Below are 56,539 nucleotides of genomic sequence, written 5' to 3'. Positions count from 1 at the left end.
GTGGAGCTGGCGCGGCGCGCCGGCATTTCCGCTCCGCCCTGCCTTCGGCGCGTCCGCGCGCTGGAGGAGGCCGGTTTCATACGCGGCTACCACGCCGACATCAACCCCGACTCCCTCGGTTATGGCGTGACGGTGTTCGCCCAGGTGGGCCTGTCCAGCCAAGCCGAAGTGGACCTAAAGAAGTTCGAGGAGTTGGTCAACTCCTGGCCGCTCGTGCGCGAGTGCAACATGCTGGCCGGCGAGTATGACTTCATCCTCAAGATCGTGGCGGAGGACTGGGACGACTACCAGCGCTTCCTGACCACGAAGCTGACCGCGGCCCCCAACGTGGCGCATGTGAAGTCGGCCTTGTCGATCCGCTCGTCCAAGCATCTGCCGGGCGTGCCGATCGATGTCGACTCGCCCGACATTCCCGACGTCATCGAGGACGACGAGGACGAGGACGAGACGGTCCCGGCCGACGGACGCAGCGGTCTCTGACCGCTCCGGCACCGGCGCCCATCACAGGGCGCCGGCGATGCCCGCCCGCAGCAGCCCGGCGGCGGCACCGCCCAGCACGACCCAGTGCACCGGGGCGTTCCAGCGCACCAGCGCCGCCAACGCCACGGCCGCGATCAGCAGCGCCGCCCAGTCCGGCCGCCCGGCCGGCAGCAGCACCGCGAGCCCCAGCCAGACGCCGAGATTGAGGATGACCCCGACGACGGCGGCGGTGATGGCGCCCAGCGCCGCCGCGGCGCCGCGGTTGTGGATCAGGCGCTCGATGTAGGGGGCGCCGGCGAAGATGAACAGGAAGCAGGGCAGGAAGGTCACCCAACTCGTCAGAGCGGCGGCCACCGTGCCGGCCCAGACGGGCGACAGGGCGCCGGGATGGTTCCAGCCGGCGAAGAAGCCGACATACTGCACCACCAGGATGAGCGGCCCCGGCGTCGTTTCCGCGAGCGCCAGCCCATTGACCATCTCCTCCGCCGTCAGCCAGCCATAGACGTCCACCGCCTGCCCGGCGATGTACGGCAGCACCGCATAAGCGCCGCCGAAGGTGACGAAGGCCGCCTTGGTGAACAGAGCCGCGATCCCGGCCCAGGGCTGCCACCCCAGCAGGAGCAGCACGGCCCCCACCGGCACCACCCACAGCAGGGCGAAGACCGCGGCCAGCCGCAACAGGCGACCCGGCCCCGGCAGCGGGTCGGCCAGCGCCGAGCCGCCTCCCGCCGCGCCACCGTCCGCCACGGCGTGCGGTGGCGCGAACCAGTCCCGTCCCAGTCGCGCCGCGACCAGCCCCGCCACGGCCGCCCCGGCGATCACCAGCGGGAAAGGCAGGGACAGCGCGAACAGCGCCAGGAAGGCCGCCGCCGCCAACGCCACCGCCGCCGGCCCGCGCAGGGTGCGCTTTCCCACCCGCCACAGGGCCGCGGCGATGATGGCGACCACCGCCGGCTTCACCCCGTCGAACAGGGCGGCGACCAGCGGCGCATCCCCATGCGCGGCGGCGATCCAGGAGAGCGCCAGCAGCACCAGCGCCCCCGGCAGCACGAACAGCCCGCCGGACACCACCCCGCCCAGCGTGCCGTACAGCCGCCAGCCGATGTAGGTGGCGAGCTGCTGCGCCTCAGGTCCCGGCAGCAGCATGCAGAAGTTCAGGGCGTGCAGGAACCGCCGCTGGTCGATCCAGCCGCGGCGGTCCACCAGCTCGCTCTGCATCATGGCGATCTGCCCGGCCGGCCCGCCGAAGCTGACGCAGCCGAGCTTCAGCCAGAAGAGCAGGAAGGCGGAAAAGGGGGGTGGTGCGGGCTGGGCCATGGGGTGTCCATCCGGTGGGTCGAAACCATCCCATTCCGGTCACTCCCGCACAAGGCGCAGGCCGGCACCCGGTTGCACATTTCACGGGACCTTAACGGATTTCCCGCAAGAATGTTGTGGAGATAGGGAAAGGAAATGACCATGGTCGGCACCGGCGGCGTCAACAACCTGTTCACACCGGTCCAGAACAGCGGGTCCGTCTTCACGGCGAAGCCCGCGGGGGCCAAGTCCACCACTCCAGCGGCCGGCCCTGCGGTGGAGGACGCCGTGTCCTTCTCGCAGGCCGCTCTGGCCGCGCTGAAGAGCGGCGCGCCGGTGGCGACGAAGGCGCCGGCCTCCCACGCTCCGGCCGTCTACGCGCCAGCCACAGCGGTGACCACCGCCGCACCGCCGCTTCTGAAGGTCGAAGGCGGGCTGGAGACGGTGGACTTCGAGCAGATTCAGCGCATGGGCGACCTGCTGATGAGCCATCTGGACGCGCAGCGGGACTTCTCCCGCCAGCGTAACGACGCTCTGCGCTCCGCCTTCGGGCTCCCCACCGACATCGGGCAGGGCGGCGGGATGATGCTGTCCGGCGCCATCGGTGATGCGATCGACGGCTGGATGGCGGCCAACGGCACGCCGAGGCCCGAGAAGCCGGCGGAGCTGGCGGCGTGGGAAAAAGCCCGCGCCGGCGACGATGCCGGCCCGGCGCTGCCGCCGGGCACCGCCCGCACCTCGATGATCACCCTGTTCCTGCCGGGCTCGGAGGGGACGGGCAGCGAGCAGGTCGAGATCTGGATCGACAACCAAGCGTTCGAGAAGCTGGCGTCGCTGTCCGCCGACGAGGTGAAGTCCGGCCTGATGGACCTGATGAAGGGCGGCGCCAAGGCAGAGTCGGTCAACAAGGCCATCGCCGACGGCCCCTTCGGGCAGTTCATGACGGAGAACGCCGCCTACCACCCCGAATTCAGCCGGCCCAAGGCCCGCCTCGCTTTCACCGACCCCGCGGGCGGCGATCATCCGCTGCTGATGATCCAGTCGGAAAGCCGGCCGGACTATGTGATGAAGAACGCCGACAAGCTGGTGGATGCGGTGATGGACATCCTGAGGGCCGCCTACCCGCAGGCGGGGGAGGGGTGATCGCCTACAGCAACCCCGCGATCTCCTCCAGATACGCCCCACCCCCATACAGCAGCCCGGCCGGGACATAGCGTTCCATCTTGGACGCGCCGGTCAGGTGCAGCATCTCGATCACCGGGAACGGCCAGGCGGGGGAGTGCCAGAGGCCGTCGGCGCCTTTCACGGGGGATGCCAGCGTGCACATCCAGTTGCAGGCGGCGGGCAGTGCCGTGAAGTTGCGGAGTTGCAGCATCACGATGTTGAAGGTCACCGACTCGCACAGGAAGTGGAAGCGGGTCTTGGTCACCTCGGTCAGGTAATGCTTGAACATCGCCCAGTGCGGGGCGTCGGCCGGCAGGCCGTACAGGCCGATGTTGTAGTAGGGCATGGCCCCGGTCATCGCCGCCATGTCGTCGCCGAAGAAGCCGCGGGTCAGGGTCGTCTTGTCCTTGACGAAATCCTCGTGCGCGTCGGCGGCGTGGAAGGTCTTGTAGGCGACGTCCATCTCCGGCGCGATGACCAGCCGGCCTCGCGCCATTTCCTGGTCCATGAAGTCCAGCACGTCCAGCCGCTGGAACCAGGTGTCGGCGTCGACGCCGATGTAGCGGCGGAAACCGGGGAAATATTCCGGCACGAAGGGACGCGCGGTCAGCGCCCGCCAGAAGGGGACGCGCGGGGCGATGCGCTCGATCAGGTCGGGAGCGGGATGGACGATCCGCGCCTCGTCGATCGGCTCGATCCGCGCGCAGTGCGGGGCGACGTAGGCCCGTTGCTCGGGCGTCAGGCCCAGATCGATCAGGCAGACCGCGAAGCGACCGCGGTCTAGACCGGCCAGCGATCGCAGCAGCCCGACCAGCAGGGGGAAGATGGCCCGGTCCGCCGCGGTGACGATCGCAGTCCCGGCAGTGGTCACCGCGGGCGGGTTGGCGGGTTCGGGCATCGGACGGGGTTGGGGACGGGGAACGGGGGTTCCGCCGGACGTCAGCGGAACGCCACCGTGATGATCTCGTACAGCTTGGAGCCGCCGGGGGTCGACACCTCCACGCTGTCGCCGACGGCCTTGCCGATCAGCGCGCGGGCAAGCGGGGCCTGGATGGACAGCATGCCGTTCTTGATGTCGCTCTCGTCCTGCCCGACGATCTGGTAGGTCGTCTCCTCGTCCGTGTCCTGGTCGGCCAGCGTGACGGTGGCGCCGAACTTGACGGTGTTGCCGGACATCTTGGCGGGATCGATGACCTCGGCGCGGCTGATCTTGTCCTCCAGTTCCAGGACGCGCCCTTCGATGAAGCTCTGACGCTCGCGCGCCGCATGATACTCGGCGTTTTCGGACAGGTCGCCGTGCTCGCGCGCCTCCGCGATCGCCTTGATGACGGCTGGCCGCTCAATGGTCTTCAGAAGCTTCAATTCCTCCTGCAGGCGGTTGAAGCCGGCCGCAGTCATCGGGACTTTTTCCATCGGTTCCGTCCATCACGTGCCAACGCATTCCAGGGAAAGTTTCGGCGCGGTGGACGTGCCGCCGCGCCGTCAACCTTCCCTAGTACGATCCGCTAAGGTACGTCTGGAGCGGAGCGACTTCAAGACTGCCGTTTCTCAGTGCGGCAATTGCTTCCACGGCCGCGCGGGCCCCGGCGACGGTCGTGTAGTAGGGGATGTTGTACGTCAGGGCAGTCCGCCGCAAGCTGAAGCTGTCCGACAACGCCTGCGCACCTTCCGTGGTGTTGATCACGAGTTGGACGTCGCCGTTGATCATCGCGTCGACAATGTGTGGCTGTCCCTCCACAACTTTGTTGATGCGCTCCGCCGGTAGCCCGGCCTCGACCAGGGCGCGCACCGTGCCGCTCGTTCCGATCAGGCGGAAGCCCATGTCGTGCAACCGACGCGCCGCCGTGATCATCGGCGGCTTGTCGTGGTCCTTCACGGAGATGAAGACCGTGCCCTTCAAAGGAAGCTGCACCCCGGCGCCGAGCTGGGACTTGGCGAAAGCCATGGCGAAATTGTGGTCAAGGCCCATGACCTCGCCCGTGGACTTCATCTCCGGCCCCAGCACGATGTCCACGCCGGGGAAGCGGGCGAAGGGGAACACCGCCTCCTTCACCGCGGTGTGCGGCGGGTTGGGGCCGTTCAGGCGGAAATCGGCCAGCTTCTCGCCGGCCATGACGCGGGCGGCGATCTTGGCGATGGCGGTGCCGGTGGCCTTGGCGACGAAGGGCACCGTGCGGCTGGCGCGCGGGTTGACCTCCAGGATGTAGACGGTGTCGGCCTTCACCGCGAACTGCACGTTCATCAGCCCGACGACGTTCAGCGCGCGGGCGAGCGCGTCGGACTGCCGGCCGATCTCCGCCACGATCTCCGCCCCCAGCGAGTAGGGGGGCAGGGCGCAGGCGCTGTCGCCGGAATGGATGCCGGCCTCTTCGATGTGCTCCATGATGCCGGCGACATAGACCTGCGTGCCGTCCGACACCACGTCCACATCCACCTCGATGGCGTCCTGGAGATAGCCGTCGATCAGCACCGGGTTCTTGCCCGACACCTTCACGGCGTTGCCCATGTAGCGCTTCAGCCCGGCCATGTCGTGCACGATCTCCATGGCGCGGCCGCCCAGCACGTAGCTGGGGCGGATCACCACGGGGAAGCCGATGCGCGCCGCCACCTGCTCCGCCTCCTCCAGGGAGCGGGCGAGGCCGTTGGCCGGCTGCTTGAGGTCGAGCTGGTGCAGCAGCTTCTGGAAGCGCTCGCGGTCCTCCGCCAGGTCGATGGCGTCGGGCGAGGTGCCGAGGATGGGGATGCCGGCCTTCTCCAGCTCATGCGCCAGCTTCAGCGGGGTCTGGCCGCCGAACTGCACGATGCAGCCGAGCACCGTGCCCTTCGCCTGCTCGCCGCGCACCAGCTCGATCACGTCCTCGGCGGTCAGCGGCTCGAAATACAGGCGGTCGGCGGTGTCGTAGTCGGTGGAGACGGTCTCCGGGTTGCAGTTGACCATGATGGTCTCGATGCCGGCCTCGCGCAGCGCGTAGACGGCGTGGACGCAGCAATAGTCGAACTCGATGCCCTGGCCGATGCGGTTCGGCCCGCCGCCGAGGATCACCACCTTGCGGCGGTCGCTGACGTCGGCCTCGTTCTCCGCCTCGCCCGACCCGTCGGTCTCGTAGGTGGAGTACATGTAGGGCGTGCGCGACGGAAACTCGGCGGCGCAGGTGTCGATGCGCTTGTAGACCGGCTTCACACCGGCCGCACGCCGCGCCTCGGCGACCGCGGCCTCGCTGGTGCCGGCCAGTTCGGCCAGCCGCGCGTCGGAGAAGCCCATCTGCTTGATCGCGGTCCAGCCGGCGGCGGTGGTCGGCAGGCCGCGGGCGCGGACCAGCATCTCCCGGTCGACGATGGCCTTGATCTGCTCCAGGAACCACGGGTCGTACTTGGACGCGCGCTGCACGTCCTCCACCGTGAAGCCGTGGCGGAAGGCCTGGGCGATGTAGAGCAGCCGGTCGGGGGTGGGCTTGGCGAGCTGGCCGCGGATCACCGACGGCTCCGGGCTCTCGTCGCCGAAGCTCATCTCGTTGAAGCCGGTCAGGCCGGTCTCCATGGAGCGCAGCGCCTTCTGCACGGATTCGGCGAAGGTGCGGCCGATCGACATGGCCTCGCCCACCGACTTCATGGACGTGGTGAGCATCGGCTCGGCGCCGGGGAACTTCTCGAAGGTGAAGCGCGGCATCTTGGTGACGACATAGTCGATCGTCGGCTCGAAGCTCGCCGGCGTCACCCCGGTGATGTCGTTGTCCAGCTCGTCCAGCGTGTAGCCGACCGCCAGCTTCGCGGCGACCTTGGCGATAGGGAAGCCGGTCGCCTTCGACGCCAGCGCCGAGGAGCGCGACACGCGCGGGTTCATCTCGATGACGATCAGGCGGCCCGTCTCCGGGTTCACCGCGAACTGCACGTTGGAGCCGCCGGTGTCCACCCCGATCTCGCGCAGCACCGCGATCGAGGCGTTGCGCATGATCTGGTATTCCTTGTCGGTCAGCGTCAGCGCCGGGGCCACCGTGATGCTGTCGCCGGTGTGGACGCCCATCGGGTCCACATTCTCGATGGAGCAGACGATGATGCAGTTGTCGGCGTGGTCACGCACGACCTCCATCTCGTACTCCTTCCAGCCGAGCACGGACTCCTCGATCAGCACCTCGCCCACGGGGCTGGCGCGCAGGCCGCCGCGCACGATGTCCTCGAACTCCACCCGGTTGTAGGCGATGCCGCCGCCGGTGCCGGCCAGCGTGAAGCTGGGGCGGATGATCGCGGGCAGGCCGACGAACTCCAGCGCCTCCAGCGCCTCCCGGAAGGTCCGGATAAGGCGGGAACGCGGCGATTCCAGCCCGATCTTGTCCATCGCGTCGCGGAAGAGGATGCGGTCCTCCGCCTTCTTGATGGCGTCGCGCTTGGCGCCGATCAGCTCGATGCCGAGCCGCTCCAGCGTGCCGTTCTCGTCGAGCTTGAGCGCGGTGTTCAGCGCCGTCTGGCCGCCCATCGTCGGCAGCAGCGCGTCGGGCCGCTCCTTCTCCAGGATCTTGGCGACCACCTCGGGGGTGATCGGCTCGATGTAGGTGGCGTCGGCCAGACCGGGGTCGGTCATGATGGTGGCGGGGTTGGAGTTGACCAGGATGACCCGGTATCCCTCCTCCTTCAGCGCCTTGCAGGCCTGCACGCCGGAATAGTCGAACTCGCAGGCCTGGCCGATGATGATCGGCCCCGCGCCGATGATGCAGATGGAACGGAGATCGGTGCGTTTTGGCATGGCGGTTCGCTCTTCGACGTTCGGGCAGCAAAAGCCCCCTCCCGCCGTGTGGGGGGAGAGGGGGCCGGTCTGTGGTGCGAGGGCACTTTATAGAGGCGGGGACCGCCGGGGGGAAGCGATACTGTCATGCCCCGACGGGCAGGGGGTATGCGCTGCCATAAATCCCTTCGGGAATCCCTGGGGCATCACAAAAGGATGCCGTCCGCGAAGTCGGTGATGATCGCCGAGGTGAACAGGTCCAGCATGACGAAGCCGGCCGCGGCCAGACCGCTGACGCCGATGGTCGTGCGCAGGATGAACCACTGGTAGGTCAGCATCGCCATCATCACGCCGAACACCAGCCCCTGGCCCAGCGTCTCCGGCAGCAGCCCGGTCTCCGCCAGGATCACGGCCGGCAGATAGACGCCCATCTGCACCACCGACGACCAGTTGTAGGCGCACAGGAAATCGATGAAGCGCTCGCCGCGGCCGATCGAGCCCAGGATCTGGTGCATCATCACCGGGAAGGCGGTCCAGCTCACCACATAGGCGATGCCCTCCACCACCATCGCGCTGGACATCGGCACGCCCTGCATCTGGTCCCACAGCCGGATGACCAGCAGCAGCGCGTAGGCCGGCAGCACGATCACCGCGGCGTAGAAGGACTTCAGCGCCCCTTCCGGCGTGCGGTCGAGATAGCCAATGCCGGACGGGTCGAAGCGGGCCAGACGGTACACGCCGAACACGGAGCGGACGACGTCGGCGGCGGTCAGGGTCATGATGTTCCGATCGGGTCAGGCCACCGTCCGCGGCGCGCCGATTTGGGCGTCGAGGATCGCGCCATAGATGTCGGTCAGGCGGGCGAGGTCGTCCAGGGCCACCCGCTCGTCCACCTTGTGCATGGTCTGTCCGACCAGCCCGAACTCCACCACCGGGCAATGGTCCTTGATGAAGCGGGCGTCGGAGGTGCCGCCGGTGGTGGAGAACTCCGGCCGCCGCCCGGTCACCCGTTCGACCGCCGCCGCCACGCTCTCCGTCAGCGCGCCGGGCGGGGTCAGGAAGGACACGCCGCGGACGTCGACCGCCAGCTCGTAGTCGCCGCCGACCGGGTCGAAGCGGGCGCGCAGCCAGGATTCGATACTGGCGGGCGTGTGGGCGTCGTTGAAGCGGATGTTGAAGACGGCCTTCCCCTCCGCCGGGATCACGTTGGTGGCGGGGTTGCCCACGTCGATGGTGGTGAGCGCCAGGGTGGAGGGCTGGAAATGCGCCGTGCCCTCGTCCAGCGGCTCCGCGGTGATGGCGGCCAGCATGCGGACCAGCTTCGGCAACGGGTTGTCGGCCAGATGGGGGTAGGCGGCGTGGCCCTGAACGCCCCGAACCGTCAGCCGGCCGTTCAGGCTGCCGCGCCGGCCGATCTTGATCATGTCGCCGAGCGCCTTGGGGTTGGTCGGCTCCCCCACCACGCAGGCGTCGAGCGTTTCGCCGCGCGCCGTCAGCCAGTCCAGCACCTTGCAGGTGCCGTTGACGGAGGGACCCTCCTCGTCGCCGGTGATGAGCAGGCTGATGGAGCCGTCGGAGGTGCCCTTCTCCGCGATGCGGCGGGCGACGGCGGCCACGAAGGCGGCGATGGCGCCCTTCATGTCCACCGCACCGCGGCCGAACAGATGACCGTTGTGGATCTCCCCGCCGAAGGGATCGACGGTCCAGCCGCGCGGATCGCCCACCGGCACCACGTCGGTGTGGCCGGCGAAGCAGAAGTTGGGGCCGCGGTCGCCCAGCCGGGCGTAGAGGTTCTCCACCGGGGCGGTGCCCGGCTCCTCGAAGCGCAGACGGTGGCAGGTGAAGCCGAGCGGAGCCAGCACCGATTCCAGCACGCCCAGCGCCCCGGCGTCCGCCGGGGTCACGCTGGGGCAGCGGATCAGCGCCCGCGCTATGGCGACGGGATCGGTGGCGGCCAGACCGCCGGTGCTGGCTCCGCCCATGGCTGTCAGTCCCGCAGCAGGTCGTTGATCGAGGTCTTGGCCCGCGTCTGCTCGTCCACCCGCTTGACGATGACGGCGCAGTAGAGGCCGGGGCCGGGGCTGCCATCGGGCAGCGGCTTGCCCGGGATGGTGCCGGGCACCACCACCGAATAGGCCGGCACGCGGCCCACGAACACCTCGCCGGTGTTGCGGTCGATGATCTTGGTGGAGGCGCCGATGAAGACGCCCATGGACAGCACCGCCCCGCGCTCGACGATCACGCCTTCGACCACCTCGGAACGGGCGCCGATGAAGCAGTCGTCCTCGATCACCACGGGGTTGGCCTGCAACGGCTCCAGCACGCCGCCGATGCCGACGCCGCCGGACAGGTGGACATTCCTGCCGATCTGCGCGCAGGAGCCGACGGTGACCCAGGTGTCCACCATGGTGCCGCTGTCGACATAGGCGCCGATGTTCACGAAGCTGGGCATCAGGATGACGTTGGGCGCGACGAAGGCGCCGCGGCGCACGATGCTGCCCGGAACCGCGCGGAAGCCGGCGGCCTGGAACGTCTCGTCGGTCCAACCCGCGAACTTGGGCGACACCTTGTCGTACCAGGGGGATTCACCGGGGCCGCCGGGGATGGTGACGTTGCCGTTCAGGCGGAAGGACAGCAGCACCGCCTTCTTCAGCCACTGGTTGACGGTCCAGCCGCCGCCGGCCGCCGGCTCGGCCACGCGGAAGGTCCCGGCGTCGAGCCCGGCCAGCGCCTGCTCCACGGCCTCGCGGACGGCGCCGGTGGTGCCGGTGTCCAGGGTGGCGCGGGCTTCCCACGCGTCGTTGATGGCGGCTTCGAGGGCGGCGTGGCTCATGGCGGTCCAATGGCGCGATCGTTGGATGGGACGCCTAATTGGGCCGACGGAGGGGGGCTTGTCAACCGCGGTGCCGCGGGCGCTCGGGGGGCTGGCGGTGCCGGCGCAGTGTCGGAGATTCTGTTCGTTTCCATGCAATTATTCGTCCATAGTTCCTTCCAAGCGCGCATCAATGCGTGCGAAATGCGGCGGTTCGTATCGCCATAGGCGGGGAGGGGAAGGGTATGGCAAGTCAGCAAACGACCTTGTGCGTGGTCAATCTATCCGGGATGGACATCATCAATACCGTCGTCTCGGGGATCGACAACTACGACTGGGACGGGGACTGCCGGCCGGACCTGAATTTCCAGGGTGCCCAAATACCGAACAACAACTCGCGGTGCGAGCGGGAGGAGGTGAACACCCACGCCAGCACGCACCCCTTCACCATGACCTTGACCTTCAGCGACGGCTCGATCCTGTTCTTCCAGGCCGACCAGCGGGACGCCTACACCAAGCTCGACCGCAACATCCCCGCCACCGGCGCGGCCGCCGACCGGCTGCAGGTCTACCAGACCTCCGGCGGCTACACGAACGCCTTCTACGTGCAGAGCTGGGCGGTGCCCGACCACAGCGGCTGGATGGGCGAGCTGCTGTCCCGCAAACCCGACGTGCTGGTCAACGGCCTGACCATGCCGGGCAGCCACGACGCCGGCATGTACGAGCTGGGCTATTCCACGCTGTTCGCTGCGGATGAATGGGTGCAGACCCAGGCGCTGCCGGTGTACGACCAGCTCAAGGCCGGCTCGCGCTACTTCGATTTCCGCATTTACGACGCCGGCGGCCTGCTGCGGCTGGCCCATTACAGCGGCGACAACACGGCGGCGCAGGGCGGTGTCGGCCCGACGCTGGACGAGGTGCTGGGGCAGATCCGCAGCTTCATGGAGCTGCCGGCGGCGGCGGCCGAGGCGGTGTTCCTCAAATTTTCCCACACCTACAGCCCGGAGGCGGTCGGCGCGATCGTCGCCGCGGTCGAGAACGGGCTGGGATCGTGGATGTTCACATCCACCGACCTGACCCTGGTGCTTCAGGACCAGCCCCTGTCGGCGCTCGCCGGCCGGGTGGTGGCGACCTTCGACGCGGAGTTCGCGGGCTATTGGAACAACGCGAATGGCGTGTTCCGCTACATGGACGTGCCGAATCCGCCGGCCTTGCCGGACGGCACCCCCATCCTGGATCCGGCGGCCAGCGGCCTGCAGGTGTTCGACCACTACGCGGACTCGGACGAGTTCGTGGTCATGCAGGACAACCAGCTCGGCCTGCTGACGATGTATGGCGGCTATGGCAAGGACTACCTGTTCCTGCTGTCCTGGACGCTGACGGGTGCGGCGGGGCTGGTCGATGTGCGGGTGCTCTCCACGATCTGCAACCCCTGGCTCCCGCAACGCACGAGCCAGTGGCGCACGCAATCGCCGAAGCCGAACATCGTCTTCATCGATTTCCTGACCCCCTGGCTGTGCACCTGCATCATCCAGGACAACGAATAGGATCGGATGGCGCCGGGTCCAAGCGGCCCGGCGACCTCACTCGGCCGTGCCGGCCACCTCGGCCAGCCACGCCACCAGATCCGGCACGGCGTGGTCGATGTGGTCGCCGGTGCCGACGCCGCCCAGGTCGGGGCGCGCCCAGTCGGCCTCGCTGACCACCCAGACGGTGGTCATGCCCATGGCGTGGGCGGGGGTGAGGTTGCGGGCGATGTCCTCGACCATCACCGCGCGCGACGGGTCGATGCCGAAGCTTTCCGTCATCGTCCGGTACGGGCGCGGGTCCGGCTTGGGGACATAGCCGGCGGCGACGATGTCGAACACCGCGTCGAACCGGTCGCGGATGCCCAGCCGCGCGGTGATGTTGGCGGCGTGCGCCACCGATCCGTTGGTGTAGATCACCTTGCGGCCGGGCAACGCCGCCAGCGCGCGGTCGAGCGCGGGGGAGGGATCCACCGGCGTGGCGTCGATGTCGTGGACGTAGTCGAGGAAGGGCACGGGGTCGATGTCGTGCTCCACCATCAGCCCGCGGAGCGTCGTGCCATGCTCGCGGAAGAACCGCTTCTGCATGGCGCGCGCCTCGCCGAAGGGAATGCCGAAGCGGTCGGCGATGAAGTCGCCGATGCGCTGGTCCACCTGGGCGAACAGGTTGCAGGACGCGGGGTAGAGGGTGTTGTCGAGGTCGAAGATCCAGACCTCGGCCTGATCGAGCGGTATGGCCATGCCCCTGACAATGGGGCGGACGGCGACATCGGGCAAGGGAGACTGTCACAACCTGTCGGTTGAATGGTGGCGCGGCTCACGTATGTTGATGGGGTCGCACCTGAACGCCGTTCCATGACGCCATCCATCCAGCCGCCTGCCGCAACCCCCGACATCGCCGCCGCCACCGCGGCGGTCGTCGATGCCTATCCCGGACCCTGCTTTCGCGTCACGGCCGAACGGCGGTTGGCCGAGACCAACGCCGCCGCCCGCGAGTTGATGGAGCACGACTCGCGCTGGCTGCCGATGATCGCGGAATGGCTGGAATCGGCGCCCGCGGCGCCCGGGCTGCGGTCGGTGCCGATCGACATGCCGCGCGGGATGATGGTGGTCGAATGGGCCGCCGCCCCGCTTGCCGACGGCGGCGTGCTGCTGTTCGGTCGCGACAGCACGCTCGAACGCCAGCTCCGCCAGACGCTCACCGAGTCGCGGCAGCGCTACAAGGATCTGGTCGAGGCATCCAGCGACTTCGCGTGGGAGACCGGGCCGGACGGCCGATTCGTCTTCGTCACGCCGCGCGGTGCGCTCGGCTACAGTGCCGATGCGCTGATCGGTCGCGACCCGCGCGATCTGGCGATCGACGAATGGGACGATCTGCCGCTTCCCTTCGACACCCGCCGCCCGGTCGACCAGTCGGAGCTGTGGCTGAAGACGGTGGACGGCACCCCGGCCTGCGTCGTCGCCTCCGCCCTGCCGCTCTACGGCCCGGACGGCGGCTGGGCGGGTGCGCGCGGCGTCTGCCGCGAGGTGACCGAGCAGGTGCTGCGCTCGGCCGAGCTGGCCCGCGTCCGCAACCGCGAGAAGCTGCTGGCCCACATCGTCCACACCCTGCGCGACCGGCTCGACGCCGCCCAGGCGCTCGACGAGGCGACGGCGGAGACCGCACGCGCGCTGGGGGCGGAGGGCTGCCGCATCTACCGCCGCGACGGGGACCGGCTGGAACTGGCCGCCGGCTTCGGGGCCGACGAGGTGGAGGCGCTGATCCCCGCGGTGCTGGAGCGGGCGGGCGCCGATCCCCTGCCCGTGGTGGTCGAGACGGAGACGATCCGCGTGCTGGCGTCGCGCACGGAATACCGGCAGGCGGTGAACGGTGCGGTGCTGGTGTGGCGCGGCACCGATTCGGATGGATGGGACGAGGAGGACCGGCAGCTCGTGGCCGGCGTCGCCGATCATCTGGGCATCGCGCACGCCCACCTCGCCTATCAGGAGCGGCTGCGCCGGCTGTCGGAACGGGACGGGCTGACCTCCCTGTTCAACCGCCGCACCTTCTTCGAGCGGCTGGAGGAGGCGCTGGACCGGCCGGAGACCGGGCCATCGGCCCTGCTCTACGTCGATCTCGACAACTTCAAGGCGGTCAATGACCTGCACGGCCACCAGGCGGGTGACGAGGTGCTGCGCGCCATCGGCAAGCTGCTGACATCAGGCGTGCGGCCGGGCGACCTGCCGGGGCGGCTGGGCGGTGACGAGTTCGTGCTGTGGGTCGGCCGAACCGACGCGGACGGCGCCACCGTGGTGGCCAACCGGCTGCTGTCGGGCATCCGCGAGCTGGGCCACCTGTCGGCCAGCCCCGAGAAGCCGCTGGGCCTGTCCATCGGCATCGCCGTCCACATCCCCGGCCGGGGCGAGACGGTGAAGGACTTGACCGACCGCGCCGACGCCGCCATGTACGCGGCCAAGGCGGCGGGCAAGGGCAATTACGCGATCGCGCCGGACGCTGTTCCGGCCGTGCCGCAGGCGGAGACCATCCCGTGAGCAAACCCGCCGATACCGTGCACGACCCCCGCGATTTCGAGGCCGCCAAGCGGATGGCGCAGAGCGACGACCCGCTGCTGCGGCGCCGGGTGGCCGAACATCCCGATTCCCGGCCGGAGCTGCTGTACTACCTCGTCGCCGACGCCTCCACGGATGTGCGCAAGGCGGTCGCCAACAACGTCGCGACCCCGCGTCAGGCGGACCTGCTGCTGGCGCGTGACCGTGAGGTCGGCGTGCGCGGCTCGCTGGCGGTGAAGATCGGGGCGCTGGTGCCGGATCTGCCGGCGAGCCAGCTCTCGCAGATCGAGCAGATGACCGTCACCTGCCTGGAGACGCTGGCGAAGGACCAGGCGACGGAGATCCGCCGCATCCTGTCCGACGCGCTGAAGGAGCTGCCCAACGCCCCGCACGCGGTGATCAACCGGCTCGCCCGCGATGTGGAGCTGTCGGTCGCCGGCCCGGTGCTGAAGCACTCGCCGATCCTGACCGAGGACGACCTCCTCGACATCATCATGAACGGGCCGATCGCGGGGGCGCTCTCCTGCATCGCCGGCCGGCGCGACGTCTCCGCCTCCGTCGCCGACGCCATCGCGCGCTCGGACGACGAGGCGGCCATCAGCGCGCTGCTGTCCAACCAGTCCGCCCAGATCCGGGAGGAGACGCTGGACCGCATCATCGACGAGGCGCCGCGGCACGAGCCCTGGCACGGCCCCCTCGTCCGCCGGCCGAAGCTGCCGCTGCGCGCGATGCAGCGGCTGGCCAGCTTCGTCGCCGACGGCCTTCTGAAGGTGTTGCAGGATCGCACCGACCTGGATCCCGCCGCTGCCCGCCAGCTCGCCGAAACCGTGCGCGTCCGCCTGGAGAAGTCGGGCCAGCCCGCTGGCCCGCGCGGCCCGGTGGATTTCGACGAGGAGGGGCTGGTGGTCGGCGTCGAGGCCGAGAAGCCGGCCGAACGCCCCTCCGACCGCGCCGCCCGCCTGAACAAGGAGGGCAAGCTGACCGAGAAGGTGGTCGAGGCCGGGCTGTCGGAGGGCGACCGCGCTTTCGTCATGGCGTCGCTGGCGGAACTGTCCGGCATCCCGCTCGGCACCGTCGACCGCATCGTCGCCACCCACGCGCCGCGCGCGGTGACGGCGCTGGTGTGGCGGACCGGCCTGTCCATGCGCTTTGCCCGGCAGGTGCAACTCCGGCTTGCCCAAATTCCGCCGAAGTCAGCCCTTAACGGTCGCGATGGCGCCCATTACCCGATGTCCGAGGACGAGATGCGCTGGCAGCTCGAATTCTTCGGCATCGAGGCCAAGAAATAGGGCGCCGCGACCCTGTTCCGGAGCCCGTCGATGCGCGCGCTGCTGCTTGCCCTCCTCCTCGCCGCCGGCCTGCCGGTCGGAACGCCGGCCTGGGCGCAGACCACCTCGCCGCCGGCCCCGCAGGCGCCGGCCCCCTCCGCCGACGAGCGCGCGGTGGCCGACGTGTTCGCGAAAGCCCAGACGGCGCTGGCCCAGCGCCGCGGTGCTACTGCCGTCGGCCTTCTCACCACCGGCAGCGTCGCCCGCCTGAACGCGATCCGCGAGGCGGCGCGCAGCGGTGACGGCGTCCGCCTCGGCCGGCTGGAGCCGGCGGAGCGGTTCGCGGCCCTCGGCCTGCGTCGCCACCTGTCCTCCAGCGAACTGCGCCGGCTGGACCTCGGCGGCCTTGCCGACCACGCGCTGGAGAAGGACTGGCTCGGCCCCAACGTCATCCGTCAGGCCGCGCTCGGCCCGATCCGCGTCCGCGGCGACCGTGCCACCGCCCTGCTGATGGTCAACAACCGCCCCGCCATCGTCCAGGCCGATTTCCTGCGCGAACCCGCCGGCTGGCGCATCGACCTCACCAACACCCTGATGATCGGCAACCAGTTCCTCAAGGGTTTCGCCGCCATGAACAACAAGAGCGAGGACGCCTACATCGAGGAGCTGCTGAAGAAGCTGCCGGTGCGGAAGTAGCGGGCCGGCCCACCGCCGGCCGCGCCGCCCTACAGCATCCGCTCCCACCGCGCCAGCGCGTCGGGGGTGGGGTTGACAGCGGGGGGGAAGCTGGTCTGGCCGAGCCGCGCCTCGTGCTCGCGCAGGGCCCACAGCACGGTGGGGAAGGCCAGCTCGCGCCAGGGGATCTCGTCCCAGCGGAACAGGCCGACCTCCAGGCTTTCCGGGCCGGGGGCGATCTCCGGCGACAGCAGCCGGGCGCGGAAGATGAGCTGCACCTGGCTGATGCGCGGGATGTCGTAGACGGCGAGCAGGGCGTCCACCGCGATGCGGGCGCGCGCCTCCTCCCACGCTTCGCGGGCCGCGCCCTCCATGGTCGATTCACGCTCCTCCATATAGCCGGCGGGCAACGTCCAGAAGCCGGTGCGCGGGTCGATGGCGCGCCGGCACAGCAGGATGCGATCCTCCCAGGTGGCGACGGAGCCGACCACGATCAGCGGATTCTGGTAGGCGACGTAGCGGCATTCCGGGCAGACCAGCCGCTCACGGTCGTCGCCGGGCGGCACCATGCGGACACGCGGGCCCGCGCAGGAGGGATCGTCGGACATGAGCCCGGATATGGCGCGAACGGGGCGGCGGGGCAAGCCGTCTCGAACGGCCTGCCGAGGGGTGGCGTCCGTTCGATTTTCGTTCTCTGCCAAGGTGGCATCCGTTAGGATTCCGCCGATTGGGCGCCGCCTGTCGTCCGTGTTGCCGGGCGCCCGCGTGGAGCATGGAATGCAGTTCGCTTTCGATCTCGTGTCGCTCGCCGCCGGCTTCGGCATCGGCACGCTGCTGGCGTGGCTGCTGACGCGGGGCGCCGTCGCCGCGGCCGAGGGGGACGCCGCCGCCCAGCACGCCGAGCTGACGGCGCGGGTGGAGATGCACGCCCGCATCGAGGAGGAGCTGCGCCAGACCCTGCGCGAACGCGACCGCCAGATCGCCATCCTGCAATCCGACGTGGCGGCGGCGCGCGAACGCCGGGCGGAGCTGGCGACCACCCTGAACAAGGAACGGCTGGCCGCGGCGGAGAAGCTGGCGGTGGTGGAGAACGCGCGGGCGGCATTGGGCGACGCCTTCCGCGCCCTGTCCGCCGACGCGCTGCGCCAGAACAACCAGAGCTTCATCGAGCTGGCGCGCGAGACGCTGGCCGGCTTCCAGGAACACGCCAAGGGCGACCTGGAAAAGCGGCAGGCGGCCATCGCCGACCTCGTCGCCCCCGTGCGCGAGTCGCTCACGCGCATGGACAAGGAGATCCAGGAGATCGAGAAGACCCGCGCCGGCGCCTACGAGGGACTGAAGCAGCAGGTGCTGGCGCTGGCGGAGACGCAGACCCAGCTCCGCGCCGAGACCGGCAACCTCGTGCGGGCGCTGCGCACCCCGGTGGCGCGCGGCCGCTGGGGCGAGATCCAGCTCCGCCGCGTGGTGGAGATGGCCGGCATGCTCGACCACTGCGATTTCTACGAGCAAGTCAGCGTGGAGGGAGGCAACGGCCGGCTGCGGCCGGACCTGACGGTGCGGCTGCCCGGCGGCAAGACCATCGTGGTGGACGCCAAGACCCCGCTGGAGGGCTATCTCGACGCCATCCAGGCCGACGCCGAGGCACCGCGCCGCGACGGTCTCGCCCGCCACGCCCGCCATGTGCGCGAGCACATGCGCCAGCTCGGCGCCAAGGCCTATTGGGACCAGTTCGAGGACACGCCGGAGTTCGTCGTCCTGTTCCTGCCCGGCGAGAACTTCTTCTCCGCCGCGTTGGAGCAGGACCCGGCGCTGATCGAGGCGGGGATCGACCACCGCGTCATCCTCGCCACCCCCACGACCCTGATCGCGTTGCTGCGCGCCGTCGCCTATGGCTGGCGGCAGGAGCGGCTGGCCGACAACGCCCGCGACATCGCGGCTCTCGGCGGCGACCTGTACAAGCGGCTGTGCGACCTGGGCGGCCATATGGAACGGCTGGGCGGCCAGCTCGACCGCGCGGTGCAGTGCTACAACGGCGCGGTCGGTAGCCTGGAGTCGCGGGTGCTGGTCAGCGCCCGGCGGCTGCGCGACCTGGGCGCCGCCCCCGACGGGGCGGAGCTTCCCCGCCTCGACCCGCTGGACGCCACGCCGCGCGCGGTCTCGCGCTGACGGCGGGGGCCGGGCGGGGGCCTCGCCCGCTGCCCGATGGCAAATTGCGAATGCGGTTTCGCAGAATGGGAATCGCCACGGGCGGATGACTCTGTATTCAGTAGACGGGCCCGCCATATCCCGTTGCCGGACAGAATTCGAGCTGTGGCACGAAATGTGATTCCTTCCTCCTCGGCTGCCCGCCGCCGCGGGCGTGCGCGATTTGCAGGGAAGGATAAGGATCATGACCATCGCGAACATGAAAATCGTCCGCAAGGTTCTTCTGGTGGTCATGCTGATGGTGGCGCTGTCGGTCGGCCTGACCATCAACGCCTTGCTGCAGATGGGCGGGTTGAACGATCGTTATTCGGCTCTCCTGGATCAGGAATCGCGCGGCGCCTTGTGGCTGGCCCGCTCCAACTCCCTGCTCAACGCGGCCGGCCGAAGCGCCTACGCGCTGATCGCCGAGACCGAGGAGCCGCGGCTGCGGGCGGCGTCCGACGCGCTGGCATCGGACATGCGCATCATGGTCGAGCGGCTGGACAAGGCCGGCGCCGCCTACCCCGCCATCGCCGCGGAGGTCGCCGCGCTCAGGGCCGACATCGGCCGCATGGCCGAGGCGGTGGTGGATCTCAAGGCCGCGGCGATGGTCAACGACGACGCGGCGGCCCATCGCGTGTTGTCCGCGCGCTTCAATCCCGTCTACACCGATGTCCGCAACCGCTTCCGGGCGCTGATCGACCGTGTCGACAACGGGTTGCAGGCTGCCAACGACGCGGTGTCGGCCAGCTACGGGACGACCCGCATGACCGTGCTCCTGGTGGCGGTCGCGGGGTTGGCGGCCTGCGTCGGCGTCGCCGTGCTGATGGTCCGCCGCGGCATCGCCCGTCCGATCGAGCGCATCACCGGGACCATGCACGCGCTTGCCGACGGGCGGCTGGACGTGAGCATCGAGGGGGCCGAACGCGGCGACGAGATCGGCGACATGGCGCGCGCCGTCCAGGTGTTCCGCGACAACGCGGCGGAGCGCGCCCGTCTTGAGGCTTTGCAGGAAGAGCAGCGGCTGGCGCGGGAGCGGCGCACGGCCGAGCTGGAGGCGCTCATCCGCGGTTTCGACGCGGGCATCACCGGCATCCTGCGTTCGGTGACCGCCGCCACCGTGGAGCTGGAGGCGACCGCGCGCAGCATGAACGACATCGCCGACCGCACCAAGGGTCAGGCCGAGGCGACGGCCACGGCGGCGGACGAGGCGTCCGCCAACGTCCAGACGGTGGCCACCGCCACCGAGGAGCTGACCGCCTCCATCCGCGAAATCGGAAGCCAGGTCGTCCGCTCCACCACGATCACCAACCAGGCCGTGACCGAGGCGCAGCAGACCAACCAGCAGGTCCAGGGGCTGGTCGAGCAGGCCCAGCGCATCGGCGCGGTGGTGGAGATGATCAACTCCATCGCCAGCCAGACCAACCTGCTCGCGCTGAACGCCACCATTGAGGCGGCGCGGGCGGGCGAGGCCGGCAAGGGCTTCGCGGTCGTCGCCGGCGAGGTGAAGAATCTCGCCAGCCAGACCGCCAAGGCGACGGAGGAGATCACCGCGCAGATCGCCTCCATGCAGGCGGCGACCGGCGGTGCCGCCGCCGCCATCGGCGCGATCGGCACCACCATCGGGTCGGTCAATCAGATCGCCACCGCCATCGCCGCGGCGATCGAGGAGCAGAGCGCGGCCACCGGCGAGATCGCCCGCAACGTGCAGGAAGCCGCGGCCGGCACGCAGCGCGTCACCGACAACATCGGCGGCGTCAGCCAAGCGGCCGTGCAGACCGGCTCCGCCGCCACCCAGGTGCTGAGCGCCGCCGGCGAGCTGTCCCGCCAGTCCGACACGCTGAAAGGCGAGGTCGAGCGCTTTCTGGCCGGCATCCGCGCGGCGTAAGTGAAGGCGCTCCGGTCCGCCCACCGGGCCGGGGGCAACCTACAGCGTCAGCCCGCGCACCTGCGCCAGCAGGGCGTTGCGCGCCTCCTCGACCTCGCGGCGGGCGGTCGCGAGGTCGGAGGCGACGCGGTCCAGGCGGGTTTCCGCCTCGCCCATGCGGGCCAGCGTGCGCTTGTGCAGGTCGCTGTCGCGGGGCAGGCTGCCGAGATTCTGGCGCAGCCGCTCCTGATCCTGCGTCACGGTGGTGCGGTCGCGCTCCAGCTCGGCGACGCGGCGCTCCTTGTCCGCCATGACGGCGCGCAGCGACGCCAGCTTCGCCATCGCGTCGCGCACCGGCTGCGGCAACTCGGTGGAGGCGGCGTAGACCTGGAGCTGGTCGGGGTTGAGGTCGGCGAGCCCCACCCGTTCCGCCCGTGGCCGCTCCACCGTCACCGTCAGCGACGCGGTCCCCCCGGCCGGCACCGCGACCGGGATACGGTAGGTGCCGGCTGTCACCTCCGGCTTCGGCCCGGTGGGCTGCACCAGCTCCCAGCCGGCGCGGCGCGGATGCTCGATGATGACGCTGCGGTCCTCCCGCGCGGCGCCGGCGATGCTGTAGCTGGTGGTCTGCCGCTCGATGACGGTCAGCGTCATCACCCCGTCGGCCACCGTGGCGCGGGCGAGCGCCTGGCTCGGCCGTTCGGCGCGGTCGATGGTCACCTTCTGGTCCACCGCGAAGCTGAGCAGCCGCGACCCGCCCGCCGGCAGGGTGGACAGCCGCGCGTCGCCGACGAAGGACACGGCACCTCCTTGGGGGCCGCCTTCCGTACCGCGCTCGTACAGCGTCAGCACACCCGGCGGCAGCCCGGTGCCGCCATCGTTGGCGAGCCGCACCGCGGCCAGCGGGTGCCGCGGCTGGGTGCCGGGCTGGTAGAGCGCCAGCCGCTCCGCCGGCACCGCCCGCGCCACGATCGGCATCATCAGGGAGCCGCCGTTGGCGAGCGTCACCGGCTGCGGGTAGCGGAAGACCACCTGGGTGGTCGCCTCCGCACTCTCCGCCGCCACCGGCTCGGCCGGGCGCTGCGGGGCGAGGGCCAGACCACGGGCCATGGGGGACGGTGGGGGCGCCGCCGCGGCGGGCGGGGCCATGCCGGCGGGGGCCGCGGCCCGCTCCTTGGCGGCGCTGTCGAAGGCGGCGATCGATCCTTCGTCGGCGCGCGGCAGCACGCGGCCCAGCACCTCCACCGGCACCGTCGGACGATCGACGAAATAGGCGCTGTAGAGATCCTGGCGGAAGGTCACGGGGTTGCCGGACACGACGGTCAGCTCCACCCCGTTCCAGTCCTCGCCGCTGACATTCTCCAGCACCGCCCAGCCCTGCAGCTCGCCCTTGCCGTCCCCCGCCTGAGGCAGGGTCAGCCGATAGGTGGCCTTCCACAGCGGGGCGGCGGCCACATAGCCGACGCGCACCCGCCGCTCCTCCTGGCCGGCGGTGCCGCCCGTGCTGCGTATGGTCAGGGTGCGGCGCGCCTTCCCGCCATGCTCGGCCATGGCGGCGAGCGCGCGGTCGACCTGCCCCTGGATGCGCGGGTCGGTGAAGCGCAGCGCGTCCGCCTCCTCCAACAGCAGTTGGCGGACGCCGTCAGCCGTCATCAGCGCGACGCGGTGCCGCGTCACCATGCCGCGGCCGTCCGGCAGGGCGGCAGCCTCCTCGGTCACCGACAGCAACCGTCCGGTGATCTCCCGCGCGCCGGTCGCTCGCACCTCCGCACCCTTGAGCGCGCCGAGCAGCGCGACGGGGGAGGCGAGGTCGTCCGCGGTGAAGGGCAGCTCGCGAAAGACAGCCTCCAGCGGCTCCTCCCCCGGCAGGCTGATGGTGCCGACGCCGCCCTGGTCGTCGTAGACGACGACGCTCTTCAGCACGTCGTCCACCTGGTCCCGCCGCACATCCAGCGTCAGCGCCGCATCCCCGCCGACCGTCGCCTCATGTTCGAAATAGGCCACCCCGCCCGTGGACAGCATCACCCGCTTCAGCACCAGCCCGTCGGCAGCCAGAGCGTCGGCGGGCAGGGCGAGCAGCAGGGCGGGGGTGAGGAGAAGGATGCGGCGGGGCATGGGACCTCCGGTCTGGTGGGTGGGGCGGCGTGACAGCGGACCCCGGTCACGCCATGGGGTGCAAGCGCAATCGGGCGACATTGCGGCCATACCGCGGCGTGGATTGGCAAGCGTGGGCCCGCCGTATAGATGTGGTGGGCAACCAATTCGACCCAGGAGGCAGGACATGGCTCAGACCGGAGCGGACCCCATCGTCATCGTCGGCGCGGCGCGCACGCCCATGGGTGGGTTCCAGGGGGATCTGGCGGGGCTGACGGCGGCGCAGCTCGGTTCGGCGGCCATCGCGGCGGCGGTGGAGCGGGCCGGAATCACGGCGGCCGATGTGGGCGAGGTGCTGATGGGCTGCGTGCTGCCGGCCGGCCAGGGGCAGGCGCCGGCGCGTCAGGCCGCACTTGGCGCCGGGCTGCCGCTCGGGGTTGGCTGCACCACGATCAACAAGATGTGCGGGTCCGGCATGAAGGCGGCGATGCTGGCGCACGACCTGCTGCTCGCCGGCTCGGCCGAGGTGATCGTCGCCGGCGGCATGGAGAGCATGACCAACGCCCCCTACCTGCTCGACCGCGCCCGCGGCGGCTACCGCATGGGACATGGCAAGGTGCTCGACCACATGTTCCTGGACGGGCTGGAGGACGCCTACGACCGCGGCCGGCTGATGGGCACCTTCGCGGAGGATTGCGCCCAATCCTATCAATTCACCCGCGAGGCGCAGGACGCCTATGCCATCGAGTCGCTGGCCCGCGCCCGCCGGGCGACGGAGGACGGCAGCTTCGCCGCCGAGATCGTGCCGGTCACCGTGAAGGGCCGCAAGGGCGATACCGTGGTCGCCAAGGACGAGCAGCCGCTGAAGGCGGCGCCGGACAAGATCCCGTCGCTGAAGCCCGCCTTCCGCCCGGACGGCACGGTGACGGCGGCCAACAGCAGCTCGATCAGCGATGGCGCCGCCGCACTCGTGATGATGCGCCGGTCGGAGGCGGAGCGGCGCGGGCTTGCGGTGCTGGCGGAGGTCAAAGGCCACGCCACCCACGCCCAGGCCCCGGCGCTGTTCACCACCGCCCCCGGCTTCGCCATCCGCTCGCTGCTGGACCGGCTCGGCTGGGGGGCCGGCGACGTCGATCTCTACGAGATCAACGAGGCCTTCGCGGTGGTCGCCATGGCCGCCATGCGCGACCTCGACCTGCCGCATGACCGGGTGAACGTCAACGGCGGGGCCTGCGCGCTGGGCCACCCCATCGGCGCCTCGGGTGCCCGCGTGATGGTCACGCTGCTGGCGGCGCTGCAGAAGAGCGGGCTGAAGCGCGGTGTCGCCTCGCTCTGCATCGGCGGCGGTGAGGCCACCGCGATTGCCGTCGAGCGGGTGAACTGACGGGTCATGGCACCGGCTCGTCCATTCGAATGAGCCGGTGCCATGCTGCTCCGCCGAACGGGGTAGCGGTTACGAATTACCGCGTAAGACGTTGATTTCTTTCCTGGAATCCTACCTCAAGGGTCGCCCGGCGGTGGCGGCCGCCGCCGGGCGGTGGTGGAAATCTGGCGAAGGACTTGATGATGTCTTGGTTTGCGGATCTGCGCATCGGTCGCAAGCTGACCGTAACATTCGGCGTTCTGCTGGCAACGCTGATTGCCGTGAATGCGGCTGGAGTCTGGAAGCTCGACTTCATCCGCACGAGCAACGCCCTGACGCTCCACACCTTCCGGGTCATTGAAAGCGCACGGCTGCTGGTCACCGCGATGGTCGATCAGGAGACGGGCCTGCGCGGCTACATCGTCACCGCCGACGAGGCGTTCCTGGAACCGTACCGCAACGGTGTCGCCGCGTTCCGGACGACCTTCGACCAGGTCAAGGCGCTCACCGCCGACAACCCCGAACAGCAGCGCCGGCTCGAGGCGCTGAAGGCGAAAGCCGAGGACTGGCGCACCAGTGTGGCCGAGCCCCAGATCGCCCGTGTCCGCCAGCCGGAGGGGCGTGCTGCGGCACTGGCCGAGACGGCCAAGGGCACGGGCAAAGAGGCGATGGACGCCATCCGTCAGACCGCCGCCGCCATCGAGGACGCGGAACGCACCCTGCTCGCCCAGCGTCGGGCCGACCAGTCGGCGGCCTACGGCACCGGCTTCCTTCTGCTGATCGGCGGCACGGTGGTCTCGGCTGTCATATCGTTGCTCATCGGGCTGCTGATCAGCCGCAGCATCGGCACACCGATCCTGACCATGGCCGCGGCGATGCGCGAACTGGCCGGCGGCCAGCGCGACGTGGCGATCCCCGGGCTCGGTCGGGCCGACGAGGTCGGCACCATGGCCGAGGCCATGGACGTGTTCAAACAGAACGCCATCGAGGCCGACCGCCTTGCCGCCGCCCAGCGCATGGAGGAGGAGGCGAAGGCCCGCCGGGCGGAGCGGCTGGAAACCCTGGCGCGCGATTTCGAACGCTCGGTGACGGAGGTGGTGCAGACGCTGGCGGCATCGGCCCGCCAGATGCAGGGTGCCGCGGGGTCGCTGGCCCACAACGCCGACGAGACGAAGCGGCAGAGCGGCGCCGTCGCCGCCGCCTCCGACCAGGCCTCCGCCAACGTGCAGACCGTGGCCACCGCGGCGGAGGAGCTGTCCGCCTCCATCGCCGAGATCGGCCGGCAGGTGGTGCAGAGCACCCAGGTCGCCGGCCGCGCCGTGTCGGGGGCCGACCGGGCCGGCACCGTGATCGGCAGTCTTGCCGACGCCGCGCAGCGCATCGGCGACGTGGTGGATCTCATCAACACGATCGCCGCCCAGACCAACCTTCTCGCCCTGAACGCCACCATCGAGGCGGCACGTGCGGGAGAGGCCGGCAAGGGCTTCGCGGTCGTCGCCAGCGAGGTGAAGAGTCTCGCCAGCCAGACCGCGCGGGCGACCGAGGACATTTCCCAGCAGATCGCCGGCATCCAGGGCGCCACGCGCGAGGCGGTGGAGGCGATCGAGGAGATCGGCCGCGTGATCACCGAGATCAGCCAGATCACCGCGGCCATCGCGTCGGCCGTGGAGCAGCAGGGTGCGGCCACCGGCGAGATCTCCCGCAACGTGCAGGAGGCCGCGCAGGGGACGCAGGTCGTCACCACCAGCATCGTCGATGTGACCCGCACCGCCGCCGACACCGGCCGGGCCGCCATCGAGGTGCGGCAGGCGGCCGACGATCTGACGCGGCAGTCCACCCGCATCGGCGCCGAGGTCGACAGCTTCCTGCGGGGTGTCAAGGCGGCCTGACGGTCCATTGCGGTGGCGGGCGGGGCTTCCCGCCCCGGCTGGAAACGGGTAGGACTCGTTGAGAGAACGCGAGGCGTTCGCAATCAACGGGTCCTTCCCATGATCCCCGCCGACATCGTCGCGCTCACCGACTACGAACCGCAAGCCCGCCGCCGCATGGGGGAGAATGCCTGGGCCTACATCGCGGGCGGGGCGGCGGACGAGCTGACGCTGCGCTGGAACACGGAGGCGTACGCGCGCCTGCGCCTGAACGGGCAGGCCCTGCCCGACGTGCGCGACGTGGACACGCGCGTCACCCTGTTCGGGCAGGACTTCGAGCACCCCATCCTGCTGGCACCCGTCGCCTACCAGACGCTGGTCCACCCGGAGGGGGAAAAGGCGACGGCGCTGGGGGCGGCGGCGATGGGGGCCGGCATGGTGGTCAGCACCCAGGCCGGCGTGGCGCTGGAGGAGGTGGCGGCGCAGCTGGGGGCCAGGCTGTGGTTCCAGCTCTACGTGAACCCCGACCGCGGCTACACCGGGGATTTGGTCCGCCGGGCGGAGGCGGCCGGCTACCGCGCTCTGGTGATCACCGTGGACGCGCCGGTCAGCCTGCGCAACCGCGAGCAGCGTGCGGGATTCCGCCTGCCACCGGGCGTCGAGGCGGTCAACCTGCGCGGCCAGCCCGCACCGCCGCCGCCGCCGACGACGGGGGATGAGCGCGACGCGCTCCGCGCGCTGCTCGCCGGCGCGGCCGGCTGGGCGGACATCGACTGGCTGCGCTCCGTCACCAGCCTGCCGATCCTGCTGAAAGGCATCATGACCGCCGGGGACGCGGAGCGGGCGATCGCCCATGGCGCCGACGGCATCGTCGTGTCCAACCATGGCGGCCGTGTGCTCGACACGCTGCCTGCGACCATCGAGGCGCTGCCCGTCATCGCCGGGCGGGTCGGCGGACGGGTGCCGCTGCTGGTGGATGGCGGCATCCGGCGTGGCACCGACGTGGTGAAGGCGCTGGCGCTCGGCGCGTCCGCGGTGCTGATCGGTCGGCCGTACGTGTACGCGCTGGCCGTGGGCGGTGCGGTGGGCGTGGCGCACGCGCTGAAGATCCTGCGCACCGAGCTGGAGGTCGCAATGGTGCTGACCGGCTGCGCGTCGCTGGCCGCCATCGACCGGCGGGTGCTGTGGGCGGGGTGACGGGTCACCGACCCGTGGGCAGCAACGGCGCCACCCAGCGCGCCAGGAACGGGTCGGCGGGTGGGGCATCCAGCCGCACGCCGCCCGCCAGCAGAAGCTGCAGCAGGGCCGTGTGCAGGCCGGTGCAGGCGGACAGGTCGGCGGCGGCGGGGCCGGTCTCCAGCCATTCGGCGAGCGTCATCGCCTCCTCCAGCGTGCAGTCGCCGTCGAACACCGCCTTGCGCTCCTCGAAGCGGATGGGCATCACAGCAGCTCCCTCGGGTCGAGCACGAGCAGCAGCCGCCCGTCGGCCAGCACGGCGGTGCCGCGGTAGGCGCGCAGGCGGCTGAGGACTCCGGCCATCGGGCGCACGATCACGTCCGCCCGCTCGCGCACGCGGTCGACCGCCAAGGCGGCGGCCTGCCCGCCGATGTCGAGCACGGCAACCGCCGCCGCATCGCCACGGCCGAGGTGAGCGCTGTCGTCCATCCCCAGCAGGCGCCGCAGGCGGAACAGCGGCACGACGGCGCCGCGGAACAGGATGCTTTCGGCGTGCTTCACACGCCGTATGTCCGCGGCGGGAACGCGCGACATGCCGGTCACCGACGCCACGGGCAGGCCGTAGAGCTGGTCCGCCGCCTCCACCACCAGCACCCGCGTCACCATGGTGGTCAGCGGCAGCAGCAGCCTGACGGTGGTGCCGTGTCCGGGGGCGGAGTCGATCTCCACCCGCCCGCCGGCGGCGTGGACGGCGGACGCCACCGCGTCCATCCCGACGCCGCGCCCCGACAGGTCCGACACGTCGGCCGCGGTGCTCAGCCCTGGCAGGAAGACCAGCCGCAGCGCCTCGGCGTCCGTCATCGCGGCGACCGCGCCGGCCTCCGCCAGCCCGCGCTCGACCGCCTTGCGGCGCAGCGCCGCCGGGTCGATGCCGGCACCGTCGTCGCTGACGCTCACGACGATTCCGTCGCGCTCCTGCCGGGCGCTGACGCCGATGGTGCCGGTTTCCGGCTTGCCCAGGCCGCGGCGGCGTTCCGGATCCTCGATGCCGTGGTCCAGCGCGTTGCGCACGAGGTGGAGCAGCGGCTCGCCCAGCGTGTCGAGCACATCCTTGTCGGCTTCCGTTTCCGACCCGTCCAGACGAAGCTCGACCTGTTTGCCAAGCCGGCGCGACGCTTCCCGGATCAGCCGGGGCAGCGGCTCGAAGATGCGCGCGAGCGGCACGAGGCGCAGGGTCAACACCGCGTGCTGGAGTTCGGCGGTGACCGCGTCCAGACGGGCCGCCGTCTCCTTGATGCCGTGGGCAAGCGCGCCGCCGTCACCCGTGCCGCCGACACCCAGGTTGCCGTCGCCCGCGTCGCGGGCGAGCCGGGGCAGGGCGCCCTTGACCGTGACCAGCTCGCCCAGCAGGGCCATCAGCCGGTCGATCCGTTCCGGTTCCACCCGCAACGTGCGGCGTTGTGTTCGCGCCGCCGCCGGCGGGGACCCCTCGTCGGGGCCGGGCCGGAGCGGTGCGGCGTCGGCGTACGCCATGAAGCGCGCGGCCAGGGCGTCGGCCGGCTCGGCGTCGGCGGCCTCCAGCGCCTTCCTCTCGGCATGTCGCCCCAGAGCCGCAAGGATGGCCCCAGCCGCCCGCAAGGCCGCCGCCCGGCGCGCCGCCACCTCCTCCGCATCGCCGTCCAGCGTGAGGATGCGCGCCTGCTCGCGCAGCATGGCGCGGGCGAGGCGGACGGCCGGAGGCCCGTCGGCATCGGGTGCTTCGGGCAGACGTACGGTGATGATCCGGACATCGTTGGGGGCACTGCGGAACACCGCCCGCACGGCATCGGCACCCGCGGCGCTGAGCGCCCGGAAGCGCAGAACGCAGCGGTAGGGATCGATCTCAGCCACCGGCGGCCATGGGCCGGCGGGCTCGATGCGCAGCAGCCGCAGCTCCGGGATGGACCGGCAGAGCTCCAGCGGGTCGTCGCCGTTGAAGAAGCAGTCCGGATCGGGATCGTAGGTCACGGCGGTCAGAGTGGCACCGCCCAACGACCGCCGCTCCTCCGCCGACAGCTCCCGCAGCCAGTCGATGTCAGGCAGCCCGGTGCCGGCCATGTCCGCATCGCCCGCGGCATGCCCGCGCAGATCCGCGGCGAGCGTCCGGGATGTGTCGGCGGCATCGGCGGGCAGGCGACCGGCCGCCTCCAGCGCGTTCATCCAGCGGGCGCATTGAGCGGTGACGGCCAGAAGGCGGTCGGCAAGGTCGGACGTGGCCGGCGTACGGCCGGCGCGCACGGCGTCCAGCACATCCTCGCCCGCGTGCACCAGCGCGGTGAAGGCCGGCAGGTCGAACAGGGCCGAGCCGCCCTTCAGCGTGTGGAAGGCGCGGAACAGCTCGTTCACCGCGCCGGAATCGGCGGGGTCGCGCTCCAGCCGCAGCAGGCTGTCGTCGGCCACGGCCAGCAGGTCGCGCCCTTCGGTCAGGAACTGGCCGAGCAGTGCGTTCATGGCCGCGCCTCCGCCCCCCCGTCGAGCGGACGCCCGGTCAGCAGCCGGGCGGCGGCCACGAGATCGTCGGGCCGGACCGGCTTCACGAAGTACCAGTTGGCACCGGCTTCCAGCGCCCGCTCACGGTCGGCGGGCTTTTCCTCCGTGCTGATCATGACGGCGGGCACGGCGGCCAGTGACGGTTCCCGCCGCAGCCGCCGGAGCATCGCGTAGCCGTCCATCTTCTGCATGTTGATGTCGACGATGAGCAGGTCGGGCGGTTGCGCCAGCGCACGCTCCAGCCCTTCCATACCGTTGACCGCCTCCTCAACGGCGAAGCCGTCCGCCGTCAGCACGCTGCGGGTGTACGCGCGCACGGTCGCCGCATCATCGACGACCAGGACACGGACGGCGGTACGGGCTGCGGAGGGTTCGGGCTGGCTCATGCCCCGGCTCCTTCGGCTGGCTTCTGGTAGAGGATCGCGTCCGGAAAGCGCCGCGGCACGAAGAGGGAGGACATGCGGCTCATGCTCTCCGAATGGCCGAGCGCCACGAAACCGCCGGGCGACAGCGCCTCGTGGAACATGGCCGCGGCGTTGCGGCGGCCCAGATCGTCGAAATAGATCAGCAGGTTGCGGCAGAACACCACGTCGATGCCGGTGAAGCGCCGGACCTGCGCGGGATCGACGATGTTGACCAGCGAGAAGTCCACCGATTCCCGCAGCTCGTCGATGATCCGCCAGCTTCCCGGAGCCACCGGGCGGAAATAGCGCTCCACCAGCTCCGCCGGCAGCGCCTGGAGCGAGCGCTCGCCATACACCCCTTCCCGCGCGCGGTCGAGCGCCATGGAGTCGATGTCCGACGCGTACAGCTCGATCTGGAACTCGTCCACCCGCGGCCAGCGTTCCAGCAGCGTGATGGCGATGGAGTAGGGCTCCTCCCCCGTGGCGCAGCCAGCGGACCAGAGGCGGACGCGCTCGCCCGGCCGGCGGTGGCGCACCACCTCGTCCAGCATCCCGTTGACGAGGCAGTCGAGCTGGTACTTCTCGCGGAAGAAATAGGTCTCGTTGACCGTCATCAGGTTGACGAGGAGCTGCATCTCCGCACCCGAAGCCTGGAACCGCAGCAGGTTCAGGTAATCGCGCACCGACGGCATGCGGGTGGCCTCCACCCGCTCGGCCAAGCGACGCTGGACGTAGTAGCGCTTGGCCTCGGTGAAGGACAGCCCGGTACGCTCCCGCAGCAGGTCGCAGAGCGTCCGATAGTCGGCCGGCGAAACGGCGCCATCGGTCGGCTCTTCGGAAGGTGGCGCCATGAGGATCGGTCCTCGGCTTTCACGAGGCGCCGCGGAAGCGGCGTCGGGCCGCATCGACGGTGTAGGCGACGCACGGATCGTCCGGGAAACGCGCGGCGAAGGCTTCGAGCGCCGGCAGCGCCGCGGGGTCGCCCAGCTCGGCCACCGCCTCGGCGGCGGTCAGGCCGACATTGACATGCGGGTCGCGTTCAAGCGCCTGGTGCAGCCGGGCCGAGCGTTCCGCCGGACCCAGCCGGGCCGCGAGCAACACGGCGAAGATCCGCAGGTCCGAATCGTCACTGCCGGCCAGCGCGTCCATCTGCGGCTCGACCGCGTCCACCGGCATCTGCTGAAGGCTCTCCAGCGCCCCGTTGCGCAGCCCCGCGTCCTCGCTCGCCAGCATCGGCGCCAAGCCCGCGGCGGCCTCCGGGCTGCCGATGCGCACCAGGGCGGTCAGCAGCGCCTCGCGCACGGCGGGGTCCGGCTCGCGCGGCAGGCGCGCGGCCAGGGTGGCGGCGGCGTCCGGCCGGTCGCCCAACGCCTGCGCGGCGTGGCGGCGATGGCCGGCGTCCGCGTGCTCCAGCAGGGCGGTCCAATCCTCCGGGGCCGCCGCACCGGTCGGGGCGGTGCCCAGCGTACCCTTCGATCCGGCCTTCACCAGCCCCATCAGTCCCTCCTGCGCGTCACGCGCCGCGTCCCGGGGTCGACATCGGCCCAGTCCGCCAGCCGTGCCGCGATGCGGTCGGCGGGAAGCACGGCGCTGGCGCCCTGCCGTTCGATCAGCGCGCGCGGCATGCCGAACACCACGGCGCTGTCCTCGGACTCCGCGATGGTGCGGCCGCCAGCCTGCTTCAGGTCCGCCATGGCGCGCGCGCCGTCGTCGCCCATGCCGGTCAGCAGCACCCCGACCAGCCGCGCCGCCGGCAGGGCGCGGAGCGCGCTGTCGACCAGCCGGTCGACGTTCGGATGCCAGGTTCCCTCCGCACGCGCCGGCACCGGGGTGACGACGACGCGACCGCCGCGCCGGACGATCTCCACATCGGCCCCGCCGCGGGCGATGTGGACGGTCCCCGGTTGCAGCTGTGCCGGGTGCAGCGCCTCCACCACCGTCAGCGGCGCGATGCTGTCGAGCCGGCGTGCGAGCGAGCCGGTGAAGGTGGCCGGCATGTGCTGGGCGACGACCACCGGCCAAGGGAAGTCCGCGGGCAGGCCGGCCAGCAGCTCCTCCAACGTGCCGGGGCCACCGGTGGACACGCCGACCAGCACCAGCCCCGGCGGCCCGTCAGCCTTGGCTGCAGCGCTCGTCCCGGCCGGCTCGGCCAGGAAGTCGGTGCCGACGATGCGCGAGCGCACATGCCGCAGCCGCTGGCTGAGGTTGCGGGTGCGGCGCAGCCGTGCCGCCGCGGCGGCGCGCACGGTCTCCACCAGCTCGTCGGCGATGGCGCCGGGACCGCCGGTGGTCGGCTTCTGCACCGCCTCCACCGCACCCAGCCGCAGCGCCTCCAGCGTCACGTCCGCACCCTCGGCGGTCAGGGCGGAGACCATGACCACGGGGGTCGGGCGCTCCACCATGATGCGGTCAAGGCAGGCCAGCCCGTCCATGCCGGGCATGGTGATGTCCAGAGTCACAACGTCCGGCCGCTCGGCGCCCAGCCGCTCCAGCGCGTCCGCACCATTCACGGCGGTGACCACGGTGAAGCCGGCGCCGGTCAGGATGTCGGCGATGCGCCGCCGCATCAGGGCGGAATCATCGACCACCAGCACCTTGATCATGCGGCGCCCGCGGCCTCCGGCTCGGCCCCCGGATCAAGATCAAGATCGGGATCGGGCGTCGCCGCCGCCAGCGCCGCCAGCCCGTCAAGGTCCAGCAGCTGGGCCGTGTCGAGCAGCAGCACCGTGCGCTGCCGCCCGTCGAGCGCCGCGACCCGCCCGATCAGCCGCGCCTGCGCCGACGACAGGACCGGGGCCGGCTCGATGGCCGCGGCGGGAATGCGCAGGATGCCGGCGATACCGTCCACCAAAAGGCCGATCCGCGCGTCCCCCATCGCCACCGTGACGATCCGCGGCCGGTCGCCGGTGGTCCCGCCGGACAGCCGCAGCAGCCGCCGTGGCGAGACGACGGGCAGCACGGACCCCCGTATGGTCATGATGCCGTCCACGAAGTACGGCGCGCCCGGCAGCGGCGTCAGCGACGCCGGTGGGCGCAGGACCTCCTGCACCGTTCCGATGGGAAGCGCGTAGTCCGCCCCGGCCATGTGGACGACGAGGTGGGTTTCCGCCGCCGCGTCGGTGCGCGCGCCGCCGTCGGTCATGGCGTCCTCCTCCGCATCACCGGCACCGGCGAGCACGGCGCCGTGGCGGAACAGGCGTTCGGCCGACAGGACCGAGACCAGCCGCCGGCCACCGTCCAGCCGGGCGATGCCGTCCAGGTCCTCGAAGGCGGTGTCGCGGGCCAGCAGCGGCGGCACCGGGCCGATCAGCCCGGACTCCACCCGCAGGATCTCCCGCACCGCATCGACCACCACCCCGACGGGGGCGGCACCGTCGGTCGCGCGCACCACCACGACCCGTGACCGTCGCTGTGCGTTGCCGTCGTCGAGCGCGAACAGCTCGCGCAGGCCAACCAGCGGCAACAGGCCGCCGCGCAGCGTGGCGACCCCCAGCAGGTGCGGCTTGGCGCGCGGCACCCGCGTCACCGACTGGGCGAGCGGCACCACCTCCCGCACCCGCTCGACGGGAAGCGCGAACTCCTGCCCGGCGACTTCGAAACAGACGAGGCGTCTCAGGTCGGACCCGGTCGCCGGGAGAGCGGCCTGGATGGCGGTGGCGGCACCGGTGACCACGGCGGCGGGTGCCGCGCGGCCGAGGTCGCGGAAGTCGCGTTCGATGGCCGCCGCCGTGTCCAGCACCGGCACCGCCGCGGTGCCATCCCCCGGCTCCAAGATGCCGAGGAGCAGGGCCGGATCCACCTCGGGCGTGTCGTCGTCCGAGTCCCGACCCGAGTCCCCGATTGCGACGATCGGCGTCAGCCGGCCGGGCGGCGCGTCGATCGTGCCGGCCAGCCCATCGACCGCCAACGCCACGGGTTGTCCCAGATGCCGGACGATCACCAGCCGTGCCGCCGGGGCGTCATCGGTGCCGGGCAGCCCCAGCAGGTGCGCCAGCCCGATCACCGGCAGCGCTACGCCTCGGCGCCGCGCCAGTCCCAGAAGGCTGGGCGGGGCCAGGGGCACCGGCACCAGCTCGGGCGGGCGGACGATTTCGGCGACCTCGGCCATCGGCACGGCCAGCCGCAGCCCGGCGGCTCGGACGGTGACGAAGCGGCTGGTGACGAAGCGGCCGGGGGCGGCCGGATCGGCGATCGGCGTGGGGGCGGGCTCCATCGGCGTCTCCCGGCCCGCCGGTCAGGCGGCTTCCTGCAGCTCGTCGGCCATCGCGGCGATCTCCTCGATGGCGATGGCCAGCTCCTCGGCGCCCTTCGCCTGCTCGCGCGCAGCGGTGGCCGCTTCCGCCGACGCCCGGCTGGCCTGGGTGGCGGATGCGGCGATCTGCTCGACGCTGGTCTGCGTCTCCCGCACCGACCGCAGCACGTCCTGGGCGCCATCGACGATGGCCTGGCTGCCACTGATCACGTGGCGCAGATCGGCGTCGGCGGCCCGGATCTGCGCGCGCACCTCGTGACAGCGGGCTCCGTCCTGAGCCGAGCCCGCACCGATCTCCTCCAGGTCGCGGCGCACGCGGCCGACCTGGTCCTGGATGGCACGCACGATGTCCTTCACGCGGTCGGCGTTCTCCGACGCGTCGCGGGCGAGGTTGCGGATGTCGGTGCTGACGACCGTGAAGCCGTGCCCGAACTCGCCCGCACGCGCCGCCTCGATGGAGCCGCTGACCGCCAGCATGCCGGTCTGGATGGAGATCACGGTGATGGTGTCCACCACCTTCTCGATCCGGCGGCCGACCTGCTCCAGCGCGGTGATCTGGTCCAGGTTGCGGCGCGTGCCGTCCATATTGCGGTTCAGCCCCGCTTCCAGCGTCCCGACCATCCCGTCGGTCTCGCCGAGCAATCGGCTCATGGTGGCGCAGCGGTCCATGGCGCTCTCGGCGCGGGCCACGCTCAAGGTGGCGCTGGCCTCGATCTGGGTCACCGCGCCGGCGGACTGCTGGGTCGCGGCCATCTGGGTTTCCGCCCCGCGCGCGATCTGGCCGATGGCGCTCATGATCTCGGCCGCGCCGCGGTTGATCTCCTCGATGGCGGCGGACAACTGCTCGGCGGCCGACGCCACCTCGGCGGCGGCGTCGGCGGCGCTGCCGCCGTCGTCGATGTCGTCGGCCATGCGGGCCAGCGCCGCCGCGGACTGCTCGCACTGGGCGAGTGCCTGGGCCTGCTGCCCGACCGTCTTCAGCGCCTGTTCGCTGGCCGCGGACTGCTCCTCCGCGGCGGCGGCGATCGATTCGGCGCCGCGCTGCGCCTCGCGGGCGGCCTGGTCGGCTTCCGCCGCGGCGCGGATGGTGTCCTGGGCGCCCCGGGTGATGTCGGCCATGTCGGTGCTGAGCCGGTCGAGCAGCGCCCCGATGCCGCGGCCCCGTTCCACGTCGGCCTTCGCCGCCCCGGCGGCGGCCACGATGTCCTCGACGATGCCGTGGCCGATCTCCTGGATGCGGCCGACCATCCCCTGGATCTCGTGCGTCGAGCGCTCGGACCGGTCGGCCAGCGCCTGCACCTCGTCGGCGACCACGGCGAAGCCCTTCCCGGCCTCGCCGGCACGGGCCGCCTCGATCGCGGCGTTGAGCGCCAGCAGATTGGTCTGATCGGCGATGCCCGCCACGTCCTGGACGATGCGGCCGATGTCGGCGACGTGGCGCTCCAGGTCGCGCACCAGCGCAACGGCGGCATCCTGCCGTTCGGAAGCGCGGTTGATGCCCTCGACCGCCGTGACGATGCGGGCCCCGACGTCCTTCACCACGGCCTGCAACGCGTCGATCCGGGTGACGGAGGCCTGGGCGGAGTCGCGGGCCGCGTTGATCAGCGTCGTGGCGCGGCGGATCATCCGGTCCGACTGCTGGGTCGCGGCCGCCGCCTCTTCCGCGCCGGCGGCGATGATCTCCATCGACTTGCGCAGGGAGGTGGCGGCGGCCGCCGCCTCCGCCACGCCACCGGCCAACTCGCCCGCGGCCGCGGCGATCCGTTCCGCCGCCTTGCGCCGGCGGCCATGGTTGCGGGCACGGCGCCGCGCGGCGCCCGAGGGCGGCGGCGGAGCCGCCGGTTCCGCCGGAGGGGCGGCGGTCGAGGCCGTGGCCGTGTCGATGCGTGTCTTCTTCACCAGCGCCATCGCGGCCCCCTCTGTCCTGGTTGTCCCTTGCCTGCGCCGCGATGGCGTCAGGGTGCCGTGCGCCGGCGCTTCGGCAGGTTGGTGGAGGCGAGGAAGCGCATGACCTGTTGCTCGTCGAGCGGCTTCGGCATGAAGGCGGCGCCCAGCGCGCGGATGCCGGCGACGACGGAGTCCTGGCCATTGGCGGTGATGATCGCCAGGTCGATCTCCGGCCGCTCGGCGCGCAGGCGGGTCGCCGCTTCGATCCCGTTGGCGCCTGGCATGTTGAAATCGATTATGGCAATCTGTATATCACTTTCGGCTAGACGTGCAAAAAGTTCGTCACTGTTGCCGGCCTCGATCACCGTCCAATCCGGTTGACTGCGAAGAATCATCCCACGGACATGCATGCGTGACAGCCGGCTGTCATCGACGACGATTACGGTCTTGCTCACTATCGGATGCTCCGGGAACGGTTCCCTGCCAGAATTAGGGGCGATCATAACAACCGGTTCTTGCGGATTCCAGCGATCTTTGCCTCTTACCTTCGCAAGGGTGCGGTTCGTCGCGCCACGCTTGACCGCGCGCATCGATCGCATGATCATGCCACCGCCGCGGGTGACATCAGCGGCGGGTGGCTCCGGTGCGACGCATGAATGGTTGGTTGATCGCGGGAACGGTTGTGGCGTCGATCGGGCTTGTGCTTGTGCTGGCAGGCGGGAGCGGACCGCAACGCGCGGCCGGTCCCGGCGCGTTGACGACGCCGGCCGAGCCCGGCAGGACCACCGGCGCGAGAGCGGAGCGCGGCTGGGTCGAGTGGCTGGGGCTGGGGCTGACGGTCGGCGGCTTCGTGATGGGGATCGTCGGGCTGTTCCTCGGGTGACGAGACGAGCCGGGCCGGCACCCTAACGCACTGGCGCCAGACTGTGCAGGATCGTTTCCACCAGCCTGTCGGGCGGGGCGGTGATGTCGATGGTCACCGCGTCCGCAGGCGATTCCAGGGTCGCGATCTGGGTGGCGAGCAGCGAGGGGGGCATGAAATGGTCGCTGCGGGCCGCCATGCGTTCGGCGATCAGCGTCGGCTCGCCCGCCAGATGCACGATGTGCGCATCCCCGTCCTGACCGGCCAGCAACCGGTCCCGGTACACCTGCTTCAGGGCCGAGCAGGCGACCACGACCGTGCGCCCGCCCTCCCGCGCCTGCCGGATGCCGTCAGCCAGCGCGTCCAGCCAGGGCCAGCGGTCCTCGTCGGTCAACGCCACGCCGCCGGCCATCTTGGCGATGTTGGCGGGAGGATGGAACTCATCCGCCTCCAGGAAGGTCGCGTCCAGCCGTTCCGCGAGGCGCAGGCCGACGGTGCTCTTGCCGCTGCCGCTGACGCCCATCACCAGCACGATCATGACGCGGCCGTCCAGTCCGTGTGGAAGCTGCCCGGCCGGTCGGTGCGCCGGTAGCCGTGTGCGCCGAAGAAGTCGCGCTGCGCCTGGATCATGTCAGCCCACAGCCGCTCCGTCCGGTAGCCGTCCCAATAGGCGAGCGCCGAGGCCATCGCCGGCACGGGAACGCCGCCGGCCACCGCGGTGCCCACGGCGCGGCGCCAGCCGGACGTCGCCCCGTCCGCCAGCGCCGCGATGTCCGGGTCGAGCAGCAGGTTCGGCAGCTCAGGCGCGCGGCGGAGCGCCGTCAGGATGCGGCCGATCAGGCGGGCGCGGATGATGCAGCCGGCCCGCCAGACCGACGCCACGCCGGCCAGATCCATGTCCCAGCCGAAGGCCGTACGCGCCGCGTTCATCACCGCGAAGCCCTGCGCGTACACCGCGATGCGCCCGCCCAGCAGGGCGTCGCCCACCGCGCGTACGAAGTCCGGTCCGTCGGTTCCGGGCAGCGGTGCCGCAGGGCGCGGCATTGCGGCGCGCACGCGCTCTTCCTTCAGGGCGGACAGGCAGCGGGCGTGCACCGCCTCCGCGATAGTGGGGGCGGGCATGCCGAGATCCAGCGCGGTGTTGGACGCCCAGCCGCCGGTGCCCTTCTGCCCGGCCGCGTCGAGGATCACGTCCAGCATCGGTTGCCCGGTCTCGCCATCCTGGCGGCCGAGGATGGCGACGGTGATCTCGGTGAGGTAGGAGCCAAGCTCGCCCGCGTTCCAGGCGGCGAAGGCCTCGGCGATGCGCGGCAGGGGAAGGCCGGCGCCGTGGCGGAGCAGGTGGTACGCCTCGGCGATGAGCTGCATGTCGGCGTACTCGATGCCGTTGTGCAGCGTCTTCACGAAATGCCCGGCACCGTCGGGGCCGACGCGGGCGAAGCAGGCCTCACCCGCCTCCGTGCGCGCGGCGATGGCGGTCAGCATCGGCGCGATGCGCGCGGACGCCGCCGCGGTCGCCCCGGCCATCAGCGAGGGGCCGTGCCGCGCCCCCTCCTCGCCGCCCGACACGCCGAGCCCGACATAATCGATGCCGGTGCCCTGGAGTGCGGCGGCGCGGCGGCGGGTGTCCTGGAAGTGGGAGTTGCCGCCGTCGATCAGGATGTCGCCGGGGGCGAGCCGCGGCGCCAGCGCGGCGATCAACTCGTCCACCGCCGGTCCCGCCGGCACCATCATCAGGGCGGCCCGCGGCCCCTTCAGCGCCGGGGCGAGCGCATCCAGCGTGGCGCAGGGGACGGCGCGCGGAACCGCGTCGGCGAAGGCGGCGACGCGCCCGGCGTCGCGATCGAACCCGGCCACCGTGACGCCATGGTCGGCGAGGTTGGCGGCGAGGTTGCGCCCCATCACCCCCAGTCCGACCACGGCGATGTCGGCGACCGCGGTCATCGGCCGAGGTCCTTCCACGCGGTCATGTAGGCGGCGGCGCGGGTGCCGACCTCCTCCGGCGTCATCCCGTGCTTGTACAGCCCGCTGCCCAGCCCGAAGCCGGCGGCCCCGGCCTCCACATAGCCCGCCATGGTCTCCGGCGCGACGCCGCCCACCGGAAGCAGCCGCGTGCCCGCCGGCAGCACCGCGAGCAGCGCCTTCACCACCTTGGGCGGGATCGCCTCCGCCGGGAACAGCTTCAGGGCGTCGGCACCGGCGGCGAGTGCCGCGAAGGCCTCCGTCGGGGTGGCGACGCCGGGCACGCAGGTCAGCTCGGCGGTCTTGGCGGCCCGGATCACCGCGGTGTCGGCGTGCGGCGTGACGATCAGCCGGCCGCCGGCGGACGACACCTCGCGCACGTCGTCGGCGCTCATCACCGTGCCGGCGCCGACGATGGCGCGTCCGGCCAGCGCGTCGGCCAGGGCGGCGATGCTGTGCAACGGCTCCGGCGAGTTCAGCGGCACCTCGATGACGGTCATCCCGGCGTCCACCAGCGCCGTGCCGACGGCCACGGCCTCGTCCGGATGCAGGCCGCGCAGGATGGCGACCAGAGGGCAGCGGCGGAAGGCGGCGTCGAAGTCCATGGGCAGGGTCCTCAAACGGATGGGCGGAGCCGCTGCGCCAGCCGGTGCAGGCCGGCGGCGGCGGCGTCGGGCGGGGCGTCGGTGGCGGTGCGGCCGAAGGCGGCGAGCGCCCGCGCGTACAGCGCGCACAGGCGGGGCGACCCGACCAGCGTGACCGGGGCGTCGGCGGGAACGGACGCCAGCGCCGCCCCGACCTCGTGCCCGATCAGCAGGCCGGAGAGGTAGGAGGGCTGGGCGCCGGCCGCAAGCCCGCCGGTCAGGCCCAGCGTGCGCGTGCCGAACAGGTGGTGCAGCAACCCGCCGGGCTGCGCCGCGCGCGCCAGCCCCAGGTCGAAGGCGTCGGCGTCTTGCGGGGCGTCGGCGTCCATCAGGCGGCCGAGGATGCTGTGGCGGACCAGCAGCTCATAGACCTCGCCGGTCATGTGCGTCTGGAAGCGGGTGATGCGGCCGTCTTCGACGACCGCCCATTTGCCGTGCGTGCCGGGCAGGCCGTGCAGTCCCTCCGTCCCGCAGCCGAGAAGCTGCACCTCTTCCCCGCGCATCACGTCGGGTGGGGCGTCGCCGGCACCGGGATCGAGAAGGCCGGGGATGAAGGTGAGCGTACGCCCGTCGAGGTCCAGCCTGCGCACGGCGGCGGCGATCGCGTCGATGCCCGCCGGGCAGGGGCAATAGGGCACCTCGAGCCAGCCCTGCCGGCTGCCGATCATGCCGGAGAGCAGCACCGGCGCGTCCGGCTCCGCGTCCAGCCAGTCGCCGACGGTGGCGCGCAGCGTCCCGGCGAAGTCGCCGTCGGCGGCCTTCAGGATGCCGGCTGTCGATTCCCGACGGTCGAGCACGCGGCCATCGGCGGCGATGCGGTAGGCGCGCAGGTTGCTGGTGCCCCAGTCCAGCCCGATGCAGCCGACCGGGCCCCCCCCGCTCACCATTCCGCGACACTCCCGTCCGCGTGGCGCCACACCGGGCTGCGCCATTCATGGCCCTTTTTCGCCTGCTCCACCACGAACGCCTCGTTGACCTCCACCCCCAGGCCGGGGCCGGTGAGGACGGGCAGATAGCCGTTCTCGATCCGCAGCGGCGACGGATCGAGCAGATAGTCGAGCACGTCGTTCCCCTGGTTGTAGTGCATGCCCATGCTCTGTTCCTGGATGAAGGCGTTGTGGGCGACGGCGTCGAGCTGCAGCGAGGCGGCGAGACAGAGTGGCCCCAGCGGGCAGTGCGGGGCGACGGCCACGTCGTACGTTTCCGCCAGGATGGCGATCTTGCGCCCTTCCGTGATGCCGCCGCAATGGCTGAGGTCGGGCTGCACGATGTCCACGTAGCCCGCTTCCAGGATCGGGCGGAAGTCGGCGCGGGTGAACAGCCGTTCGCCGGTGGCGATGGGGAAACCGAGGTTGCCGGCGACGGAGCGCAGCGTGTGCAGGTGCTCGGGCAGCACCGGCTCCTCCACGAACATCGGGTGGAAGGGCTCCAGCTCGCGCAGCAGCACCTTCGCCATTGGCCGGTGGACACGGCCGTGGAAGTCGATGGCGATGCCGACGTCGGGGCCGACCGCCTGCCGCGCCTCGGCCACCCGGGCGACCGCCTCCTCCACCTTCCGGTGGCTGTCGACGATCGCCATTTCGGGCGTGCCGTTCATCTTGAAGGCGGTGAAGCCGTTCTCCACCACCGTCCTCGCCTTGGCGGCGATATCCGCCGGGCGGTCGCCGCCGATCCAGGCGTACATGCGCACGCGGTCGCGGCAGGCGCCGCCCAGCAGGTCCGACACCGGGACGCCCAGGTCGCGGCCCTTGATGTCCCAGAGCGCCTGGTCGATGCCGGCGATGGCGCTCATCAGGATCGGGCCGCCGCGGTAGAAGCCGCCGCGGTAGAGCGTCTGCCAGATGTCCTCGATCCGCCGCGGGTCGCGGCCGACGACATACTCCGCCAGCTCCTGCACGGCGGCCTCCACCGTGCGCGCTCGCCCCTCGATGACCGGCTCGCCCCAGCCGGCGACGCCCTCGTCCGTCTCGATCTTCAGGAACAGCCAGCGCGGCGGGACGAGGAAAGTCTTCAGTGCGGTGATCTTCATGTCATCCGTCCTAGCGCAGCGGCCACAGCGAGATCTCGGGCACGAACAGAAGCAGCATCAGCACGGCGATCTGGATGGCGATGAAGGGCAGCAGCGCCATGAAGATGTGCCGCAGCGTGATGTCCGGCGGCGCCACCCCCTTCAGGTAGAAGGCAGCGGGACCGAAGGGCGGGCTGAGGTAGGAGACCTGCATGCTGACGCAGAACAGGATGCCGAACCACACCGGGTCGTAGCCGAGCTGCTTGACGATCGGCACGAAGATGGGCAGGCACAGCATGGCGATGCCGATCCAGTCGAGGATGCAGCCGAGCACCAGGAAAATGGCCATCATCACCAGGATGATCACGGTCGGCGACGCGTCCAGGCCCAGGATGGTGCTGGAGACGAAGCGGTTGCCGCCCATCAGGTTGTAGACACCCACGATGATGGCCGCACCGATGCCGATCCAGATGATCATGCCGCAGGTGTCCAGCGTCTGCTGCACGCTCTCCTGCATCAGCCTGAACGAGAATTCGCCGCGGACGATGATGGCGAGCAGCACGCCGAACACGCCCATGGCCGCGGCCTCCGTCACCGAGGCGACGCCGCCGTAGATGCTGCCCAGCACCAGCCCGGCGATCAGCACCGGGAACACCACGCCCTTCAGCGCCGCGACCTTCTCCTTGAAACCTCCGGCCTCCTCCTTCGACAGCGGTGGACCCAGTTCGGGGTTCATCAGGCAGCGGCCGAGCACATACGCCACATACGCGCCCATCAGGATGGCGCCGGGGGTGAAGGCGGCCACGAACAGGTCGGCGATGGAGACGCTGGCGATCAGGCCATAGATGATCAGCACGATCGACGGCGGGATCATGGTGCCGAGCGAGCCGCCGGCGCACACCACGCCGATGGAGATGTCGCGGTCATAGCCCAGCCGCAGCATCTGCGGCAGCGCCAGCAGGCCCAGCAGCACGATCTCGCCGCCGATGATGCCGGACATGGTCGCCATCAGGAAGGCGACGACCAGCGTCTGCACCGCCACGCCGCCGGGCAACCGGCCGGCGAAGATGCGCATGGCGTTGAACAGGTCGCGCGCGATCCCGGAGCGGTCGAGAAGCGACGCCATGAACACGAACATCGGCACCGCGACCAGCGAATATTCGGTGATGAAGCCGTAGACACGGCTGATCACCAGCGGCAGCGCGTTCGGCCCGAACCAGCCGAAGGTCAGCGCCAGCGCCACCAGCCCGGTGACGAAGGCGAGCGGCAGGCCGGTCACCAGCAGAAGGAAGATGCCGCCGATCAGCAGCCAGGTGCCGCCCTCGATCCCGATGGCGCTCAGTCCCAGTCCTCCCATCTCAGCGTCCTCCGGACTTGGCCGGCTCGGCCGGGCGGTTGCGGATGGCGTGGATCAGGTGCAGCACGACCTGCACCGTCATCAGGGCCAGCGCGAACAGGATCAGCGCCTTGATGTAGGCGGGAAAGGCCGGGTTCCAGGAGGTGCCGGAGCGTTCGAGCTGCCATTCCCCGAGCGGGTTGTGGGAGGCTGTGTAGAACATCACCCAGGCCGCGTAGGTCATGCCGGTGGTGAAGAGCAGCGCCAGCACCCCGTTCAGGACATCGAGCCAGCGGCGCGCGCCGGGCGGCACCGCGTCGTAGAGGACGCGGACCCGGATGTGCTTGTCGCGCGCCAGCGCCGCCGGGCCGCCCAGCAGGAAAATGGCGGCGATCAGGAACACCGTCGTCTCGTGCACCCAGGAGGTCGGCGAGTTGAAGGCGTAGCGCATCACCACCTCGAACACGGTGATGACCATCGAGATGAAGACGAGCCACGCCACCACCTTGCTCGCCTGGGAAATGGCGCGGTCGAGGCCGGTGAGGGGCTGGCCGTTGGCGCTGTCGTCGTGCGGCAGGGGGGCGGTGCGCGGAGCGCCGCCCGCGCCGCCCGGGGGCGTTTCCGGAGTCATGGGAGGTGTCCTTTGGCGGGGCGGGACGTTGCTGCGATACGCCCCCACCTCAACCCTCCCCCGCCGGGCGGGGGGGAGGGCCTGTTTCTCCTCCCCCCGCCGGGGGGGAGGTCGGGAGGGGGCCGATGCCGGCGCTTGCCCGGCAACACCGGTCACATCAGGCCGCGGCCCTTCAGGAAGTCGGTGACCGAGCCGTAGAACTCCTTGGTGATGGCGTTCTTCTCGGCCCACTTTTCCCATTCCTGGCGTGCGATGTTGCGGAACTTGGCGCGTTCCTCAGCCGGCAGGTCGATGATGTGGATGTTCGGATCCTTCCGCGCCTCGTTCGCGGCCTGGAGATCGAGGGCCTTGAGGCGGGAGATCGCCTGATAGGCCAGGGCATCGACCGAGGTCTTGAGGATCGCCTTGAGATCGGCCGGCAGCCCGTCCCAGATCTGCTTGTTGATCGAAACGTCGACCATCGGCAGCGAATGGAAGCCGGGGTAGCTCGGATAGGGAGCGAACTTGTGCAGGCCCATCGTGTGGTTGGTCGCGAACACGGTGTAGTCGGCGGCGTCGATCACGCCCTTCTCGAGCGCGGTGTAGACCTCCGACCCCGGCAGGTTCACCGGGGCGGCACCGGCCTTGGCGAAGATGTCGTAGACCATGCCCTCCGGCGCGCGGACCTTCAGCCCCTTCATGTCGGCGACGGAGCGGATCGGCTTCTTCGACGGGAACGATTCCAGGCCGGTCGCCATCGCGCCGATGAGATGAAGTCCGTACGGCTCGACCAGCTTGTTGTAGATCGCCTCGCCGCCGCCGAACTTCATGTATTCCAGGAACTCCATCGGGTCGCCCCACGCCCCGACCAGGTTGCCCATCATGCCGAAGGCCGGGTTCTTGCCGGAGAAGTAGCTGGGATCGGTCAGATGGCCCTGGAGGATGCCGGAGCCGACGGCGTCGAGCGTCTGGTTGTGCGGCACCACGGCACCGGTCGGCAGGATCTCGATCTTGATCCGGCCGCCGCTCATCGCCTCGACGTTCTTGGCCCAGTCCTGCTTGATCTTGTATTGCGGCTCGCCGGCCGTCTCCGAGGTCTGGAAGGTCCAGTTGTACTTGGCCTGGGCGCGCGCTTCGGGAGCGGTGGCCAGACCGATCATCGCGGCCATGGTGAGGCCGCCGGTGAGCGTCAGCAGTTTGGAGATCGTCGCACCGATCATGGATTCCTCCTCTTCCCTCTTCTGGAATGGCCCGGCGCTTTCCGTGCCCGGGTCGGTTCTCCGCCGTCAGCGGCCGAGTTGGGCCTTCAACACGGCGACCAGCGGATGTTCGGCGTCGCCCGCGAGGCCCAAATCCAGCGCGGTGCGGTTCATGACGTTCAGCGTGGCCGCGAAGGCGCCGTCGGCGTCGCGCAGCCGGATGCATTCCATCAGATGGCGGTGGCGGCCCAGGCTGTCGCGGAGCTCGTCGGCGGTGTCGTTGCTGCGCCTGATCACCAGCGTGATCGCCGGCCGCATGATGTGGGACAGCTGCGCCCACACCGCGTTGCGCGTGCCGCGGAAGATGGCGACGTGGAACTCCACGTCGTAGTCGGTGAAGCTGCGCCCTTCCCAGGTCATGACGCTGCTGCCGACCGCCTTCTCCATGCCGGTGTACGCCTCCTCCATCGCGAGAAGGTCGCGCGCGCCGGCGTTGCGGGCGGCGAGTGCGGCGATCAGCGGCTCGGCGGCGTGGCGGAATTCGAAGATGTCGCGGATGAAGTCGGGCGTCGGAATGCCGTAATCGACCAGCCAGCGGGTGACCAGCGGATCAAGGATGTTCCAGTCGCGATAGTCCTGGACGATCGTTCCCTGCCCGGCGAAGCGGCTGACGATGCCGCGCGCGACCAGCGACTGCAGCCCGCTGCGCACGGAGGCGCGGCTGACCTCGTAGCGGTCGCACAGCTCGGTCTCCTTGGGCAGCAGTTCGCCCGGCCGGATCGATCCGGAAAACAGCGGATGCGCCAGACGTTCGGCGATCTCGTCGCCGAGCGCGCGCTCGGTTTCGGCCTGACGTATGGGCAGCATGATTGTTTCCATCCCTGACGGACCAGACCATAGGCCATGTCAGACATGGAGACAAGAAAGTCGGAGCAGAATGAGTCGTGAATCGACTCTGCACCGCAGCAAGGGTTTGCTGCGGTGCGGCCGAAACACGAACGTCACTCCATCCGGGTGATCCGCCCATCCAGTGCCGGGGCGACCGGGCTGCGCGCCTTGATGTAGTCGGCGACCACGCCTTCCAGCTCGGGGCCGTAGTCGTAGAAGACCTTGGCCTTGGCGAGGTTGACGTAGCCGTCGCCGCCCTTGCGGACGAAGTCGTTGGTGAAGACGGTGTAGGTCGCCGCCGGGTCGAGCGGCGCCCAGGCGCCCGCCTTGTCGCGCACCTCGACCTTCTGGATGCGCTGCCCCTCCGGCTTGGCCGGCGCGAAGCTGTAGCGCAGGCCGGCGACCTGCGGGAAGCGGCCGGTGCCGGGCGCGTTCGGGTCGTGGGCGCGGGCGACGCCGGCCTCCAGATCCTTCAGCAGGTCGGCGCCGGTCACCTCGGCGGTGGCGACGCTGTTGGAGAAGGGCAGCACCTCCAGGATCTGGCCCATGGTCACCGCGCCGGCCGGGATGCTGGAGCGGATGCCGCCGCCGTTCTGGATGGCGACCGCGGTGCCCTTGTAGCCGCCCTTGGCGGTGGCGTGGGCCAGCAGCGCGTCGCTGATCAGGTCACCCATCACGCATTCCCGGAAGCGGCAGGAGGAGCTGGCGCCCACCAGCTCGACCTTGGACTCGCCGACGGGCGTGCGGCGCAGCGTCTCCAGCGGCACGTTGAGCTGGCGCACCTTCTCCTTCACCACAGGGTCGGGCACCACCTCGGCGCCGATCAGCTTGGCGTCGCCGGTCCAGGACTTGACCACGCCCTTGTCATCGAAGACGACGTCGAGCTGGCCCAGATGGGTGCTGTACGCGCCCGCCTGCACCACCAGCACCGGCGCGCCCGACGGTGACTTGCCGACATACGGGTAGGGGCCGGCGGCCTTCGGGTCGGAGTTGGAGAGCAGCGTGTGGCTGTGCCCGCCGACGAACACGTCCACCCCGTCCACCGTCGCGGCCAGCGTCTGGTCGACCGAATAGCCGACATGGGTCAGCGCGATGATCTTGTTGACACCCTGGCGGCGCAGCGCGTCCACCGCGGCCTGCAGCGACTTCGCCTCGTCCGCGAAACCCACGGTCGGGCCGGGGCTGGAGGCGGTCGGCGTTTCCACCGTGGTCAGGCCGACGATGCCGATCCGTTGTCCGCCGCGGGTCACGACGGTGGAGGGCTTGATGCGGCCGCGCAGCGCCGGCTGCTTGGCGGTGACGATGTTGGCGCTGATCACCGGCCAGGTGACGCGGCTCAGGTAGCTGGAGAGACCCTGGGGGCCGTCGTCGAACTCGTGGTTGCCGATGGTCTGGGCATCCGGCTTCAGCAGGTCCAGGATGGTGTAGACGACCGCGTCCTTGAACTGGTTGTAGAACAGCGTGCCCTGGAACTGGTCGCCGGCGTCGAGGAACAGCGCGTTGCCGGTGCGCAGCTCCTTCAGCCTGGTGGCGAGCCGGGCGGCACCGCCCACGCATTTGTTCCCCGCGGCGTCCTTCGCGGTGCACAGCGTGCCGGTCGCCGTCGTCTCGTCGTAGCGGGCGTGCACGTCGTTCACATGCAGGATGCGCAGCGGAAATTCCTGCGCCGCCGCCGGCCATGCGGTCGCGGCGGTGAGCGCCAGTCCCAGGAGGAGTCGTTTCGCCATGAGGCCCGTCCCTGTAGCGGGGTGTTGTCCGGCGGGGCGCGGTCGGCCCCGGTGCCTTCAGCATAGCACCGATCGCCGGGGGCGCGAGGCTGCGGCGCGGTTTCGCGGTCAGCGATAGCCGCCACCGGCCGGCGGGCGCGCCGGCGGTGCTCCGGGGCCTTGGCGATCGCCGGCGGCGGGGTTGTCGTTGAGCAGGCGCAGATCCTCGTTGTCCATCGCCAGCACCACGCAGGCCGTGCTGTCGCCGTTGCGGAACAGGTAGATCTTCCTGCGGTCGGCCCGCTTCTTGGGATCGCGCAGGTTGGTGCCATGGCCGAAGGCGACGCCCAGCACATCGGTCTGGAAGATGGCCCGGTACTGCATCGGGAACAGCTGGGTGAATTCCCGGTTGGCGCAGGCGCGGCTCAGATCCTTGTCCACCTTGCCGGCCTTGCGCCAGTCCTGGGTGGAGCGGATCACCACGTACTGCGGCGGCAGGGGGAATTTGGTGACCGGCGGAGCGAGTGGAAGCTGATAGCCGCCGGGCGGCACCGGTGGCTGGTGGCCGGGCTCGGTGCGCGTCAACGGCGGCTGCTGTGCCGCCGCCGTCGTGGACAGCAGGGCGAACGCGGCGAGCGCCGCGACGCGTGTCGAACGCCCGGCCATCACGCCAGGATGCTGACCCCCGCCGTGGCCGGGGTCGCTGCGGGCTCGGTGGCGGCGTCGGGCTTGCCGGCGCCGAAGGCGGTCTTGATGGCGGCCGACAGGTCGAGCGACAGCGTCACGCCCTCCCCATCCCCGCGCTTGGAGCTGGCGGACAGCCGGGCCAGCCCTTCCATGGCGTCGTCCAGCGTGCCGTCCTTCAACGCCGAGCCCAGATGCTTCATCAGGCCGGACAGTTCCTCCTCGGTGAAGCCCTTGGCGTCCACGGTCAGCCCCTGGCTCTCGGCGTTGACCCGGGTGTCGCTGCTGCTGCCCGACAGCACGGTGCTGCGCCCGTTGGTGATCACGCTGGTCTGCGACTCGGAACGGGCCAGATCCAGCGACGCGCTGTCGTAGGTGATGGTGAGCGACTTGCCCTCGTGCTCGATGGTCAGCTCGATGTTCTTCGCCTCGACCGACAGGGTCTCCGACTGGCGCTGCTCCTGGGCGGCGGCGATGACGTTGGCCTTCTCCTCGTCGCCGAAGCGGCTGCGGAAGCCCTTCAGGGCTTCCTTGCGGGACTCCTCGTCCATGCCGAATGCTTCGAGCAGGCGGCCCAGGTCGCGCTCCATCGCCTGCATGACGCCGTCGAGCTGCTTGGCGAACTCCTCCGTGAAGTCGGCGATGCCCTGCATCCGCGACAGCGCGTCGTCGGCGCGCGACACGCCGTCCTTGGCGCGGTCGCTGGCGCCCTTGCTCATGTCGCGCAGCCGGCCGGTCAGGTCCTCGAGGCTGGCGCTGAGCAGGAAGGCGGGGTCGGAGGCGTCCTTGCGCGGGGCCGATTCGCTGGCCTTCACGTCGGCCGAGGCCCTGCCCTCGGCCTTCGTCTTGGCGTCGGCGGCGCGGGTGAAGGCCTTTGCCAGCATGTCCTTGACGGTCCCGAGGTCCGTTCCGATCACGACCGCCTCCACCGGCATCCAATGCGAAACAATCAGACTAGGTCATGGGCCCTAACGGAAGCCTAATGGGTCGGCCGCTGCTCGAACCGCCCCGGTCCCGGATCGGCGGCGGGCTCGGTCGCCACGTCGCGCACCACGGCCGCCGGCGGGCCGCGGCGGCAGGCCTCGACCATCCGGTCGACAGCCTCCGCGGGCCCGGCGAACAGCGCCTCCACCGTGCCGTCCGAGCGGTTGCGCACCCAGCCGGACAGCCCCAGCCCGACCGCCGTCTCGACCGTCCAGCCGCGGTACCAGACCCCCTGGACCCGCCCGGCGATCACCGCCCGCACCGCCTTGCGCCGTTCCCCGTCCATCGTCGCCGTCCTCAGCCCCGCCCGCGCCCGATCAGCCCCATGGCATAGGCCGCGTGCAGCGCCAGCGGCGCGCCCCAGCCGACCATCACCAGCAGGAACCACGGGGTCTGCGGCGCCAGCCAGGCATTGACCGGCACGATCACCACCAACACGGCGAAATAGGCGAGCAGATGGTTGAGGAACCCCCTCAACCGCCGTTTGGCGGCGCGGTCCCCGTCGGTCGGTTCGTTCAGATCGGTCGGTTCGGTCGGGGAGGGTTCGCTCACGCGGCCTTTCCCTCCTGCTGCCGGCGCGCCTCCTCCTCGTCCAGCAAGGCCTTGCGGGACAGCTTGCCGATCATGGTCTTGGGCAACTGGTCACGGAACTCCACCTGCTTGGGCATCTCGATGGGGGAGAGCTTGTCCTTTAGGAAGGCGGTCAGATCCTCCTTCGTCAGGCTCTGCCCGTCGGCCAGCTTGATGTAGGCCTTCACGGTCTGGCCGCGGTAGTCGTCCGGCAGGCCGGCGACCACGCATTCGTCCACCGCCGGGTGCAGGTAGATCGCCTCCTCCACGTTGCGGGGGTAGACGTTGAAGCCGCTGCACAGGATCATGTCCTTGATGCGATCAACAATGGCGACGTAGCCATCCTCGTCCATGATGCCGACATCGCCGGTGTGCAGCCGCCCGCCCTCCAGCACCTCGGCGGTTTCCTGCGGGCGGTTCCAGTAGCCTTTCATCACCTGCGGGCCGCGGATGCAGACCTCCCCCTTCTCGCCGGTGGGCAGGACGCTGTTGCGGTCCTCCAGGCTGACGATCTCGACCACCGTGCCGGGCAGCGGCAGCCCGATGGACCCCGCCTTGTTCGCACCCTTGGCCGGGTTGCAGGTGGCGATCGGCGCCGACTCGGTCAGGCCGTAACCCTCCACCAGCGTGCAGCCGGTCAGCCGGATGAAGGCCTCGCGCACCTCCACCGGCAGCGGCGCCCCGCCGGAGATGCAGTAGCGGATCGAGGACAGGTCGTACTTCGCCAGGTCCGTCCGGTGGTTGATGGCGGTGTAGATGGTGGGCACCGCGGGGAACAGCGTCGGCTTCTTCGCGTCGATCGTCTCCATCACCTGGGTCAGGTCGAAGCGCGGCAGCAGCACGATCTCCGCCCCCAGCCGGACCGCGAAGTTCATCACCGCGGTCATGGCGAAGACATGGAAGAAGGGCAGCACGCCCAGCATCCGCTCCTGCCCCGGCCGGGCGCCGGGGAACCACAGCGCCGCCTGCTCGGTGTTGGCGGTCAGGTTGGCGTGGGTCAGCATGGCGCCCTTGGGCACGCCGGTGGTGCCGCCGGTGTATTGCAGCACCGCCACGTCCGTGGCCGGGTCGATGGCGACCGGTGCCGGATGCCCGGCGCCCGAGCGCAGGGCCGACCAGCGCACGTGACGCTCGTCCTGCGGAATGCTCGCCACCTCCGCCCGCTTGGCGATGGGGAACAGCCAGTTCTTGGGGAAGGGCAGGATGTCCGCCATGCGGCCGATGACCAGACGTTTCAGCGTCGTGGTGCCCAGCATGGGGGCCAGCTTGTCGTAGAGCAGCTTCAGGTCCAGCGTCACCATCAGCGTCACGCCGGAATCGGCGATCTGGTGCCGGATCTCGCGGTCCGCGTAGAGCGGGTTGAAGTTCACCACGGTGCCGCCGGCCTTCAGCACGGCGTAATAGGCGATCACGAAATAGGGTGTGTTGGGCAGGAACAGCCCGACCCGGTCGCCCTTGCCCACGCCGATCCGCTGCAGCCCCGCCGCCACCTGATCGACCTCCCGCGCCACGGCGGCGTAGGTCCAGCGCTTGCCCAGGAAATCCAGGAAAGGCCGGTCGGCGTAGCGAGCGGCCGAGTCGTCCAGCAGCGCCGGCACCGGCCGGGCCGCGATCGGCGCGTGCCAGTCCACGTCGTCGGGATAGATGCGGTCCCACGGGTGTGAACGGTGCATCGTCGAAGCGTCGCCCATGATGGTTTCTCCCTGGTCCGGGGTGTACGGCACCCCGTCTCTTTTGTTTCCCTTATTAGAGATGATCGGATGCGCGGATGAAAACAAGCCTTTGAGAGAGTAACAAAATTGCGCTGGAGTCCCTTCTCCGGATGTGGGTACCATCGGGTGCCGGTTCTGCGGGAAGGGAGGGATCGGACCCATGCAGCGCTCTGACCGGAACCACCCGGATACCACCGCCGGCGACCCGGGTGTGGGCCCCGAAACGGGTGTGGAGGTGCGCGCCCGCGTGAAGTGGTTCGACCCGGCCCGCGGCTTCGGCTTCGTGTCGCCGCTGGACGGTTCCCGCGACGCCTTCCTGCACATCGCCGTGCTCAACCGCGCCGGTCTGCATGCCATCGCCGACGGGGCGGAGGTGCTGTGCCGCCTCGTTCCCGGCCCGCGCGGCGCGCAGGTCGAACAGCTTCTGGAGGTCCTGGATTCGGGCGCGGTTGCCCCCGGTCCCGACGCACCGCCGCCGGGTCAGGAGCTGACCGGCACGGTGAAGTGGTACAAGCCCGACAAGGGTTTCGGCTTCGTGCTGGCGGACGACGGCGGCAAGGACGTGTTCGTGCACAAGAGCGTGCTGCGCCGCTGCCGGCTCGGCGCGCTCGACACCGGCCAGCGCGTGACCATGCGCGTGCGGGATGCGCTGCGTGGGCGGGAGGCGGTGTGGGTGGCGTTCCTGTGAGGATGGGCTGGCGGCGTCACGCCGGTACCGCCAGCCCGATGGTTCCCGCCAGGAAGGCGCTGAGTTTCCGGTCCTCGCGGTCGATGTGGTCGAGCACCCACAGCCCCACGAACTCCACGATGCCGGAGACCGGCGGTGGGTCCGGGGCCTCGTCGAGCAGCGCGATGTACTTGTTGAGCTGCTCCAGAAGCGCGTCGTGCTCCTCCTGGTGTTCCCGGATGCCCGGATAGTGGAGCCGGCGCATCAGAGCGTCCTCGTGGTCGAAATGCTGGCAGGCGAGCGCCACCAGCTCGTCGAGCCGTGCGCGGAGGGTGGCGGTGTCAGTCGGTGCCTCGGGTTCGGCCAGACTGCGGAAGAGGTCGAGGAGCATGCGGTGTTCGTGGTCGATGACCGGGTCGCCGACGTCGAAGGACTCGCCCCAATCCATCACAAGGTGGCGCATCGCCGTTCTCCTGCCGGCGTCACCGGCCGCGGGCGCGGCCAGCCGTGTTTTTCATTCGAACGCTATAGAATAATATACAGCCTATCCCATAAAGACGAAACGCGCGTCCGGTCGCAGGTGACCGGACGCGCGCATCAAATGGACGTGGCGCGGGTGAGAGCGGCAATCAGTCGCGCTTGACGGTGTCCGACGCCAGCGCCGCCTGGGCCGCCGCCAGCCGGGCGATCGGCACGCGGTAGGGCGAGCAGGAGACATAGTCGAGCCCGACCGCCTCGCAGATGGTGATGGAGGCCGGGTCGCCGCCATGCTCGCCGCAGATGCCGAGCTTCAGGCCGGGCCGCACGGCCCGCCCGCGCTCGGCACCCAGCTTCATCAGCTCGCCCACCCCGTCGGCGTCCAGCGTGGCGAACGGGTCATGCTCCAGGATGCCCTGGCGCTGGTAGTCGGGCAGGAAGCTCGCCGAGTCGTCACGGCTGATGCCGAAGGCGGTCTGGGTCAGGTCGTTGGTGCCGAAGCTGAAGAACTCCGCCGTCTCGGCGATCTCGCCGGCGCGCAGTGCGGCCCGCGGGAGCTCGATCATGGTGCCGACGAGATAGTCCAGCTCCTGCCCGGTGGCGGCGGACACCTCCTTGGCCGCGCGGTCCACCACGTCCTTCAGGATGTCCAGCTCCTTCCGGGTGGCGATCAGCGGGATCATGATCTCCGGGGTCACGGGATTGCCGCCCTTGGCGACCTCGGCCGCCGCGCTGAAGATGGCGCGCGCCTGCATCTCGTAGATCTCGGGGAAGGTGATGCCCAGCCGGCAGCCGCGGTGGCCCAGCATGGGGTTGGTCTCGTGGAGCTGGAGCGAGCGGTGCTCCACCCGCTGGAGGTCGGTGCCGGCGGCCTCGGCCACCTCGCGCATCTCCTCCTCGGTCTTGGGCAGGAACTCGTGCAGCGGCGGGTCGAGCAGGCGGATGGTCACCGGCAGCCCGGCCATGATGGTGAACAGCTCGACGAAGTCCTGTTTCTGGAACGGCTCCAGCTTGGCCAGCGCCCGGCGCCGCCCGGCCTCGTCCTCGGCCAGGATCATCTCGCGCACCGCCAGGATGCGGGCCGGGTCGAAGAACATGTGCTCGGTGCGGCACAGCCCGATGCCCTCCGCCCCGAACTTGCGGGCGGTGCGGGCGTCCAGCGGCGTCTCGGCGTTGGTGCGCACCTTCATCCGGCGCAGGCCGTCGGCCCAGCCCATCAGCGTGGCGAAGTCGCCCGACAGTTCCGGCTGGATGGTGGGGACCGCACCCAGCATCACCTCGCCGGTGGAGCCGTCGATGGTGATCAGGTCACCCTCCTTCACGGTGACGTTGCGCACCATGATGGTCTTGGCCTTGTGGTCGATGCGCAGCTCGCCGGCACCCGACACGCAGGCGCGGCCCATGCCGCGGGCGACGACCGCCGCGTGGCTGGTCATGCCGCCGCGGGTGGTCAGGATGCCCTGGGCGGCGTGCATGCCGTGGATGTCCTCGGGGCTGGTCTCGACGCGGCAGAGGATCACCGCCTCGCCCAGCGCCGCCTGCGCCTCCGCCTCGTCGGCGGTGAAGATCACCTTGCCGGACGCGGCACCCGGCGAGGCCGGCAGGCCCTTGGCGATCACGGTGCGCTCCGCCTTCGGGTCGAGCGTGGGGTGCAGGAGCTGGTCGAGCGAGGCCGGGTCGATGCGCTTCACCGCCTCGGTGCGGTCGATCAGACCTTCGGTCGCCATGTCCACCGCGATGCGCAGCGCGGCCGGCGCGGTGCGCTTGCCGGTGCGGGTCTGCAGCATGAACAGCGTGCCCTGCTGCACCGTGAACTCGATGTCCTGCATGTCGCGGTAGTGCCGCTCCAGCTTCAGCCGCACGGCGTCGAGCTGATGGAAGACCTCCGGCATCACCTCTTCCATGGCGGGCAGGTCGGAGTGGTTGGCCTGCTTGCCGGCGATGGTCAGGTGCTGGGGCGTGCGGATGCCGGCCACCACGTCCTCGCCCTGGGCGTTGACGAGGTATTCGCCGTAGAAGGCGTTCTCGCCGGTGGACGGGTTGCGGGTGAAGGCCACGCCGGTGGCGCAGTCGTCGCCCATGTTGCCGAACACCATGGACTGCACGTTCACCGCCGTGCCCCAGCTCGCCGGGATGTCGTGCAGGCGGCGGTAGGTGTTGGCGCGGGCGTTCATCCAGGAGCCGAAGACGGCGCCGATGGCGCCCCACAGCTGCTCCTCCGGGTCCTGCGGGAAGGGCCGGCCCAGCTCGTCCTCGACCACCTTCTTGTAGCCCTTGATCACCGTCTGCCAGTCGTCGGCGGACAGCTCGGTGTCGAGCGTCAGGTTGCGGTCGCGCTTGACGTTCTCAAGTATGTCCTCGAAGTGGTGGTGATCGACGTCCAGCACCACGTTCGAGTACATCTGGATGAAGCGGCGGTAGCTGTCGAAGGCGAAGCGGGAATCGCCCGAGCGCTTGGCGAGGCCCTGCGCCGTGATGTCGTTCAGGCCGAGGTTCAGCACCGTGTCCATCATGCCCGGCATGGACGCCCGCGCGCCGGAGCGCACCGACACCAGCAGCGGGTTGGCCGGGTCGCCGAACCTGGCGCCCATCGCCTCCTCGATGGCAGCCAGCGCCGCGGCCACCTGGTCCTTCAGCTCGGGCGGATAGCTCTTGCCGTTGGCGTAGAAATAGGTGCAGACCTCGGTGGTGATGGTGAAGCCCGGCGGTACGGGCAGACCAAGGTTGGCCATCTCGGCCAGATTGGCACCCTTGCCGCCCAGCAGGTTCTTCATGTCCGCCCGGCCTTCGGTCTTTCCCGCGCCGAAGCTGTAGACCCACTTGTTCTCGCCCTGGCTCGCCATCTCGATTCCCCTTCGAGGATCCTCGCGCGCAGCGCCGCACCCCCGTGGTGCCGCGCCGCCGGTTCACGGTTCGCAGGCGAACCGTGGTGCGCGGGAGTAGAGCAATCCGGCGCGCGCGGTGCAAGCGGGTTGGTGGGCGATGCAACCGTCCCGGACGAGGTTTCCCCGATCGGGCGGGGAGGGGGCGAATGGGCGGTCACATCACCACAGCGACCGCGTCACCCCGACCACCAGCGCGTGCGCGCGGGTCTCGCTGTCGTAGAAGTAGCCCTCGCGGTCGCTGAAGACGGGGGAGGAGGTGCCGAACCAGCGGTATTCCAGGCTGCTGCTCCACAGCGGGGCGAGCCGCGCGCTGACTCCCGCCATCGCCTGGTAGGCGAAGGCCCAGGAGCGGTCGTCGGTGAACACCGTGCCGTCGGCGCGTACGTCCTGTTGCGCCAGGGACGCCGCACCGATGCCAATGCCGAAATAGGGCGTGAAGCGGCCGCCGGTGGGAATGTCGAGATAGGCGTTGACCATGCCCGCGGTGGCGCCGGCGGAGCCGCCGGCACCCGAGCCGGGCATCACCAGCGCCACCTCGTGCTGGCGGTGGGACAGCTCCAGCTCCACCCGCAGCCAGTCGCGGGGCTGGGTGCCGACGGCGAGGCCGGCCAGCCAGCCGTTGTCGAAGCCGATGTCGCGGTCGGGCTTGGCGTCGTGGTGGTAGTCGACGGGCATATCGCGCAGGTTGCTCCAGCCGCCGCGCACGGCGACATAGGGCTGGGACAGGAAACGGGGTTCCTCGGACAGGGCGCCGACCAGCGGCAGGCAGACGAGGAGGAAGGCGAGCAGGGCGAGGCGCATGGCGGTTGCTCCGGATGGCGCGTTGGTTGCGCCCTTCCTGCGCCGGCAACGCGGCGGCCGTCTCGCCGGGTTCGGCGGTGGTCTGGCCGATTTCGGAATCGGCGCGGTTTTTCAGTCTTCGGCGATGGTTTCCGAGTGCGTACGGCCAAGCGCGGCGCGGCGGTGCTCGGTCGGGGTGGTGCCGAAGCGCGCGCGGAAGGCGCGGTTGAAGGGGCCGATCGAGCCGTACCCCAGATCGAGCGCGATGGTCAGCACGGGTGTGCGCGCCTGCGCGGCGTCGGCGAGCCGGGTCGCCGCGGCTTCCAGCCGGTGCGCGTTGAGGAAGGCGGCGAAGTTGCGGTGCCCGAGCCGGCCGTTGATCAGCCGGCGCAGCCGGTATTCCGGCACCCCGACCTGCGCCGCCAGGGCGCCCACCGTCAGGCCGGTGTTGCG

General features: G+C 70.7%; 51 protein-coding genes and 1 pseudogene (1 of these 52 cut by a window edge). 13 read left to right on the top strand and 39 right to left on the bottom strand.

Annotation, left to right across the window (positions count from 1 at the left end; genetic code table 11):
- Positions 1-480 carry the 3' portion of an Lrp/AsnC family transcriptional regulator gene (locus tag HL658_RS30265; RefSeq protein ID WP_180286188.1) on the top strand. 75 nt of this gene lie to the left of the window's left edge, so 480 of the gene's 555 nt are visible here — the last part of the coding sequence; the start codon falls outside the window, past its left edge; the stop codon is at positions 478-480.
- A 21-nt stretch (positions 481-501) separates the two neighbouring features.
- Here the strand turns inward: HL658_RS30265 and chrA are convergent, their stop codons facing one another.
- Positions 502-1,797: a chromate efflux transporter gene (gene chrA, locus HL658_RS30260; RefSeq protein WP_180286189.1), complete on the bottom strand. Its 1,296-nt coding sequence runs from the start codon at positions 1,795-1,797 to the stop codon at positions 502-504.
- Positions 1,798-1,932: 135 nt separating this feature from the next.
- Between chrA and HL658_RS30255 the strand changes: the two genes are divergently transcribed.
- Positions 1,933-2,919 carry a hypothetical protein gene (locus HL658_RS30255; protein WP_180286190.1) on the top strand — a complete coding sequence of 329 codons (987 nt, stop codon included), beginning with the start codon at positions 1,933-1,935 and terminating at the stop codon, positions 2,917-2,919.
- A 4-nt stretch (positions 2,920-2,923) separates the two neighbouring features.
- Here the strand turns inward: HL658_RS30255 and HL658_RS30250 are convergent, their stop codons facing one another.
- The 6 genes from HL658_RS30250 to dapD form a co-directional block, all read right to left on the bottom strand.
- Positions 2,924-3,838: a hypothetical protein gene (locus HL658_RS30250; protein WP_180286191.1), complete on the bottom strand. Its 915-nt coding sequence runs from the start codon at positions 3,836-3,838 to the stop codon at positions 2,924-2,926.
- A gap of 41 nt (positions 3,839-3,879) precedes the next feature.
- Complete coding sequence (greA, locus tag HL658_RS30245; protein ID WP_180286192.1) at positions 3,880-4,353, bottom strand: transcription elongation factor GreA; 474 nt, start codon at positions 4,351-4,353, stop codon at positions 3,880-3,882.
- Between the two features lie 79 nt (positions 4,354-4,432).
- Positions 4,433-7,678 (bottom strand): carbamoyl-phosphate synthase large subunit, encoded by a 3,246-nt coding sequence (gene carB / locus HL658_RS30240; RefSeq protein WP_180286193.1) that lies wholly within the window; start codon positions 7,676-7,678, stop codon positions 4,433-4,435.
- A 185-nt stretch (positions 7,679-7,863) separates the two neighbouring features.
- Positions 7,864-8,436 (bottom strand): hypothetical protein, encoded by a 573-nt coding sequence (locus HL658_RS30235; protein WP_180286194.1) that lies wholly within the window; start codon positions 8,434-8,436, stop codon positions 7,864-7,866.
- 15 nt (positions 8,437-8,451) lie between these two features.
- Positions 8,452-9,639: a succinyl-diaminopimelate desuccinylase gene (gene dapE / locus HL658_RS30230; protein WP_180286195.1), complete on the bottom strand. Its 1,188-nt coding sequence runs from the start codon at positions 9,637-9,639 to the stop codon at positions 8,452-8,454.
- 5 nt (positions 9,640-9,644) lie between these two features.
- Positions 9,645-10,490 (bottom strand): 2,3,4,5-tetrahydropyridine-2,6-dicarboxylate N-succinyltransferase, encoded by an 846-nt coding sequence (dapD, locus tag HL658_RS30225; protein ID WP_180286196.1) that lies wholly within the window; start codon positions 10,488-10,490, stop codon positions 9,645-9,647.
- 269 nt (positions 10,491-10,759) lie between these two features.
- Here dapD and HL658_RS30220 point away from each other — a divergent pair, with 269 nt between their 5' ends.
- Positions 10,760-12,016: a PI-PLC domain-containing protein gene (locus HL658_RS30220; protein ID WP_180286197.1), complete on the top strand. Its 1,257-nt coding sequence runs from the start codon at positions 10,760-10,762 to the stop codon at positions 12,014-12,016.
- Between the two features lie 36 nt (positions 12,017-12,052).
- On the opposite strand, the gene HL658_RS30215 is transcribed toward HL658_RS30220, so the two are convergent.
- Positions 12,053-12,736 (bottom strand): pyrimidine 5'-nucleotidase, encoded by a 684-nt coding sequence (locus HL658_RS30215; RefSeq protein ID WP_180286198.1) that lies wholly within the window; start codon positions 12,734-12,736, stop codon positions 12,053-12,055.
- A gap of 114 nt (positions 12,737-12,850) precedes the next feature.
- Between HL658_RS30215 and HL658_RS30210 the strand changes: the two genes are divergently transcribed.
- The 3 genes from HL658_RS30210 to HL658_RS30200 are packed head-to-tail and all read left to right on the top strand — an operon-like array spanning position 12,851 to position 16,509.
- Positions 12,851-14,527, top strand: coding sequence for a sensor domain-containing diguanylate cyclase (locus HL658_RS30210; protein ID WP_180286199.1), 1,677 nt, complete (start codon positions 12,851-12,853; stop codon positions 14,525-14,527).
- The gene (locus HL658_RS30205) at positions 14,524-15,834 is read left to right on the top strand and encodes a DUF2336 domain-containing protein (RefSeq protein WP_343055388.1); all 1,311 of its coding nucleotides are present in this window, start codon (positions 14,524-14,526) and stop codon (positions 15,832-15,834) included. Before HL658_RS30210 ends, HL658_RS30205 begins: the two co-directional genes overlap by 4 nt.
- A gap of 30 nt (positions 15,835-15,864) precedes the next feature.
- Complete coding sequence (locus tag HL658_RS30200) at positions 15,865-16,509, top strand: hypothetical protein (protein ID WP_180286200.1); 645 nt, start codon at positions 15,865-15,867, stop codon at positions 16,507-16,509.
- A 29-nt stretch (positions 16,510-16,538) separates the two neighbouring features.
- Here the strand turns inward: HL658_RS30200 and HL658_RS30195 are convergent, their stop codons facing one another.
- A complete protein-coding gene (locus HL658_RS30195) occupies positions 16,539-17,096 on the bottom strand; it encodes an NUDIX hydrolase (protein ID WP_180286201.1) in 558 nt (185 codons plus the stop codon).
- 169 nt (positions 17,097-17,265) lie between these two features.
- Here HL658_RS30195 and HL658_RS30190 point away from each other — a divergent pair, with 169 nt between their 5' ends.
- Both HL658_RS30190 and HL658_RS30185 read left to right on the top strand, forming a co-directional pair.
- A complete protein-coding gene (locus HL658_RS30190) occupies positions 17,266-18,654 on the top strand; it encodes a DNA recombination protein RmuC (RefSeq protein ID WP_180286202.1) in 1,389 nt (462 codons plus the stop codon).
- Positions 18,655-18,877: 223 nt separating this feature from the next.
- Positions 18,878-20,560: a methyl-accepting chemotaxis protein gene (locus tag HL658_RS30185; RefSeq protein WP_211109893.1), complete on the top strand. Its 1,683-nt coding sequence runs from the start codon at positions 18,878-18,880 to the stop codon at positions 20,558-20,560.
- Positions 20,561-20,599: 39 nt separating this feature from the next.
- On the opposite strand, the gene HL658_RS30180 is transcribed toward HL658_RS30185, so the two are convergent.
- The gene (locus tag HL658_RS30180; RefSeq protein ID WP_180286203.1) at positions 20,600-22,654 is read right to left on the bottom strand and encodes a DUF4139 domain-containing protein; all 2,055 of its coding nucleotides are present in this window, start codon (positions 22,652-22,654) and stop codon (positions 20,600-20,602) included.
- Positions 22,655-22,820: 166 nt separating this feature from the next.
- On the opposite strand from HL658_RS30180, the gene HL658_RS30175 reads away from it, so the two are divergent.
- The 3 genes from HL658_RS30175 (at position 22,821) to HL658_RS30165 (ending at position 27,061) form a co-directional block, all read left to right on the top strand.
- A complete protein-coding gene (locus HL658_RS30175) occupies positions 22,821-24,017 on the top strand; it encodes an acetyl-CoA C-acetyltransferase (RefSeq protein ID WP_180286204.1) in 1,197 nt (398 codons plus the stop codon).
- Positions 24,018-24,196: 179 nt separating this feature from the next.
- Complete coding sequence (locus HL658_RS37895) at positions 24,197-25,885, top strand: methyl-accepting chemotaxis protein (RefSeq protein ID WP_281378910.1); 1,689 nt, start codon at positions 24,197-24,199, stop codon at positions 25,883-25,885.
- A 99-nt stretch (positions 25,886-25,984) separates the two neighbouring features.
- Positions 25,985-27,061 (top strand): alpha-hydroxy acid oxidase, encoded by a 1,077-nt coding sequence (locus HL658_RS30165; RefSeq protein WP_180286205.1) that lies wholly within the window; start codon positions 25,985-25,987, stop codon positions 27,059-27,061.
- A 4-nt stretch (positions 27,062-27,065) separates the two neighbouring features.
- On the opposite strand, the gene HL658_RS30160 is transcribed toward HL658_RS30165, so the two are convergent.
- The 9 genes from HL658_RS30160 to HL658_RS30120 are packed head-to-tail and all read right to left on the bottom strand — an operon-like array spanning position 27,066 to position 36,711.
- On the bottom strand, positions 27,066-27,305 hold the full coding sequence (locus tag HL658_RS30160; RefSeq protein ID WP_180286206.1) for a hypothetical protein: 240 nt from the start codon (positions 27,303-27,305) through the stop codon (positions 27,066-27,068).
- On the bottom strand, positions 27,305-29,530 hold the full coding sequence (locus HL658_RS30155) for a chemotaxis protein CheA (protein ID WP_180286207.1): 2,226 nt from the start codon (positions 29,528-29,530) through the stop codon (positions 27,305-27,307). The genes HL658_RS30160 and HL658_RS30155 overlap by 1 nt, the downstream gene beginning before the upstream one ends.
- Positions 29,527-29,955, bottom strand: coding sequence for a response regulator (locus tag HL658_RS30150; protein WP_180286208.1), 429 nt, complete (start codon positions 29,953-29,955; stop codon positions 29,527-29,529). Before HL658_RS30150 ends, HL658_RS30155 begins: the two co-directional genes overlap by 4 nt.
- A complete protein-coding gene (locus tag HL658_RS30145) occupies positions 29,952-30,824 on the bottom strand; it encodes a CheR family methyltransferase (protein WP_180286209.1) in 873 nt (290 codons plus the stop codon). Before HL658_RS30145 ends, HL658_RS30150 begins: the two co-directional genes overlap by 4 nt.
- 19 nt (positions 30,825-30,843) lie before the next feature.
- Complete coding sequence (locus HL658_RS30140; RefSeq protein WP_180286210.1) at positions 30,844-31,470, bottom strand: HEAT repeat domain-containing protein; 627 nt, start codon at positions 31,468-31,470, stop codon at positions 30,844-30,846.
- Positions 31,470-32,576 carry a chemotaxis-specific protein-glutamate methyltransferase CheB gene (gene cheB / locus HL658_RS30135; protein WP_180286211.1) on the bottom strand — a complete coding sequence of 369 codons (1,107 nt, stop codon included), beginning with the start codon at positions 32,574-32,576 and terminating at the stop codon, positions 31,470-31,472. Before cheB ends, HL658_RS30140 begins: the two co-directional genes overlap by 1 nt.
- On the bottom strand, positions 32,573-34,186 hold the full coding sequence (locus HL658_RS30130) for a chemotaxis protein CheW (protein ID WP_180286212.1): 1,614 nt from the start codon (positions 34,184-34,186) through the stop codon (positions 32,573-32,575). The genes cheB and HL658_RS30130 overlap by 4 nt, the downstream gene beginning before the upstream one ends.
- A 21-nt stretch (positions 34,187-34,207) precedes the next feature.
- On the bottom strand, positions 34,208-36,133 hold the full coding sequence (locus HL658_RS30125) for a methyl-accepting chemotaxis protein (protein WP_180286213.1): 1,926 nt from the start codon (positions 36,131-36,133) through the stop codon (positions 34,208-34,210).
- Between the two features lie 47 nt (positions 36,134-36,180).
- Entirely contained in the window at positions 36,181-36,711 is a 531-nt protein-coding gene (locus tag HL658_RS30120) for a response regulator transcription factor (protein ID WP_246338049.1), read from the bottom strand.
- Positions 36,712-36,866: 155 nt separating this feature from the next.
- Here HL658_RS30120 and HL658_RS37890 point away from each other — a divergent pair, with 155 nt between their 5' ends.
- Positions 36,867-36,995: a hypothetical protein gene (locus HL658_RS37890; protein ID WP_281378909.1), complete on the top strand. Its 129-nt coding sequence runs from the start codon at positions 36,867-36,869 to the stop codon at positions 36,993-36,995.
- A 22-nt stretch (positions 36,996-37,017) separates the two neighbouring features.
- Here HL658_RS37890 and HL658_RS30115 read toward each other — a convergent pair whose 3' ends face one another.
- The 16 genes and pseudogenes from HL658_RS30115 to HL658_RS30045 form a co-directional block, all read right to left on the bottom strand.
- Positions 37,018-37,512 carry a gluconokinase gene (locus HL658_RS30115; protein ID WP_180286214.1) on the bottom strand — a complete coding sequence of 165 codons (495 nt, stop codon included), beginning with the start codon at positions 37,510-37,512 and terminating at the stop codon, positions 37,018-37,020.
- Positions 37,509-38,918: an NADP-dependent phosphogluconate dehydrogenase gene (gndA, locus tag HL658_RS30110; RefSeq protein WP_180286215.1), complete on the bottom strand. Its 1,410-nt coding sequence runs from the start codon at positions 38,916-38,918 to the stop codon at positions 37,509-37,511. Before gndA ends, HL658_RS30115 begins: the two co-directional genes overlap by 4 nt.
- The gene (locus tag HL658_RS30105; protein ID WP_180286216.1) at positions 38,915-39,541 is read right to left on the bottom strand and encodes a 2-dehydro-3-deoxy-6-phosphogalactonate aldolase; all 627 of its coding nucleotides are present in this window, start codon (positions 39,539-39,541) and stop codon (positions 38,915-38,917) included. The genes gndA and HL658_RS30105 overlap by 4 nt, the downstream gene beginning before the upstream one ends.
- Positions 39,542-39,552: 11 nt before the next feature.
- The gene (locus tag HL658_RS30100) at positions 39,553-40,467 is read right to left on the bottom strand and encodes a 2-dehydro-3-deoxygalactonokinase (protein WP_180286217.1); all 915 of its coding nucleotides are present in this window, start codon (positions 40,465-40,467) and stop codon (positions 39,553-39,555) included.
- Positions 40,461-41,609, bottom strand: coding sequence for a galactonate dehydratase (gene dgoD, locus HL658_RS30095; RefSeq protein WP_180286218.1), 1,149 nt, complete (start codon positions 41,607-41,609; stop codon positions 40,461-40,463). The genes HL658_RS30100 and dgoD overlap by 7 nt, the downstream gene beginning before the upstream one ends.
- A 10-nt stretch (positions 41,610-41,619) precedes the next feature.
- Positions 41,620-42,945 (bottom strand): TRAP transporter large permease, encoded by a 1,326-nt coding sequence (locus HL658_RS30090; protein ID WP_180286219.1) that lies wholly within the window; start codon positions 42,943-42,945, stop codon positions 41,620-41,622.
- Position 42,946: 1 nt separating this feature from the next.
- On the bottom strand, positions 42,947-43,555 hold the full coding sequence (locus tag HL658_RS30085; protein WP_180286220.1) for a TRAP transporter small permease subunit: 609 nt from the start codon (positions 43,553-43,555) through the stop codon (positions 42,947-42,949).
- 152 nt (positions 43,556-43,707) lie between these two features.
- A complete protein-coding gene (locus tag HL658_RS30080) occupies positions 43,708-44,754 on the bottom strand; it encodes a TRAP transporter substrate-binding protein (protein ID WP_180286221.1) in 1,047 nt (348 codons plus the stop codon).
- Positions 44,755-44,820: 66 nt separating this feature from the next.
- A complete protein-coding gene (locus HL658_RS30075) occupies positions 44,821-45,600 on the bottom strand; it encodes a FadR/GntR family transcriptional regulator (RefSeq protein ID WP_180286222.1) in 780 nt (259 codons plus the stop codon).
- Between the two features lie 134 nt (positions 45,601-45,734).
- Entirely contained in the window at positions 45,735-46,388 is a 654-nt protein-coding gene (locus tag HL658_RS38280) for a bifunctional metallophosphatase/5'-nucleotidase (RefSeq protein WP_425485393.1), read from the bottom strand.
- A 246-nt stretch (positions 46,389-46,634) separates the two neighbouring features.
- Positions 46,635-47,348 (bottom strand): annotated as a pseudogene (locus HL658_RS38275) (metallophosphoesterase); the annotation flags it as partial.
- Positions 47,349-47,456: 108 nt separating this feature from the next.
- Positions 47,457-47,993 (bottom strand): hypothetical protein, encoded by a 537-nt coding sequence (locus HL658_RS30065; protein ID WP_180286224.1) that lies wholly within the window; start codon positions 47,991-47,993, stop codon positions 47,457-47,459.
- Positions 47,993-48,928, bottom strand: coding sequence for a hypothetical protein (locus HL658_RS30060; RefSeq protein WP_180286225.1), 936 nt, complete (start codon positions 48,926-48,928; stop codon positions 47,993-47,995). The genes HL658_RS30065 and HL658_RS30060 overlap by 1 nt, the downstream gene beginning before the upstream one ends.
- A 62-nt stretch (positions 48,929-48,990) precedes the next feature.
- On the bottom strand, positions 48,991-49,281 hold the full coding sequence (locus tag HL658_RS30055) for an acylphosphatase (protein WP_180286226.1): 291 nt from the start codon (positions 49,279-49,281) through the stop codon (positions 48,991-48,993).
- Positions 49,282-49,292: 11 nt separating this feature from the next.
- Positions 49,293-49,547: a 2TM domain-containing protein gene (locus tag HL658_RS37450; RefSeq protein WP_180286227.1), complete on the bottom strand. Its 255-nt coding sequence runs from the start codon at positions 49,545-49,547 to the stop codon at positions 49,293-49,295.
- Positions 49,544-51,256, bottom strand: a complete 1,713-nt coding sequence (locus HL658_RS30045) for a long-chain-fatty-acid--CoA ligase (protein ID WP_180286228.1) — start codon at positions 51,254-51,256, stop codon at positions 49,544-49,546. The genes HL658_RS37450 and HL658_RS30045 overlap by 4 nt, the downstream gene beginning before the upstream one ends.
- A 181-nt stretch (positions 51,257-51,437) precedes the next feature.
- Here HL658_RS30045 and HL658_RS37885 point away from each other — a divergent pair, with 181 nt between their 5' ends.
- Positions 51,438-51,965 carry a cold-shock protein gene (locus tag HL658_RS37885; protein WP_180286229.1) on the top strand — a complete coding sequence of 176 codons (528 nt, stop codon included), beginning with the start codon at positions 51,438-51,440 and terminating at the stop codon, positions 51,963-51,965.
- A gap of 16 nt (positions 51,966-51,981) precedes the next feature.
- Here the strand turns inward: HL658_RS37885 and HL658_RS30035 are convergent, their stop codons facing one another.
- From HL658_RS30035 to HL658_RS30020, 4 genes are all read right to left on the bottom strand, one after another.
- Complete coding sequence (locus HL658_RS30035) at positions 51,982-52,407, bottom strand: bacteriohemerythrin (RefSeq protein ID WP_180286230.1); 426 nt, start codon at positions 52,405-52,407, stop codon at positions 51,982-51,984.
- A 166-nt stretch (positions 52,408-52,573) separates the two neighbouring features.
- A complete protein-coding gene (gene ppdK, locus HL658_RS30030) occupies positions 52,574-55,264 on the bottom strand; it encodes a pyruvate, phosphate dikinase (RefSeq protein ID WP_180286231.1) in 2,691 nt (896 codons plus the stop codon).
- 201 nt (positions 55,265-55,465) lie between these two features.
- Complete coding sequence (locus HL658_RS30025; RefSeq protein ID WP_180286232.1) at positions 55,466-56,107, bottom strand: outer membrane protein; 642 nt, start codon at positions 56,105-56,107, stop codon at positions 55,466-55,468.
- A 111-nt stretch (positions 56,108-56,218) separates the two neighbouring features.
- Positions 56,219-56,539 (bottom strand): helix-turn-helix domain-containing protein (locus tag HL658_RS30020; protein ID WP_180287696.1); only part of this gene is annotated, 321 nt, incomplete at its 5' end.

The organism is Azospirillum oleiclasticum (genome assembly GCF_013423485.1).
GTDB lineage: Bacteria > Pseudomonadota > Alphaproteobacteria > Azospirillales > Azospirillaceae > Azospirillum > Azospirillum oleiclasticum.
The sequence above is the reverse complement of the archived record's forward strand: the minus strand, read 5'-3'. Positions and strand labels throughout refer to the sequence as shown.

Bases quoted from the DNA above. Each gene is read 5' to 3' on its own strand.
- chrA (WP_180286189.1), bottom strand. From the start codon at position 1,797: ATGGCCCAGCCCGCACCACCCCCCTTTTCCGCCTTCCTGCTCTTCTGG.
- HL658_RS30255 (WP_180286190.1), top strand. From the start codon at position 1,933: ATGACCATGGTCGGCACCGGCGGCGTCAACAACCTGTTCACACCGGTC.
- HL658_RS30250 (WP_180286191.1), bottom strand. From the start codon at position 3,838: ATGCCCGAACCCGCCAACCCGCCCGCGGTGACCACTGCCGGGACTGCG.
- greA (WP_180286192.1), bottom strand. From the start codon at position 4,353: ATGGAAAAAGTCCCGATGACTGCGGCCGGCTTCAACCGCCTGCAGGAG.
- carB (WP_180286193.1), bottom strand. From the start codon at position 7,678: ATGCCAAAACGCACCGATCTCCGTTCCATCTGCATCATCGGCGCGGGG.
- HL658_RS30235 (WP_180286194.1), bottom strand. From the start codon at position 8,436: ATGACCCTGACCGCCGCCGACGTCGTCCGCTCCGTGTTCGGCGTGTAC.
- dapE (WP_180286195.1), bottom strand. From the start codon at position 9,639: ATGGGCGGAGCCAGCACCGGCGGTCTGGCCGCCACCGATCCCGTCGCC.
- dapD (WP_180286196.1), bottom strand. From the start codon at position 10,490: ATGAGCCACGCCGCCCTCGAAGCCGCCATCAACGACGCGTGGGAAGCC.
- HL658_RS30220 (WP_180286197.1), top strand. From the start codon at position 10,760: ATGGACATCATCAATACCGTCGTCTCGGGGATCGACAACTACGACTGG.
- HL658_RS30215 (WP_180286198.1), bottom strand. From the start codon at position 12,736: ATGGCCATACCGCTCGATCAGGCCGAGGTCTGGATCTTCGACCTCGAC.
- HL658_RS30210 (WP_180286199.1), top strand. From the start codon at position 12,851: ATGACGCCATCCATCCAGCCGCCTGCCGCAACCCCCGACATCGCCGCC.
- HL658_RS30200 (WP_180286200.1), top strand. From the start codon at position 15,865: ATGCGCGCGCTGCTGCTTGCCCTCCTCCTCGCCGCCGGCCTGCCGGTC.
- HL658_RS30195 (WP_180286201.1), bottom strand. From the start codon at position 17,096: ATGTCCGACGATCCCTCCTGCGCGGGCCCGCGTGTCCGCATGGTGCCG.
- HL658_RS30190 (WP_180286202.1), top strand. From the start codon at position 17,266: ATGCAGTTCGCTTTCGATCTCGTGTCGCTCGCCGCCGGCTTCGGCATC.
- HL658_RS30185 (WP_211109893.1), top strand. From the start codon at position 18,878: ATGACCATCGCGAACATGAAAATCGTCCGCAAGGTTCTTCTGGTGGTC.
- HL658_RS30180 (WP_180286203.1), bottom strand. From the start codon at position 22,654: ATGCCCCGCCGCATCCTTCTCCTCACCCCCGCCCTGCTGCTCGCCCTG.
- HL658_RS30175 (WP_180286204.1), top strand. From the start codon at position 22,821: ATGGCTCAGACCGGAGCGGACCCCATCGTCATCGTCGGCGCGGCGCGC.
- HL658_RS37895 (WP_281378910.1), top strand. From the start codon at position 24,197: ATGATGTCTTGGTTTGCGGATCTGCGCATCGGTCGCAAGCTGACCGTA.
- HL658_RS30165 (WP_180286205.1), top strand. From the start codon at position 25,985: ATGATCCCCGCCGACATCGTCGCGCTCACCGACTACGAACCGCAAGCC.
- HL658_RS30160 (WP_180286206.1), bottom strand. From the start codon at position 27,305: ATGCCCATCCGCTTCGAGGAGCGCAAGGCGGTGTTCGACGGCGACTGC.
- HL658_RS30155 (WP_180286207.1), bottom strand. From the start codon at position 29,530: ATGAACGCACTGCTCGGCCAGTTCCTGACCGAAGGGCGCGACCTGCTG.
- HL658_RS30150 (WP_180286208.1), bottom strand. From the start codon at position 29,955: ATGAGCCAGCCCGAACCCTCCGCAGCCCGTACCGCCGTCCGTGTCCTG.
- HL658_RS30145 (WP_180286209.1), bottom strand. From the start codon at position 30,824: ATGGCGCCACCTTCCGAAGAGCCGACCGATGGCGCCGTTTCGCCGGCC.
- HL658_RS30140 (WP_180286210.1), bottom strand. From the start codon at position 31,470: ATGGGGCTGGTGAAGGCCGGATCGAAGGGTACGCTGGGCACCGCCCCG.
- cheB (WP_180286211.1), bottom strand. From the start codon at position 32,576: ATGATCAAGGTGCTGGTGGTCGATGATTCCGCCCTGATGCGGCGGCGC.
- HL658_RS30130 (WP_180286212.1), bottom strand. From the start codon at position 34,186: ATGGAGCCCGCCCCCACGCCGATCGCCGATCCGGCCGCCCCCGGCCGC.
- HL658_RS30125 (WP_180286213.1), bottom strand. From the start codon at position 36,133: ATGGCGCTGGTGAAGAAGACACGCATCGACACGGCCACGGCCTCGACC.
- HL658_RS30120 (WP_246338049.1), bottom strand. From the start codon at position 36,711: ATGCGATCGATGCGCGCGGTCAAGCGTGGCGCGACGAACCGCACCCTT.
- HL658_RS30115 (WP_180286214.1), bottom strand. From the start codon at position 37,512: ATGATCGTGCTGGTGATGGGCGTCAGCGGCAGCGGCAAGAGCACCGTC.
- gndA (WP_180286215.1), bottom strand. From the start codon at position 38,918: ATGACCGCGGTCGCCGACATCGCCGTGGTCGGACTGGGGGTGATGGGG.
- HL658_RS30105 (WP_180286216.1), bottom strand. From the start codon at position 39,541: ATGGACTTCGACGCCGCCTTCCGCCGCTGCCCTCTGGTCGCCATCCTG.
- HL658_RS30100 (WP_180286217.1), bottom strand. From the start codon at position 40,467: ATGGTGAGCGGGGGGGGCCCGGTCGGCTGCATCGGGCTGGACTGGGGC.
- dgoD (WP_180286218.1), bottom strand. From the start codon at position 41,609: ATGAAGATCACCGCACTGAAGACTTTCCTCGTCCCGCCGCGCTGGCTG.
- HL658_RS30090 (WP_180286219.1), bottom strand. From the start codon at position 42,945: ATGGGAGGACTGGGACTGAGCGCCATCGGGATCGAGGGCGGCACCTGG.
- HL658_RS30085 (WP_180286220.1), bottom strand. From the start codon at position 43,555: ATGACTCCGGAAACGCCCCCGGGCGGCGCGGGCGGCGCTCCGCGCACC.
- HL658_RS30080 (WP_180286221.1), bottom strand. From the start codon at position 44,754: ATGATCGGTGCGACGATCTCCAAACTGCTGACGCTCACCGGCGGCCTC.
- HL658_RS30075 (WP_180286222.1), bottom strand. From the start codon at position 45,600: ATGCTGCCCATACGTCAGGCCGAAACCGAGCGCGCGCTCGGCGACGAG.
- HL658_RS30065 (WP_180286224.1), bottom strand. From the start codon at position 47,993: ATGGCCGGGCGTTCGACACGCGTCGCGGCGCTCGCCGCGTTCGCCCTG.
- HL658_RS30055 (WP_180286226.1), bottom strand. From the start codon at position 49,281: ATGGACGGGGAACGGCGCAAGGCGGTGCGGGCGGTGATCGCCGGGCGG.
- HL658_RS30045 (WP_180286228.1), bottom strand. From the start codon at position 51,256: ATGGGCGACGCTTCGACGATGCACCGTTCACACCCGTGGGACCGCATC.
- HL658_RS37885 (WP_180286229.1), top strand. From the start codon at position 51,438: ATGCAGCGCTCTGACCGGAACCACCCGGATACCACCGCCGGCGACCCG.
- HL658_RS30035 (WP_180286230.1), bottom strand. From the start codon at position 52,407: ATGCGCCACCTTGTGATGGATTGGGGCGAGTCCTTCGACGTCGGCGAC.
- ppdK (WP_180286231.1), bottom strand. From the start codon at position 55,264: ATGGCGAGCCAGGGCGAGAACAAGTGGGTCTACAGCTTCGGCGCGGGA.
- HL658_RS30025 (WP_180286232.1), bottom strand. From the start codon at position 56,107: ATGCGCCTCGCCCTGCTCGCCTTCCTCCTCGTCTGCCTGCCGCTGGTC.